This window comes from Geofilum rhodophaeum, from assembly GCF_002210225.1.
Lineage (GTDB): Bacteria > Bacteroidota > Bacteroidia > Bacteroidales > Marinilabiliaceae > Geofilum > Geofilum rhodophaeum.
This window is the reverse complement of record NZ_MWUJ01000010.1, coordinates 115,343-156,965: the sequence shown is the minus strand read 5'-3', so window position 1 is coordinate 156,965 and position 41,623 is coordinate 115,343. Positions and strand designations below refer to the sequence as shown.

Genomic DNA, 41,623 nt, shown 5'->3' with positions numbered 1-41,623 from the left:
CCGTCACAAAAGTTGGTTCGGGGCAGAATGGTTCACATAAAAACCTGACCCCCAATATTTTATATATGATGTTGGCGGTATGTTGTTATTTAAATTTGTCAATTCGCTTTAATGCTTCATTAATTGTATTATTATCAAACAATATTTTGTATTTGTCTTTAAGTATAATGGCTTCAAATGTCAAATCCAGTCTTTTTATCTCCCATAGTTTAACAAAACCTGATTGAATAGAATCTACGCCAGTAGCAATAAGTCTTTTAGGAGTACCTATTGCACCGTATTTTTCAATTAAGTCATAAATCCCATTGTAGTTTAATTTTACTTTTAGATTTTTGCATTCCGAAAGAGTATTAAGTAGTTCATCTCTAAGCTCATTTTCAATTTGTTCAAGCTCAATTTCACTCGCAATCACCCCATTTGAAATGCATGATGAAAAATTTGATTGTCCATATACAATTGAATTTTCAATAATCTTTTTAAATCGAACATTGTATTGTTTAATGACTCCTTTATTATCAGTAATTATTATTGATTCATAATTTTTGTATTCCGCATTATAGGTATAATTATAAGAACCCATAAGAATTTTTTCATTATCAAAAATTGCGAATTTCTCATGCAAGAATTTATAATGTTCCGATGGTATTATTCTTATTTCTCCGCCATGTCTAATAAAAGGGTCTTTATCTAGCCTTAGATTAATCTTATCATCGCTGATTAAAATTGAAACAGTTACTCCATTATCCAATTTTTCAATGAGTTCTCCAAGTATCTCTTTATTCGTGAACCACGCAACAGCAATTTTTATCTCATGTTGCGAATTTTGAATACACTCGATAATACTCGTTTTAATATTTTTAAAAGAAGCTTTTAGTATGGTTGTTTCATTTATCATTTCATCTTGTCCTTAAAGAATCCTATTTAAATAATTCCATTTAAAGAAACCTGTATCAATTAACAGAAATAAGATAAGACAAATAGCAAATTTTGCTGAATCAAGTCGAAAAAATGTACTATCTGAAACTAGTGAATTATATTTCTTTTGCCTAAAAATCATAAGCAAAAACAATCCAATTGGAAAAACCCAGAATACATTCAAGGAATTTATAGTCCAATCATTTTTTAAGAAGTCAAGGATATTCATATTAAAAGGGTAAAGCATTATAAAAATCCCTGAAAATTCATAGAAGTCAGTTGAGTCCATTCTTTGCCGTACGAACCCCAAACCTGAATATATTAAAAGAATACCTAACAGCAAATCGGAAATCAATGAAGTCATTGGCAACATAATAAAAAACAGGATACTTGAAAAATGATATGCAATAATATGATATACAGAAAAGTATAGTAAATACAGCCCTGCTAATATTGAGCAGATACTAATTATTGACTCAAGAAAGGAAAGTCTTCTAAATAAACTATTTATGGTTAGAATCATCTTTCTCATTAGCATGGTTTTTCTGTTTCAATTACCGCCAACGGATGGCAATATGCGGAGGCCGGGATTTCGAAGCTCCAACTTGTCAAACCGTTACAATTTTTATTAAATGTAATAAACTTAAATTTACCCACATCCCCCGGCTTACGTATATTGCGTGTTGCCAGCTGGTTTTTATTCAATATCGCTATTTTCAACATAGTCAATGTAAGATAAAGCATCACGAAACAAATAATTCAAAGAAGATTTACTAAAAGGATAAAACAGATTATAACACTCGTATAATCCTTTAATTAATTTATCAAAGTCAAAATCACCTTTGTTTAAACTAAATATTGATTCTAAAAATACTTTACCGCTATCCTCTGAATCAAAAGTTAAATCACGATTAGCAATAATCAAGTCAAAGTATTCCTTTCTTAAAGGTCCTAGTTTTGATGACGATTTTAAAGTAAATCTACTTTTCATTGAAAGCATCTTTTTATCCTCTTCTATACGTTCAATCAATTCATCTTTAACATGTGACCTGCATTTAAAATCTACTAAAAAATCGATAATCTCCTGTTTTGTTTTTCCTGTCCGCTGAATAAAAGAATAAATAGGGTAAATCGAAGTATTTTTGTAACAAATAGATTTGATATACTCAATGGAGTCAAATTTGAAGTTATTGGTTAAAAACACAACATAAATATCCTCCTCATAAATTGATTGGTTCTTTGCAACAACTCTTGTTAATTCAGGTATTTCTCCGATAATTTTAACTGCAGGCTCACCATCAGATTGAATGGAGTACCTATCAATGACTTTTATTTGCTTTAATAATTTCTCATCTAGTAAAAATGTGTTGTTGTCTCCAATAATCTCGCCACTTACTGTGTTTAGTATATTTAAATTACTTATCCCAACTTTTGAAGCATTTTGAAACAAGCTCATCCATTTTTCAGATTCTTCTTTTCTAATCTGATTCATTAATTTCATTAAATCTCCAGATTTTATTTTTGAAGATTTTGCACCGTATCGATAATATATATCAGAGGAATTTGTCTTTGAACTATCCTTACAACAAATAATTGGTCGCGTATCACTCTTATGGGCATATAAGATACCTATCATCTTTCCGTTAAAATCATAAGTTCTTCTGTCGAATCGAATGGTTGGTGTGAAAATTTCGTTTATGTAGTTACTTATATCAGCATCATCAATGTCCTCAAAATTTTCAATTCCAACAATTTTATGTGGTCTGTTTTCTACACCAAAAAACAATGCACCACCCTTATTATTTGCAAATGCGGAAAGTGATTTTGAATAATTAGAGCGGGCTTTTTCTATATTCCAATCAAAACTTGCTTTAAACTCAATACAGAAAGTTTCTCTTCGCTTGATTATATCATTATCATCAGCGATACCAAAAAAGTCATCAAGCCATTTATCTGTTAAAATTTCTGTCATGTAGCACTATGTTTCTTAAACTTGCTGGCAACGCTACGCATATGCCTAGTGGCGGATTGCGGGCGATTCAACTGTCAAACCGTGGTGAAGTTTGAGCGGGCGAAAAGCATTGCAAAATGCAGTAAAACCGCCATTAGGTATATGCGATGTTGGCGGTAGTTATTAATTTGTAAAAATCCAAGGTCTTGCTTTTACGTAAGTCCAAAATAAAGAATCTTTAAACCGATAGTATCTTTCTCTTACTTTAATAATTTCCGCACCATATTCATCAGAAACCATCTGTCCAACATAATGACTTGGATTGTCAACTTGCTTGTCTATTGCTATTTTATAAGCGTCACCTGTATGAACTTCACCATCTGCCTGAACACAACTTGCGAGAGATTTTAAGACGGCTTCTCTTTGATATGAAGACGCAACTGCTTTTTTGTAACGCCCTTCTAAAACAGGGTCTGCTTCTTTTTCAGCTATATCCCTTAAAGCTTGTTCTATGTAGTTCTCATCAAGTTCGTATATTCCCCCAAAATATGCTGACCTAAAAGCTTGTTTGCCTATAAGGTGAATAATATAAGGATGACCATTAGCAAGAGAAATCATTTTACTTATTGCACCATCTGTAAATGTTATAAATCTTTCAATTGACTTTTCTGCATTATTGATAATTTCGGTCAATTCATCAGGTGCCATGGATGGTAAATTGATAACACTTCCAGCGAACAATCTATCTGCACTTTCATGTTCTTTTATGAGAGTTTGTATATCGCTTGCCACACCAATTATACAAAACTTCAATCCAGGCGTATTTGTTGCGAGAGATTTTAAAAGTCTAGCAAAACCCGTGGGATTAGAAATTTGGTCAAATTCATCTACGACTATTAAAATTCCATCTTTGGCAATTTTGGATTTTAATAAGTCTGTTATCACGTTTTGAAAAATAACATCAATTTGATGCTCATTAATTACGGACTGATGAGATGTTTCAGAAATTCCTTCCCCACCTACTTTTATTAATTTTAGGTCAACACCTGCATTGATTTTATCAATCTCCTTCTTTGCTGTTGGTATTTCATAAATCCATTCAAGTAGGCAATCCCGTGTTGTTAAAAGTCTAACAAGCAAATCTTGTGTATTATTGACAGCATTTCCACATGCAATGTAAATGGTCAAAAAGTCAAGCTTTTCATCAATTTGAATTTCAAGCTTTTCAAGTAACTCATTATTGCCTTGACTAATGTTGATTATTTGTCTTGCTAATGAAGACTTTCCAATGCCACGATTGCCAACAACAGCAATATTCGCACCTTCTGAAATTAAAGCGGAAAATGAATCAATAACATGAGTTCTTCGGCCAGCAAAGTTTTCTGCCTTTAAAATTTCTTTTGCTGGCAAGAAAGCGTTCTCTATCTGTCGTAATGATATTTTATTCATTGATTATGGATTTGCTGTTTTTATAATTACCGCCAACGTCCAGCGATATGGTGCGTGGCTAATCTTTATGGTATATACTTTCTGGCCGTTAAGAATGCTCTACAACGGACGAAACCTGCTATAAATATGCTACATAGCCATGCGCTATAACGCGTGTTGCTACCAGTTGTATTATTGTCCTTTTATAGCTCTTGTCGCGAAGAACGCAGGGAAATATTTATCAATTGCACTCTCGCCGCCCCAGTAATCTTCGTAAAAATCGGTCATTAAAAACCCAGCACTCAACTGTTCGCCAATTTGCGCTGTGAGACTATGACCAAATTCTAATGCTTCCTTATTCTTGATAATATCAGCCAACTTTTCTTTCGGTAATGAGGTCAGGTCTGAATATGGTTGGGTATAGATTAATTGAAAGGGATTAACGTTTTGGTCTAATTGGAAAGAAATAGGATTTATCAAGCCTGTCATTAATATTCCATTAGTTTTCAAGACCCGAAAACATTCTTTCCAAACGGGTTTTAAGTTATCGACAAATACTACAGAGCATGGGTTAAATACTACATCAAATGACATGTCGGCAAATACTGACAGGTCTTTCATGTCTCCCTGCACTGTTTTGATATTAAGGTTAAACTCATCACTTAGAGTTCTATCTTGATTTAATTGATTCTCCGAATTGTCAAAAATGGTAACATCAGCCCCTAATGCTGCCAGAATCGGCCCTTGTTGTCCGCCACCACATGCTAATCCTAGTATCTTTAATCCTTTTAAATTGGGAAACCAGGAATAAGGAACGGGTTTCGTAGGTGTTAAAACAATGTTCCAAATACCATTCTTGGCATTCTCAATATCAATTTTAGTAACGGGAATGGTCCATCGCACATTATTCTCAACATATCTATCCCAGACGTTTTTATTGTGTTCGGCTACATTCATTTAAGCATGGATTTTTTCTTACAATTGGTAGCAACGTTTCTCGGGTATGGCGTCGTTGCGCCCTTTCTATCAAACCGTTACAATGATAGTTAACTGCACTAAACTACAACTTTGCACTTACTTATCTAAGAGAGGGGCGCAATGCGCTATGACCCGATGTTGGCAAACGTAATTTTTATCTAATCAATTAATAATCATTACTATTTGGTAAATTTAGTGCCGCTCCTATTTTAAAAATATAATTTTTGTCATCTATAATTATCAATAGAGTATCATTATTAGCCTTTTTGTATATAGAGTCACCAACTCCAGCAATCTCACTAATTCCTGGTTTTGAATAATCATAATTTTTCGATTGAGGAATCAGGATTTTTCTTTTATTTGTTAGTTCAACATAACATGATCCATGGCTAGATCTGTATTTTAATATTTTATTGTTTATCATTGTTTTAGTATCTACAAGTTCATAGTTTCTATCTGTCAAGTTTTGTATTATTAAAACAGTTATACCTAAAATAATTATCACAATTATAGAAAATGTATACCAAAATTTATTAGAATTTACATCAACCATTTGTAATCATATTAAATATCAATTATTATCATAAATTGTATCGCAGCTGGTTGGTTTTTCTATTATGTTTGCCAACACCTAAATAAACGCTATTGCGTTTAGGAGTATTATGTAAGGAGGGAAATATAAGCGTAAGTACCTCATGTAACGAGGATATAGACAAAATAGATATATTTGGTTATAGGAAATAGAAGGACCAATCAGGAGAGCTTAAAGAACAAAACAAACGAGTTGCAAGTTCAAAACACTGGATCTTGGCACGACTTCGTCTTCCTCAGTCACATTGCGGCCAGGTTAAGGAATTGGTCGGTGTAAATCACCATACAATAATTGCAAAAATTATTAACATTTGCAATATTAAATTAACGACTCTTGCTAAACACTCAAACCACTAAACAACAGCGCAATACAACACACAAAGGCAAAACATCGGCATATAATAGGAGCAATTAGCGCAGCCAAAAAGTCAAACAATCGACCGGTAAAGCGAAAAATTGCATAGCACAAACTACTCCCTTCAGGCTATTGAAGCAGAAAGAACAACATCGGGTAGGTGGCAAACCTAATGCAACCTACAAAGGAGAAGGCAAAAAAGCTATGCGCATTAAGGTGGACTGTGGGGCTTCTTACCAGCAAAACCTGTTTGGGCAACCATGCGGTCGAAGGGACTGGCTACGTTAAGCAGCGCATCACTTACTACATGCGTATAACGCTCCGTGGTTTTAATGCTTTTATGTCCAAGCAGCTCCTGCACGTACCTGACATCGCGACCTTCTTCCAATAAATGCGTAGCAAAACTATGTCGCAGCATATGCATATGCACCTTTCGTTTAATGCCGGCAGCCTTGGCTATCTTCTTTAAAATGACCGCCATACTGGTGGTACTGTATTGCGTACCGGGACGAGGGCCCTCAAAAAGAAAAACTTTGGGCTTTGCCTGATTCAAATAAGATTTGAGCCATTCATGCAAGTGCTGCGAAAACAAAGTATAGCGGTCGCGTTTACCCTTCGAATCCTTAATAAACAGCAAATTACGCTTCAAATCCACATCACATAAGCGCAAATTACGGATTTCAGAACGGCGCAAACCAGCAGTGTAACCGATGGCAATCAGCAGCTTATGCTTTAAATTGTCGGTCGTGTTAAGCATAGCCGAAATCTCCGACAGAGAAAAAAAGTCGGGCAGATAAAAACCCTTTCGGGGACGCACCACATGCTTGTCGGAAAGCGTATGATTATGGATGCGCTCAAAAAAGAACTTAAAACTACTCACCAGGTTGTCCTGGTGAGCACTCGACTTCCCCCGGTGCAACAACAGGTAATCACGCACCTCATCGTCCTTAATAAAAGCCGGGTGCTTATAATTGTAATAATCCAAAAACCGCATAAAAGCACCCAGGTACATCACCTGCGTCTTCGAGCTCAAGCTGCTCTGCTTCAAAATTACCTCATATTGCTTCCGATAAATTTCCTCCAAGCGATAATGCCCTAAAATCCGGCACAACTTCCCCTTTAACGACTCCACGGAATAAGGCACCCCCTTATCCTCCAACAAAAAAGTAGCCAGGTCATAAGTCCGTTTCAACTCCGCCACCAAATCGGCATAATAAGCCAAGGCCAACTCATTGTTCCCCGGCATACGGCAGTCCTCCTCAAAAATATTTTCCGCATCCTTCGGCAAAGCACAAATTTGGTTTAAGGGCAGATTGGCATGATACACCAGGAAGAGCAACATCCTATCGCCGGGCGAAGCAATTCCATCCAGCAAAGAGCGAATTTCGGCATACGGAAGGAAGAGCGTAGATTTTCGCACCTCCGTTTTTTCCGCCAGCGGAAAAAACATCTTGTCCCTGCCCAGCGTCCGCTCATAATAAAACTTTACCGCAGCAATCATTTGCTTAAGCTGCGTTGAAGACAGCAGAACAGACTGCCTCTTCAAATAGCCATACAATTCACTGTAAGTCAACTCATCAACAACCCTGCCCTGATGATCCTTCAAAAAAAGAAGAAAACAACTCTTGTAAATTTCCTGCGTTCGAAAGCTCAAACGACGCAACAACATCGCCTCATCAAACCGCCTGACCGGCAGCTCAAAACCAGCCGGGAGAGCAGGTGGCTCAGCAGATTTCTCCAACGTAAGCACCCGTGGTTTAAAGCCAAACCTCTTCAAAACATCCAGCACCTGCAAATAAATCACATTATCGCCCGGAAAAACCCAACGACGGTCGGTCGACACATAGGTCCCTACATTTAAACGAGCCAAAGAGTTAAAAACAGCAGAATGATAACTGTGCTCAACATAAAACCTCTTATTCACCTTATCCACCAACACCCTTGCAAGCAGCTCTGAAGCAACGGAAATAGCATCCGCAACCCTAATTTCTGTTGGACTTTCCACAAGTGAATGTACATCTGCATCCATAGCTTTTTCCGGTTTATCATCCCGTTCAGTCACCTTTCCCCCATCCCCAAAAACAAGTTCCAAATCAGCAGCCCTTTCATACACCTCACTCAGCCAATGACGGTAATTCTCCCGAAACGGCACATGCCAACACCTCAAAGATTTACTATAGGCACGCCCAGGCAAACCACGCGTAATAACATTAAAATCAGAATCCGGCAAATAAACATCCGGCTTCAAAGCGAGGCGACGACACCCCTTATGCAAAACAGGAAAGACAAATAAACGAGCCATCAGCAGGGCAGAGTAAAGGTTATTAAAGCAATAAGCCCCAATATAAACCATCCCGACAAAAAAGTCAAGCCACTCACAATCAAGATGCCCGAGCATCACCAGCGCCCCCCTCCCCTCAACTCGTCACAGCGAAGGGCAATGACTGCAAGTCTGCAGCTTTTGGGGGAAGAAGCGAGTGACCAAAGGCGCGACCAAAATTTGTGCTGTTTGAGCCGAAGGCGAGTTCACAAATTTTAGCGCCGCAGGAAGCAAGCGCCCAAAAAGATGCCAGCGTCCCCTCCCCTCAACTCGTCACAGCGAAGGGCAATGACTGCAAGCCTGCAACTTTTGGGGAAAGAAGCGAGGGACCGAAGGCGCGACCAAAATTTGTGCTGTTTGAGCCGAAGGCGAGTTCACAAATTTTAGCGCCGCAGGAAACAAGCGCCCCAAAAGATGCCAGCGAAGCAGACAATGCCCGAGCATCACCAGCGCCCCCCTCCCCTCAACTCGTCACAGCGAAGGGCAGTGACTGCAAGCCTGCAGCTTTTGGGGAAAAAGCGACGTGACCGGAGGCGCGACCAAAATTTGTGCTGTCTGAGCCGAAGGCGAGTTCACAAATTTTAGCGCCGCAGGAAGCAAGCGCCCAAAAAGATGCCAGCGTCCCCTCCCCTCAACTCGTCACAGCGAAGGGCAGTGACTGCAAGCCTGCAGCTTTTGGGGAAAAAGCGACGTGACCGGAGGCGCGACCAAAATTTGTGCTGTCTGAGCCGAAGGCGAGTTCACAAATTTTAGCGCCGCAGGAAGCAAGCGCCCAAAAAGATGCCAGCGTCCCCTCCCCTCAACTCGTCACAGCGAAGGGCAATGACTGCAAGCCTGCAGCTTTTGGGGAAAGAAGCGAGGGACCGAAGGCGCGACCAAAATTTGTGCTGTTTGAGCCGAAGGCGAGTTCACAAATTTTAGCGCCGCAGGAAACAAGCGCCCCAAAAGATGCCAGCGAAGCAGACAATGCCCGAGCATCACCAGCGCCCCCCTCCTCTCAACTCGTCACAGCGAAGGGCAGTGACTGCAAGCCTGCAGCTTTTGGGGAAAAAGCGAGTGACCGAAGGCGCGACCGAAATTTGTGTTGTTTGAGCCGAAGGCGAGTTCACAAATTTTAGCGCCGAAGGAAACAAGCGCCCCAAAAAGATGCCAGCGCAGCAGACACTGCCCGAGCGCCTAGTACGACTGCACAATATCCCACACAAACGCCCGCACCCCAATATCCTTATTCCGGATATCCAATTTGTGCACCGTCTTCAGCAAAGTATCCACCTTATCGTCCTCCACCATCGTAATTAAAGCCGAATTCATTTCCGGCCAGGTGTGCGTACCACGACGCGGTTCACCGGTTTTACTGCCGCGCCCCTGTACCTGCTCAAAAAAAGTATAACCCCTTATCTCCAAATAGTCCAACATATATTCCACACGCTCGGTGTTGGCCTGATTAAATACTATAAATACTGCCTTCATCTTTGTTGCAATTAATATTATTATTTAGTCCAAACCTGCAATATTCCTACATTCTCTATCACTAAACCCAACGAACAAAGCAAGCTAAAAACCTTCCCTGTGGGAGGACTGCCGACCTGGGTCCTGTTTGCTCACCCCATCGCTGCATGCCACGCGCCTCACACAAAGGCCGGGGGTTGTAAATGAGTCCGACCCGTGAGAGAAGCCCGGTATACAAACCTGGGAGCCCAACCCTGGATACAAACCTGGGAGCCCAACCTGCCAGCTGATTCGGTGAGCCCTATCCCTGAGGCAAATCCTTGATGTAAGCCCGCAAGCCAACCCGTGAGGCAGGCCCGGCATTTACCCTTCGGAAAAACAGGCCCTTCGTAATCAGAGAGGAACATGGCCCCCAACCAAGGGGAGCCATGTTGCCTTAAAACATTATGCCTGGTCGGCATTTTCGGCCAGACGGACAAACACATACTCTTTACGGAGTTTTTCTGCCTTATTGCGCTCGCCGTGGCGCGACATGATGCCATACAACAGCGGCACAACAATCAGCGTAACCAAAGTAGATACCAGCAAACCACCAATAACTACCACGCCCATCGGACGCCAGGCTTCGGAGCCGGCACCCTGACTCAAAGCCATGGGCAGCATACCCAGAATGGTGGTGAAGGCAGTCATCAAAACCGGACGCAGACGAGACGATCCCGACATGGCAATGGCTTCGTTAAGCGGATATCCGCGATCGCGCATCAGGTTAATATAATCAACCAGCACAATACCGTTTTTCACCACAATACCTACCAACATAACCACACCCAGGGCTCCAATCATATCCAGACTAATGCCCGTAATCCAAAGAGCCAGCACGACCCCCGAAATGGCAAAGGGTACCGACATCATAATAATGAAGGGTTTCGACATCGACTCAAACTGCGAAGCCATCACAATGTAAACCAACAACACAATCAACAGCAACAAAAGAATCATATCGCCAAAGGTCTCCTGCTGGTCTTCGTACTGACCACCAAGACGCAGCGTAATGCCCTGCGGCACCTCAACCTCCTTAAGAACCGATTCAATATCAAGAGCCAATTCCCCCAGCGAAGTTTTGTAAGGCGTTACCCCAACCGTCAGTACCCTTTGGCGACTCTTGCGCTCAATGGTGGGAGGTGTCCAGTACTCCTCCACACTCGCCAGCTCACTCAACTTGATGTTACCGGCAGCAGTAGGAATCGACAGGTTCTCAATATCGGTAATGCTGTTTCGATCTTCCTCAACCAAACGCACAATAATGTCGTATTCATCCCCATCTTCCTTCAGGTAACCCGATGCCATACCGGCCACCCGGTTGTAAACCAAACCCGAAATAGCAGCAGCATCCAAACCGTGGCGCGACACCTTCTCCTTGTCCACATCAATTTTCAGCTCGGCACGGTCCTCATCGCGACTGATGGTGATGTCGCGGGCAGCAGGCACCTTTTCACTGATGGTGCGACGGATCTCCTCAGCCAACAAGTTGGTCTGGTCAAAATCGTGGCCATAGACCTCTATGTCCACCGTAGCCGCAGCACCACCCATGCCGCTCGAAACGGAAGCCTGGTAGTCAACAATCTCAGGATAAGCTTCCATCTCCTGACGAAACACCTCGGCAATATCAAACACACTGCGCTCCCGTTCCTTCTTATCGGTAAGCACCACCGTCATTGCAATTTTATTGTTCGAGGTGGAGTTAAACAGCGCAGAAATACCCCCGTCGTCACTCGACCCGGCCGAAGTCGACAACATCTTAATTTCCGGAGCCAACTCCATAAAGCGCTGCTCCAAACGACGGGCAGTCTTCAAAGTCTCCTCCACCCGGGTACCCCGGTTCAGCTCAACACTTACCGACACACGTCCCTGGTCGCTCTCCTGCATAAAATCAGTACCAATCAAGCCAAAAAATGCAGGTAAAAGAGTGAGGACAAACAAAATCACCACACCCAACAGGGTCTTTTTCTTATTCACCAGGGCCCACGACAATACACGAGAATACCAGCCATCCAGGCGATCCAGCCCCGAAACCACATAACGGTCGTACCAGGTACGCTTCTCCTCTTCAAAACTGATGTGTCCCTTGTCATCAACACTCACCTTACGCGATTTCAGCAATTTACTGCTGAGCATAGGCGTCAACGAAATAGCCACCAGCGTAGAGGTCACCACAACAATGGTCACAATCCAGCCCAACTCCTTAAACATGATACCGGCCAAACCACCCAGCATAGTCAGGGGTACAAATACTGCCGCAATAACCAGGGTGGTTGCGATCACCGACACCCACACTTCATTGGTAGCGTATATGGCGGCTTCACGGGGACTCGCGCCCCGTTCGATGTGTTTGGTGATGTTTTCCAAAACCACAATGGCATCGTCAACCACCATACCAATGGCCACGGTAAGCGACGACAAAGAAATGATGTTGAGCGAACTGCCGGTAAAGGCCAGGTAAACAAAGCTCACCACCAGCGCAATGGGGATGGTAATGCCAATGATGAGAGTAGCCCGCCAGCGCCCCAAAAAGACAAGCACCACCAATACCACAAACAATAAGGCGTACATAATCGACTCCTGCAAACTGTTGATGGAGTCCTTAATGTCGTCAGAAGAATCGTAAATCGGCTCCACCTTAACGTCGGACGGCAGCAAATCCTGAATCTTAGCCATCTCCTTAGCCACCCCTTCGGCAATGGCCACGGTGTTGGCACCCGATTGCTTGGCAATGATTACACGCACGCCATCACGACCGTTGATCTTCTCGTCGAGCGACAAATCTTTAATGGTGTCGCGCACCATAGCAATGTCACGCACAAAAACCTGTCGACCATCGGGCATGCTCGACACCACAATGTTTCTGATTTCCTCACTCTCGATGTACTCACTGCGCACCTGCAACTGGTACTGCTCCTTCTCCATTTTAACCGTTCCCGAAGAACGGTTAAGGTTGTTGCTGCTGATGGCAGTTCCCACCGCCTCCAGAGGCAATCCGTATGCATCCAGCTTATCCTGCCGAATGTCGACATAAACATAACGTTCCGGCGCTCCTGCCAGGGAAATGTTACCAATGCCGTCTACCCGGTTCAACTGTGGCATTACCACATCGTTCAGAATTTTATCCAGACCGGCATAACTGGCATCGGCGGTAACCGAATACATCATGATGGGCATGGAGCTGGTGCTGAACTTAAAAATAAACGGGTTATGGGCCCCGGAGGGCAAATTGTCCTTGGTCATATCGATGTACGAACGCACATCGTTGATCACCTCATCGAGGTTGGTCCCCCATTCCAGCTCCAGCGTCACCATCGACATATTGTCGAGCGATCGTGAACTCAACTCCTTCAATCCGTCTACCGAGTTGAGACTGTTTTCGAGCAAACGGGTCACATTGGTCTCCACCTCACTGGCGTTGGCCCCCGGATAGGTCGTCATCACCGTAATGTAAGGCGGCTCAATTTCCGGATACTGGTCAATGGGCAACATCTGCAGCGAGAAGAGTCCCATCACCATCACCGCCACAAAAATAAGGGCAGTGGTAACCGGTTTGTTTATCGATGTTTTAAATATACTCATGGAATCAAAAAATCAGAATTATTGAATTACGTTCAGCTTTACCCCATCAACAAGACGTGCCTGTCCCACCGTTACCAGCTCGTCGCCAGGCTGCAGTTCGTCAGACTCCACTTCAATCAGTGAATCGAAACGCTGGCCAAGGGTTACGCGCACTCTTTTGGCTGCGCCCTGCTCGTGAACAAACACATAGCGCTCATTAGAGCCGGTGAGTTTGAGTACGGCCTGATAGGGAACCATAAGGGCAGTGGCTTCGCCCACCTGAAGGTGGGTGCGGACAAACATTCCGGGACGCAGACGATTATCGGCATTCGGAATTTTCACCTTAGCCATAAAGGTATGGGTGCCCGGGTCGATGGTCGGATACACAATCTCGATGCTGGCCGGAAAGGTTTCACCCGGATACACGTCCGACTCTACCTGAAGACTCATGCCCTCTTTAATCTGGGGCACGTAACGCTCCGGAATGCTGATGAGGGCCTTCAGCTGATGGGTTTGCGTCAACACCAAAATGGGCGTGCCGCTGTACAATTCGCCATCCTCATAGTTGCGGGCCGAAATAACACCACCAATAGGCGCCTTATAAAAAGTATTGGCCTCTAAAAAGGCAAGATTCTCCCGGGTTTGGTCATAAGCCATTTTGGCCTGATCGTAAGCCTGCTGAGTAACCGTCTCGGTCTCGCGCAGCAATTTAACCCTTTCGTATTCCAGAGCCACATTATTCATGGTCAGACGGGTGGTATTCAACTGGGTTTGATCCATGCGCACCAGCAACTGGCCGGCCTTCACACGGTCGCCCACCTCCACCATAATTTTTTCAATGGTACCGGTAACGGAAGGCGACACATTTACCGTCTCATAACCCTCCAGAGTGGTCGAAAGTTTCAGTTCCCGAGTCACAGTACGCTCCTTTAATGCCGTAACCTTTACATTTTCTACACGCTCCGCTTCAACGGCCTCCTCTGCTTTGGAGCCGCAAGCACTCATTATAAGGGGGAGACTTCCCAACAGTACCAGTTTAACTATTGCCTTCATCTGTTGTATTTTATTGATTTTGTTTTATTGATTATCGGTATTTAAAAGCTGTTCCAGTTCGATGCGGGCAGTAACCACCTCGAGCAGGGCTTGTACGTAGCTGCTTTGAGCAGCTACGAGCTCGGTACCGGTATTGGTCACATCCATACTCGATGCCATACCGTGCTCGTACTTGCGCGAAACATTATCGAACAGTCGCTGGGCCACGGTCATGTTTTCCTTTTGCGACAGGTAGCTCTCGAACGAAGAACTCAGGTTGTACATCAACTGACGATGCTGCACCAGCAGGGCTTCCCGGGTATCGTCGTAGGTATTTACCTGCTGCTGGTAGGCCAGCTGGGCCATTTTAACGCCTTTGAGTCGACTCCCACTCGAAAAGATGGGAACGTTCAAAGAGAGGCCAAACATGTTGGGCGGTGTGGAGCGCATCGTCATTTCGTCGCTCATGTATTCTACCTTGGTGTATTGGTAAAAAGCCGAAAGCGTAGGGGCAAACTCCCACTTCTTCAGCGCTATTTGCTTTTGGGCCAGGGCCACATTCTCGCTGAGCAACTGAAAATTGTAATTATTATCCAGTACAAACTCGGTATCCAACAGCGCCAGTGCATTTTCTACCTGCATCAAATCGTCGACATTCTGTGTAAGTGCCAATTCGGTGGCTACACTCAGGCCCAGTTGCAGGCGCATCGAATTGTAAATCATTTCGAGCTGCCGGCGGGTACTGTTGAGCGAAGTCTTCATTGAAGTAACCTGCACCGAAATGCGGTCGGCATCGGTCTGCTCAGCCACGCCCACTTCAACAGAGCGCAGGGTGTGCTGCTGCAGCTTTTCGAGATTGACGAGGTTCTGCTCCAACAAGTCCACCGTCTCTTCCATGGCCAGGGCCGAATAATAAAGGGTCTTCACCTGGTCGCTGACCTCCTGCTCGGTCTGCTTCAAAGAAATATCGGCCATGCGACCGGCAATTTTTTCGAGCTGCACGCCAACGACCTGCGCGCCGCTGAGGGCGACCGAAGCGGTACCATTAAAGGTGATGGAGTTGGGCATCGAAATTTTAAACTGGCCCAAATCCATGCTGTAGCCAAACATATTGCTGTAATCGGCCTTGGCACTCACCTGAGGCAACATCGTGGCCAGGGTTTGCCAACGACGGGCTTCCGCCACCTGCACTTCAAGGGTGGCATTCTTTAAGCTGCGGTTGTGCTCCAGCGCATGGCGCTGCGCATCTTCCAAGGAAAGCTGCAACAACGAATCGGCCTCCTGTGCACGAAGCACCACAGGTCCGCCCAATAACGCGACAGCCATCATCCCAATCAAAAATCTTTTGTGTATTCGCATCAATCTTGTGTTATTGTAATGTTAGGCTGCAAATATCGGCACTATATAAGAGTTGCGAAAAAACAATCAAGCAAGCCCCCCGCCATTTCAACCAAATGCCGCTTTATTTCAATCAGCGCCTTTGCTTGAAGAAAAAGGCCATTCATTGATAAATCAGGGATTTAGGAGCCAGTCTGACACCAAAAGCGTATTTTTGTAGCGTTGAATTGGCGAAATCACCGTTTCGCTCCGCAAACAGACCATTATGCTGAAAAAAATAACAACCTGGTACAAGGCCATTCCCGGATACACCATTTGGATATTGCTGGTACTTTTTTACTTTACCACCGGTGCTCAAATCAGTACACTGCGGGGCATCTATCACGCCCTGGTGCTCACCTCGCTCCAGGCCATTGTGTACCATGTGAACCTGCATCGCTTTCTGCCCAAATACTACGATCACCAGAAAAACAAATTCCGCCTGGCCAATGCAGTGCTCATCATGAGCCTCGTAGTACTGGGAACAATAGCCGAAGCTGTATTTCATCACTTCTTGCCGCAATATTCCCACCCCAACTTTAATCTCCTGGGGCCCTTCATCTTTTACACCATATTGGCCCTCATGGCCTTTTGGGTAGGCATGACCCAATATCTGGTCGACAAGCAGGAGAAAAACAACATCGAAATTGAAAGTCTCAAGCGCGATAAGGCCGAAAACGAACTGAAGTTTTTAAAAACACAAATCAATCCCCACTTCCTGTTCAACGCCCTCAACAACATCTACTCCATGGCCTACACGGGCGACCGCTCCACACCCGAAAAAATTACCATGTTGTCGGACATGCTGCGCTACGTACTTTACGAATGTGAGTCGGATTACATATCTTTATACAAGGAGGTAGATTACATCAGCAGCTTTTTGGAGTTTCAGCAATTGAAGACCGAAGAGCGACAGAATATTGTTTTTGAAGCCGAAAATTACGACGACAATTACCAGATTGCCCCCATGCTGCTGGTGACTTTTGTAGAGAACGCCTTTAAGCACAGTAAAATTGAAAAGGACAAGGAGGGTTTTGTAAAAATATGGTTGTCGCAGGAGCCGGGGCGTTTTCACTTTGTGGTTGAAAACAGCATCCCCGACGAGCTGCCCAACCAGCAAAGCTCCTTCAACAAGGGCATTGGCATTGAGAATGCCAAAAACCGCCTGGCGCTGCTCTATCCCGGTAAGCACCGGCTCGACATCAGCAGCACCGGCAAAGAACACAAGGTGGTGCTGGAACTTTTGCGCTAGAGATGAATAAGCAGAAGTAGACCCCATACCAGAACAATCCGGCCGCTGAACGACCACCGTCGGGCAGGCCAACAGGACCGCGGGGTGCAAAACAGTTTCCCCACCAGTAAAAACAAAACATGGCAGAACAGAAGAAATACAATTGCATAGTAATAGACGATGAGTTTTTGGCCCGCAAACTGATGGCCGACTACATCTCCAAGGTGCCGCAGTTTAACCTGGCGGGCAGCTTCGACTCGCCCATGGCGGCTATAGAAACCATAGCCACCGGCACCATCGATGTTATATTTACCGATATTGAAATGCCCGACATGTCGGGCATGGACTTCATCAAAAACATGTCGCTGCCCCTGGTGCCCATCATCGTCTTTGTAACGGCCTATCCCCAGTATGCGGTGCAGGGCTTCGAGGTCAACGCCACCGAGTACCTGCTCAAACCGGTGTCCTTCCCCCGCTTTATCAAGGCCGTCAACAAAATCATCACCATACTCAACTACAAGCAACGCCTCGAGGCCATGGGGGCGCCCGAAACCCTCAGCACCCTGCCCGCGGCACCCCGCGAAGAGAGTCGCAATTTTCTCATTGTAAAGACCGACCGAAAAATGGTGAAACTGCACTTCAACGACATCCTGTTTGTAGAAGGGGCGCTGGAATACGTCACCTTTCACACGTCGAGCGACAAGTTTATGAGTCTCTACTCCCTGCGCAAACTCGAAGAAGAATTGCCCAGGGAACGTTTTATGCGCATCCACAAGTCCTACATTGTAGCGCTCGATAAAATAAAGGAAATCAACGGCAACCAGGTGGTCGTGGGCAAGCACAAAATCAGCGTAAGCAAAGCCATGAAGCCGGCCCTGCTCGAACACTTTTCGGGTCGCGAGTAAAGCTTTAACAAGCCAAAGCCTTATCTTTGCAGCCAAACAAAAAGATAAGGAAGCACTATGGGCATCGCTATTCAACAAGTACCTTCTCCCTGCTACGTACTCGACGAGCAATTGCTGCGCAACAATCTGGCGCTGATAAAAAGCGTAAAAGAGCGCGCAGGGGTCAACATCATCATGGCCTTTAAGGCCTTCAGCCTATGGCCCGCCTTCCCCATTGTTCGGGAATACATCCCCTACTCCACGGCCAGCTCCATTCACGAAGCCCGCCTGGCCTGGGAAGAAATGGGCAGTCTGGCCCACACCTATTCTCCGGCCTATACCGAGGCAGAGTTCCCTGCCATACTGCAATACAGCAGCCACATCACCTTCAATTCCTTCAGTCAGTTTGAGCGCTTTTTGCCCATGGCAAAGGCGGCCGACCGCAAGGTATCGCTGGGCATTCGCATCAATCCCGAATACAGTGAGGTGGAGACCGACCTCTACAATCCTTGTGCCCCCGGCTCGCGCATGGGGGTGATTGCCGACCAGATGCCGGAGCGCTTGCCCGAGGATATCGAGGGCATCCACTTCCATACCCTCTGCGAATCCACTTCCTACAACCTGGAGGCGACCCTCAAGGCCATCGAGGAAAAGTTTGCCCCCTACCTTAAGCAGGCCAAATGGCTGAATATGGGCGGGGGACATTTAATGACCCGCAAAGATTATGATGTGGACCATTTGGTGGAAGTGTTGCGTCGCTTTAAGAAGAAGTGGCAGCTCGAGCTCATCCTGGAACCCGGCAGTGCCTTTGCCTGGGAGACCGGCATACTGGTGTCGGAGGTGGTGGATGTGGTGGAGAACCACGGCATCAGCACGGCCATTCTTAATGTGAGCTTTACCGCCCACATGCCAGACTGCCTCGAAATGCCCTACAAACCCCGGATTCGTGGTGCCCACCACGAACCGGTGAAGGGCAAACCCACCTACCGGATGGGCGGCAACAGCTGTTTGTCGGGCGACTTCATTGGCTACTGGTCCTTCGACGCCCCATTAAAGCCGGGCGATAAAATTGTGTTCGAAGACATGATGCACTATACCCTGGTAAAGACCACCATGTTCAACGGCGTGCCCCACCCGGCCATAGCCTTGTGGAACGAAGCAGAGGGCCTGAAGGTGGTGCGGGAATTTGGCTACGAGGACTACAAAAACCGGATGGGCTGAGACAGCCAACAGGACTTGCTTGGCCAATGACAAGCAGCCCCCAAATAGCCGGCCCACAGACTGCAAGGCAGCACCCTCAGGTGCAGCGTCGGCGGACTAAGCCCCTGTGTCGGTAAGCACCTGGAGGACTTCCTTAAAGCGGTAATGCTCCAGGACACCGTAACCTTTGAGTCTGGCCGCCTTCAACTGCGTAAAAACCGGCGTATGCAGGGCACATAAAAAACGGGCCTGCAACACCGGTGTGCGCTTCTCCTCGGGCAGCACCTCCTGCAAATCGACCAAGGCATCCGCCACCATCTGCCTGCTTAAGGGCGGCAGTTCGCGGGTGCGCCGGAGCTGCACGCCGCCATGTCGACAAACCGAACAGCTTTCGCAGCGCGTCCACCCGGTATCTTCTCCAAAATAGGCCGACAAGCGCTTAGACAGGCAGCTGCTGCTCCCAAAGAAATCGAGCATCTCCGCAATACGTGCCACTTCGGCCGCCTCCTTGTCGGCAAAGCGCCGATGAAGCCCCTGCGCCACCGATTCCAGGTCGAAACCGGGCTGCAGCACTTCATACACCTCGGTCATCCCACTGAACTCGAGCTGCAGCGCCCCCTGATCGTTCAAATAATCCAGGGCCGCCACAACGCGCTTCCTCTCGCAGGGATAATGGGCGGTGATGGCCTCAAAATCGACCGTCCACCACAATCTCGCCCTCTTGCTGTGGGCAAACACCGCCTCAATAAAACGTCCCCGTTCCCCGCCAAAAGCGGCAGCAATCTGCTCCGGCGTTCGGTTGAGCTTAAAACGATAGTGGGCAAAATAACTGTAAAGCGGTCGCACAAGTCCATCCATCTCCAAATACACCATCAGCGTCTTTAAAGGCAACTGCCGAATGTCGCTGCGGGTCGACAAGTCGGTCAGCTGAAACTCAAATCTTTGACCCGCCTCCTGAATGTCGCGGAGCACTTTAGCGATGGCAGCTGCCTCCGGGGTATCGCCATATACGAAATTCTCCAGCACCGCCAGTCCGTCCAGATTCCCCAGCAACACGCAACGGGACGTTTCGCCATCGCGACCGGCGCGACCGATTTCCTGACTGTAGCCTTCGAGGGATTTGGGCAGGTCGTAATGCACAACACAACGAATGTCCGGCTTGTCGATGCCCATGCCAAAGGCAATGGTGGCCACGATTACCGGCACCTGTCCGTACATGAAGGCCGACTGAATGGAAGCGCGGTCCACGCTGTTCATCCCCGCATGGTAGGCGGCAGCCACCACGCCCCGCTCGCGCAAACCGGCAGCCACCGTCTCAGCGGTCTTTTGCAGCGTAACGTAAACAATGGCGGAGCGACCCGCATCGGGTTCCAGCACCTGCACCAGCTCCTCCATCTTTTGGTCTTCGGCTACGGCACGCACCTCCAGGTGAAGATTGGGGCGGTAAAAACCGGTCAGCACCACATCCTCACGGGCAATGTCGAAGCGGCGACACATATCCTCAATGACCCTCGGCGTAGCGGTAGCCGTAAGCAGGAGCACCCGCTCCATCGAAAAATCGCGCTTATACTCCGGCAATTTCAAATAATCGGGCCTGAAATTGTGGCCCCATTCCGATATGCAGTGCGCCTCATCTACCACCAGGAGGGAAATTGGGAGCTCCGACAAAAAGCGCCGAAAACCTTCGTTTTTGAAGCGCTCCACCGACACCATCAGCACCTTGGTGCGTCCCTTGCGAATGTCCTCCCTGATTTGTTGCACCTCCTGCGGCTTTTGCGTGGAATCGATGCGGGCAGCGGGTATGCCAAAGCGCTGCATCGCCTCCAACTGATCGCTGATGAGGGCCAACAGGGGTGAAACCACCAGCGTAAGATGCGGCAGGTGCAGGGCAGCCAGCTGATAAATGAGCGACTTGCCCGAACCGGTGGGAAAAATGGCTGCGGCAGAACGCCCATCCAACAAGCACTGTATGGCTTTTTCCTGTCCACCCCGAAAGGCGTTGTAACCGAAATTTTGTTGCAGGGTCTGAAGTAGGACGGACATAGTTCTTTAAGATATGGAAGTGAACACAATTCCCGCAAAGATACCCATCAGGATGCGAGCTGCCAAGATTTACGAAAAAAGGCCGCTCTTGCGAGCGACCTTTCCCCATATATAAACGAACAAGTATGGACTATTATCTGTGTAAACGACCAGACAATACCCAAGGACTCACTTGTTTGATGCTGGAGATGGCGTACTGGCCGTTGTTGCCGCCTTCAGCGGCAGCTACTGCTGCAGAAATTACAGCAACCAGCTCGTCATCATCTTCCTCAGCCGTCTGCGCTTTAGCGGGTTCGGCTTTGGGTGTTTTGGGTGCAGGCTCTTCCACCTGACCCAATTTGCCTTCTTTACGCAGTTTAAAGAATTTCTCGGCTACCTGAGGCAGCAAAGCGTAGGTCAATACGTCCTCATCCTGCTGAATGTAATCGGCAATTTTCTCCCGAATGGTATCCAATTCAGGCTTAATCAAATCGGCAGGGCGACAGGTAATGCGTTCTTCATCGCCCAGTATTTTCTTCACCAATTCCTCGTCGATGGGGGCGGGGGACTGACCGTACTCGCCTTTAACAATACCCTTAGACTCCTTAGGCACCATTTTGTAGCGCTCACCCATCAGTACGTTAAATACGGCCTGGGTACCAACGATCTGACTCGAAGGGGTAACCAGCGGCGGATAACCGAAGTCGGCACGTACACGGGGGACTTCCCGGAGCACTTCCTCGTACTTATCCAAAGCATTGGCCTGCTTCAACTGCGACACCAGGTTACTCAACATACCTCCGGGCACCTGATAAATCAGGGCATTGGCATCCACACCCAACATTTTGGTATCGAGCATGCCGTTTTCAATCCACTTCTCGCGGAAGGGACGGAAGTACTCAGCAATATCGCTCAATTTCAACAAATCCAGACCGGTATCGTAGGGCGTTCCCTGCAAGGAAGCCACCAAAGGCTCGGTGGCCGGCTGAGAAGTACCACCCGACATGGGCGAAATGGCGGTATCCACCACATCGACACCCGCCTCAATGGCCTTAATGTAAGTCATGGAAGCCACACCACTGGTATAGTGGGTGTGCAATTGCACCGGAATTTTAACTGTTTCCTTAATGGCCTTAATCAAATCGTAGGCATCGTAAGGCTTCAACAAACCGGCCATATCTTTGATACAAACCGAATGGGCACCCATATCCTCCAGCGTCTTGGCGTCCTTGGCAAACTGCTCCAGACTGTGGAAGGGACTGGTGGTATAGCTCATACAGGCCTGGGCGTGTCCACCCTCCTTGATACAAGCCTTAATAGCGGTTTCAATGTTACGGGGATCGTTCAGCGCATCGAAAATACGAATGATGTCCATACCGTTGGCAACAGCCTTCTGTACAAAGTACTCCACCACATCGTCGGCGTAGTGACGGTAACCCAAAAGATTTTGTCCCCGCAACAACATCTGCAAAGGCGTTTTCTTAGCCTTGTCCTTGATCTTGCGCAAACGCTCCCAGGGGTCCTCATTCAAAAATCGAATACAAGCATCAAAAGTAGCACCACCCCAGGCCTCCAGGGAGTGGTAACCCACCTCATCAAGTTGTTCTATAATTGGTAACATATCCTCGGTACGCATCCGCGTCGCAATGAGCGACTGGTGTGCATCCCGAAGTATGGTTTCTGTAATTCCTACTTTTCTCATTGCAAAGTTCTTTTAAGCTATTCAATCACCACCAAAACATCACCCACAGCCATAACGCCACCTTCTTTGGCATTCACCTGGGCTACAATCCCGTCACAAGGCGCAGTCAGCTCGTTCTCCATTTTCATGGCCTCAAAAACCAAAAGAGCCTGACCTTTGCGAACAACATCTCCCTCGGTAACCAAAACCTTCAGCACACTGCCCGGCATCGGTGCAGAAACCGATTTGCCGCCATTCACCTGCTTCTTAGATTTGATTTGGTCCGGAGAAACCGGCGTCTTCATTTTGGGTGCAGTTTCCAGATTGCGCTTCGCCTGCGACTTAGCCGCCTTCACCTCTGCCACTTCCACCTCGTACTGTTTGTCGTTTACGGTAATCAAATACTTCTTCATAGAATATATGGTATTAAATGTTCTAAAAATCTAATACTGCAAAATTACTTTAATTGAACAAATCAACCACATATTTAATGAGTATTAACAAATCACTTGTTTTTTAACAGGAAAACAGTTACCGTTCTAATTAACAATTTATTACAAGGCCTAGAAGGCTAAAAATCACCACACGTACGCATCAAAAGTGTTGTATAGCATAAAAGCCTCAGCCTATCTGCTGTTATACGGCAGCTTTTTAACTCATATCACCAGCAAAAACAGGCACTTAAACCCACTTTCACTTTAAACTTTTTCACATCATTAAAGAAATTCTTCTTTATATAAAGCCCTAATAAGGATTTTTTTCTTTAAATACGCCGATCATGGGCCGGCGCACAAGCCACCCAGGACTGAAGTCCTGGGCTATGATTGGGAAGAAGCGGTGTGCCCCAGCAGGGGCACGGACAGAAAAGGGGACTGAAGTCCCCTCGAGGCTGCGCCTCGATAGCTGGTCAGAGCGATCCCCTTCTTTGACGGGCCCCAAGCTACGGGGCACGGGTGCCCCTTAGCCGCGGACTTCAGTCCGCTTTCCAGAACAGGCGCAAAGCGCCTGACCACTTCCTCTCAACCATAACCCAGGGTTTCAACCCTGGGTACCGGGAGAGCCCACGACCGGGCGGGGCCCAGCAGCCCAGCAGGCCCGGACGGGCCCGGACGGGCCCCTCCTACCTCATCTTGTAGTGCAGCTCAGGCAGCGCCCTAAGGCGCTCAGCAGCCTGTTCGGGAGTGATGTCTCTTTGCGGATTGGCCAGCATCTCATAGCCCACCATAAACTTCTTAATGGTGGCTGAACGCAACAATGGCGGGTAAAAATGCATGTGCAAATGCCACTCGGGATAGGCGGCCCCGTCGGTGGGCGCCTGATGAATACCGGCCGAATACGGAAAGGAAGTCTCAAAAAGGTTATCGTACATGATGGTGAGGCGACGATAAGCATCGGCAAATGCTTCGCGACCGGCTTCATCGAGCTCTGCAATGTTGCTGACTGCATTTTTTGACACGATCATGGCTTCGAAGGGCCAGGTAGCCCAAAAAGGAACCAAAGCCACAAAACGGCTGTTTTCGAACAAAATCCGATCTTTAAGAGCCAGTTCCTCCTGCACATAATCTTCCAGCAGTGTGCGACCGTGCTGCTCGTAATAGGCCTTTTGACGAACGGACTCTTTGGCTGGTTCGGCGGGCACCGCATTCTGGGCCCAAATCTGACCGTGGGGATGGGGATTGCTGCAGCCCATGATGTCGCCCTTATTCTCAAAAATCTGTACGTGATTCACATAATCGATAGCACCCAGCTTACGGTACTCCTCGCACCACAAATCCACCACCTTGCGAATGGCTGAGACTTCCATTTCGGGAATAGTCAAGTCGTGGCGGGGCGAAAAGCAAATAACCTTGCAGAAGCCACGCTCGCTTTCGGCGCGGAACAAATCGCCTTTTACAAAAGCCCCCTCCGGGATATCCGGCACAAGGGCACTGAAATCGTTCTGGAAGGCGAAAACATCCTTATAATCGGGATTGGTATCGGAGCCAGCCCTTTGGTTACCGGGACACAAATAACACCCCGGGTCGTACTGCGGACGCTCGGCCACAGCAGGATTTTCCACCTTTCCCTGCCAGGGACGTTTGGTACGATGCGGCGATACCAACACCCATTCTCCGTTAAGGGGGTTGAAACGACGATGCGAATGCTCAGTAAATTCAAAAGTCTCCATAGTTGATGTTGTTTTGTTTATGTTGTTATGAATAGATTAAGAAGCCGGCTTTTTGAGAGAAGCCGCAAAGATAAAAAAAATCCTTCCCTCATAGCGACCACAGGCCGCCATAAGGGAAGGACAACAAACCAATTGCCTTTATTATTTTCACTGCCTACTACTGTTCCTTTTGAAAAACGCGTACGTAATCTACCTCATAGCGTAAAGGGAACTCCGTGGCCGACGGATCTCCCCCATTAGCACCTATGGCCAGGTTCAGCAAAATGTAATGAGGCTGCCTAAAGGGGTGGAAGCCATCCTCAGGATGCTCGGTATCGGCCACGGCAATTTCATTGAGCAGCTCGTCGTCGAGATACAGCCGAATATGGTCCTCGGTCCACTCCATGCGCCACACATGAAACTCTTCGGCCCAGGAAGGATTGCCCTCCAAAAAGTGCTGCAGGGGCAGCACCTCTGAATCCCATTTGGGTTGCCACGACTGGTCGACCGACCAGGCCGCATTGGCCAAAATGGAGGGTTCGTCGTTGACCCGATAAAACTCCATCACATCAATTTCCCCACATAAGGGCCAACGCCTGTCCTCACCCAGGGTCCATATGGCCGGCCACGACCCTTTGCGCACATCTACACGGGCCCTCACCTCCAGAATGCCGTACTGAAAAGTAAATTTCCCATTGGTCTTTATAGAAGCAGAGGTATAATCTATAAATTCCCGTCTAAAGCGCCAGTTTTCGCTTAGAGGATTATAGTTGGGATTACTGTAACGCTCGCGCTGCGCCTCAAATATAAGGAGTCCCTCTTCAATAAAAACATTATCGGGACTGTACCACTGTGCTTCTTCATTGCGCACGAAGCCTTCCTCGTAATTCCAGTACTCAGAATTGGGCTTTCCATCCACCGAAAACTCGTCGGCCCAAACCAGTTCATAACCTTCGGGAACGACCAGGGCCATGGTCGGCATAACCTTGTCGTTGCCACTGCTGGTGTTGCAGGACCAAAATCCCGACATGGCAAGGACGGCACCAATCAGCAGACCGTTTCTGTCACTTTTCATCTTCTCCTTACTTTAGTTTATTCAAATCGCACCAACTTATCGGCCCCTTTACGAAGCGCTACCCTTACTGCATTTTGCTGTGCCTGGTATTCCAGTCCGCTTACCGGCAGCAAATCGGCCTTGCTCCATGGCTCGCCCGACTTCTTCCAAAGCATCAGTGTTGCAAAAACAGGGGTTTCGGCGGTGGCAGGATCGTAGTTTGCCTGAGCAACAACAACTTTACTGTCGCTGCTGATGGGATGTAAGCCCTGTGCAGCCACCACCTCTACCTTGGTCCACCCAGACAAGGGTACCAGTGCCAACTGGTAAGTCCCGTTGTCGATAATGGTGGCTTGGTGGTCGCCTACCTGTCGGACTTCCTCCTTAATGCCTGCGCCCAAATCGGGCAGCGCATAATGTCCCAGTCGCATAGAAACGGCTTTGGGACTCAATTGACGATCAACCCGCAAAATGCCATTGGCAAGGGGTATGTCGGCCAGATTCATAGCCAATTCAGAATCTGTTTCCAACACCACATCCCGGTAATACACCTCATCTTCAAAGCGCTTAAAGGTATAAAGGCGGAAGGCCTCCCATTCTTCCCGGGCATTCTTAAACAGATAGTTCATGGCCACCTCACCCTGGTCGCCATCGGCCTGCCAGTGAAAAGCGGTATTGTAAGCCAGACGGTTATAATTTTCGGTCGACCGGAATTTCTGCCAGTCGTCGGCCACTTTTTCATGACACCAGGCCCTTACCTCTGAAGCACCAATATTGGGGTAATTGGTAATCAATATTTCAGAACCGGGTTGAAACTTATTGTAAACTGCGCCCTTTGCCAGTTCATTGTCCCAGGCCCCATTGTTCTCCTCAGCGGTCCAGAAGGGGCTGTCTTCGGGAACCAAGAGGCCCATAAACAGCTTGCCCATCCAATAAACACTGGCACGGCAACTGTAGATCTGCACGGCTGGCTCAAAGGCTCCATAAAAGCCTAAAGTAGGCACTTCGTCTTGCAGCATCTCGGGATGCTGCAGAAACTGCAACATGGTAGAAGAGGCAATTCTACGCATCCAACCATAATTTACATCCTCACGTGCCTCCCAACCCATCAATGGAAAGGGAACGGCAGCAGCAAAACGATAGGCGATGCTCCGCCCCCACATAATCATTTCACCATTGGCGTCGAACAGGTAGGGATAGTTGTCGGTCAGATCGGCAAAATTGGCCTCGAAGCGACTGGCATACTCGGGATACAGACGTTTGCCATACAATTCGGACCAGATTTTCCCATACATCTGAAAGGCCCACATGCTGTAAAAGTCGTAGGCGGGACTGTCGTTGTACCAACCCTCACCGCGGTATTGAGCCAGCGACTTCTCAATGTATTCGACCAGCAATGGCTCGTCGACTTCATAGCCCTGCTCTTTAAAAAAGCTGAGCACGAAGATGTTGAAGAAACGCCAGTTGGAGGCAACGGTGGGACCGTTGCCGTAACTGATCATCAATGCGGCCAGGGCGTCTTTTTCTTCCTGACTAAAGGGCTCCCATAAAACCTCAGGTGCTACCGACAGCGAAATGGCCAAAGCACCAAATTCGACGAGCGTTTGAGAAGGCCAGCCTGGTTTGGTCATGTGTTTGACGTACATGGGACTCTCCGCGTCGATTAACTGCAACATTTGTCCACGGTAATACTCGGCCACCGGATACCCCTTAACTTCCAATTCGGGATCTTCGCGCAACAGGGGAGCCGCCATAAAAAGGGTGCGACACAAACCCTCCAGATTTTCTGTTACGTTGTACTTGCCGTCCTGCGGATAGCTCTTCCCGGGTTGACGGGGAAAGCGCATGGGTCCACTCATGGAGTCGAGGTGCGAAAAAGCCCCCTCCAACAAATAAAGGGCAGCATCTTTCCAGTGCGCCCGGGTGACTCCGGTGTAGGGACTCAGCTCGTAATCGGGATTGTTCACCTGAAAAACCCCCTCAGGAACTTCACGACGGTTGGCTTGCTCGCCAACGCTGCAAGCCGACATGAGCAAGGCTGCCAAAGCCAGAACTCCAGGCAATGCCTGCTTAAATATTTTCATCATTCTGCGTTTTATGTGGTTACAATTCTTCTACTTATCAAAAACAGTCAAGTCCCAACTGTCGTGCCACCGAATCACCGGTTGCCCCTCCTCAAACACAATAGGGAGCCAAACATAGCGCCCGTCGATGGGATTGCGCGGTCGCCAGCGGTCGCCCATAAAAATAAAAGCACCTTCTTTACCGGCCACAGGCAGCACATAGGTGCTTTGCGACTCAAAAGTAAGATCGGCGCCCTCGCCTTGGGCGGGATTGCCCAACATTTCCCAAGGCCCCCAAATGCTGTTGGCGACAGCCGAACGGGCAGCGTTCGGGTCCCAACCGGTGCAGCCGGAAGCAATTAAATAATAACGTCCCGCATGCTTAAACAAAGCCGGCGCTTCATTATGACCCCCGGGAAAAATGCGGATGTAGCGACCGGTGTGCGACAAGTAATCGTCGCTCAGCTCGGCAATATGCAGCGTCAGGTTTTCTTCAGAAGAATATACGTGGTAAGCTTTGCCGTCGTCGTCGACAAACACGGTCATATCCCGAGCCATTTGCCCCCCTTCAAAATCACGGCGCACCAACAAACCTTCCGTTATCGCCTTCTCCCAACGGGGCGTCCACCATTCATAGGCAGCCACATCTACATCGGTATTGCGGAAGGCCGTATCCAGATTCTCTGGCCAGATCCCGGCATTGGGCCGCAAACTCTCCACAAAAGTATAGGGACCGGTTACCTCATCGGCCACGGCCACTGCCGAACGGGCAGCTTCGTAGCCCCGTCCCTTTAATTCCAAATGAAACCACATTACAAACTTCCCGGTTTGGGCATTGTACACCACCTTAGGCCGCTCAATAACCGAACCACGCTCAATATCATGCCCTTCAGTCTCCACCACCGCCAGCGCAACACCCCGATTGGTCCAGTTGTACAAATCGTCGGAGGAGTAGACCTGCACACCCACCTGGGCCGAATTACCCCCGCGCCCGGCAATCTTATGCTCACCAAACCAGTAATACACCCCCTCGTGGTACAAGATTCCACCCCCATGGGCATTAATGTGTACCGATTCATTATCCAACCACAACGCTCCCGGATGAAAAGCTGCGTATTGTTCGTGCTGACCTTTTGCTCCCGAACAGGCACATAATAAAGGCAGCAGAAAGAAAAGCAGCCAGATGTTGTAAAGTCTATCCATTACTCATATCATTTTTGATTATCAAAATATTCGATCTCAATTTGGGTAATAAGCACCGTACAACAAATTAAACGAAACCTCCCCCTTTAGATTGCTACAAATTCCGCAAACTGTGTAATAAAATGAAACAGGGAGGGCTCGAAAGCCCTCCCTGCCCTAAAATCAAGCACCTTGTCCGTCGTACCCGACGGACAACAAAAAACTACCACGCCAAAGGAGCTATTCCTTCAAAAGACAAAGGCAGCATATTCCCCCCATCGTCGTAATTCAAAGAATCGATGTACAACTGACGCAATACATATTCCTCATCCTGTGGCGCCAGTTGATGATAGAGGATGTAATCCTGGTCCTTATGCCGAAAAACACTGTGGTGTCCGGGCCCAAAAACCGAATCTTCGGGCGTGGTAAGGGCCAGGGGACTGTTTGCACCTTCAGTCCACGGACCATAGGGGCTGTTGCTGGTAGAATACCTGATGTGGTAAGTCTCATCGATCGCCACACCATTGCTGTACATTAAATGGTACTGTCCGTTGCGCTTGATCATAAATGCCCCTTCAAAAAAGTTGGGGGGAGTAATGTCGCGGGGTTCATTAACAAAGGTATGCATATCCCCGGCCAACTCTACAGCCATACAACGTCCGTTGACCCAGTTCCAACCCGAGCCCCAGTATAAATAGATGCGGCCATCGTCGTCGATGAAGCAATTCGCATCGATGTTGTGCACAGTCTCACCAAAAGCATCTGCTTTGACCAACGGCCGATTGTCGGGCAGCATATTGGCCCAGGGGCCCAGCGGATGGTCACTCTCGCCCGCCCAAATTTCACTGCCTACCGATACATACATATAAAAACGGCCGTCTTTTCCCTTAACAACATCCGGCGCCCAAACCATGGCATCGCGCGAAGTGGCACTGGTACAAGCCGCCTTCGTAGGCCAGTTGATGCTTTCCTCTTCCCAGCTCACAAAATCCCGTGTAACAAAAACGGCCAGATCGTTGCCTCCCCAGGGATCCTTGGTAGCATATATATAATACTGCCCCTCGTGCTCCACAATTACCGGGTCGGCTCCGTAAAAACCGTTAAACAAGGGCTGCGCTACCTGCAACTCGGGCTGCGGCTGACAGCAGGCCGTTATCAAGGCCAATGCCCCTAAGGCAAAAATCCATTTCAAGTGTTTCATGGCGTATAAAATTTCCGTTTCAAGTTTCAAGGCTAAAAATAAGTAAAGCCAGTCGTATCTTTTGTAACAAAATAGACAATCATCAACAAAATCAAGACTTCCACACAGGCAACCATCGAATAAATACCAGTATTTGCACAATAAATAACATTTATTGACGCCCGTAATCAATAATTTTATTTCGTCAAAACAAATTAACAAAGCAGGCTATTCGCCCTAATTATTCACTATTATTTTAATCCAATATTTATGAAACAAAATCTACTTAAAACCGGAATTCTTGCTGTCCTATTTGGCGTAAGTAGTCTGACCGGTTTAACTGCACAAACCTCGCAAGGATATGAGGATGTGACCAACCTTATCGTTAATCCCAGTTTCGAAGATGCCTTCAACGGCTGGACCAACGATGGTATGCAAACGCATACCAGCGACCCTTCTGGACAAGGTTGGGCCAAAGACGGCACGTATTTTGCAGAAAAATGGATCAACAGCAGCGAAAGTCTGCCGCCGGCCAGCGTCACACAAACAGTAGAAGGCTTAAGCAATGGCCTATATAAATTGGTCGTATCGGGACATGCCGTTTTGCAGATCACAGAAAATCCGATTACTACCGGCGCCTTCCTTTTTGCAGGCGATCAGCAAACTGCAGTAAATGTAGGAGGGACTTATGAAATTCCCGACATAATGATTGAGGATGGAAGTCTGACCTTCGGATTTAAACTGGAAGAGCCGATCACAGCCAACTGGACAGCCTTCGACAACTTCCGCCTTTATTATTATGGCGACTTGTCGGACCTCAACACCTATCTGATAGCCAAAACAGCTGAAGCACAGGCCATTTTAGACGATGAGAGCAATCCGGACGGCCCGTACCAGGCCGAAATGCAAGCAGCCATTGACGCTGCCGGCACTGTTGAGCAAAGCATAGCATCACTGGAAGATGCCATTGCCGGACTGGAGGCAGCCATTGCCAGCTTCAACGAATACATTATTACTATTGGACTACCCTATGAAATTGTGACCAACCTAATTGTCAACCCAAGCTTTGAAGTAGACGGCCTGAACGGTTGGACCAACAATGGAATGGTTACACAAAACAACAATTCGCCTGCAGATGAAGGATGGGCCAAAGACGGCAATGTTTATGTGGAGCGCTGGACTTCAGCACCCAATGCCCTGCCCGCCTCAAGTATAACACAAACCATTACAGGCCTGGACAATGGGGTATATTCGGTGGTGGCCTCCGGTCATGCTGTTTTGCAGGGAGACGAAAACCCCACCACCGGAGCTTTCCTCTATGCCGGTTCAAAACAAACAGCAGTCAATGTGGGTGGCGACTATGAAGTAGCTGAGGTGCTGGTTGTGGACAACAGTCTGACCATCGGCTTTAAGCTCGAAGGCACCATCACCGCCAACTGGGTGGGAATCGACAACTTCCGGCTGCACTACTATGGTGTGGACTTGACTGCCATCAATGATTTGTTGACCGAAAAAGTAACCGAAGCCCAGGCCATTTTGGATAACAGCAACGGTCCCGCAGGCTATAACAGAACAGAGATACAGACTGCCATTGGTAATGCCGGTGAGGTAGAGCAAACCGAAGAGGCCCTTCAGACGGCCATCAACGATTTAAACACAGCCATTGCCACCTATGAGGCAATAGTTGCCGCTGACGCAAGCCTTAAGCAGGTGCTTGATTTCGCAGCTCCCTTGGCGGACACCAACTATCCGGGCAAAACAGATTTTGATGCGGCATTGGAAACAGCACAAACCTTGTACAACAGCACGGACGACAAAACAGCCCAGGCCTTAGCGGAAGCGGCCGACGCATTAAAAGCTGCTGTAAGAGCTTATGTTATGACACAAGCAGCACCTGCAGACTTTACCGCGATGCTTTTAAACCCGGACTTCAATCTTGAACCCATCACGTTTACTGAAAGTAATGGGGCTGCCAACGGAACGGCTCTGGTTGCTGCCCGCATTTATGACATCCCGGGATGGGAGGAAGCGGTTGAAAGCACTTGGGGTCGAATTGCTACCAGCAATTATGGAATCACCTTCGATCCCATTCCCGATGTATTGAATGGAACCACCCCTCCTGCCACAGATATGGCGGGCAACACCGAAGGTGCTGCGCTGAAATTATCCGGATCGTGGGGCTCACCCGCCGTCCTTACCCAAGAGGTCACCCTGGCCGCAGGCGCTTACGAACTGAGCTTTGAAGTCATCAACGCAAGCTCGGGTATTCCCGTTGCTGAAAACCGCTTTGGCTTTGTACCCAACGAAGGAGACGCTGTGTATGGAACAACTACCACTTTTGCTGATGTGTGGACAACAGAAACCGTTGCCTTTACTCTGGAAGCAGAAACTACAGGAAAAATCAGCATTGGTATACTGGGCGTGGATGCCGGAGCAAGCAGTAATGGCAAATTATATGTCGATAATGTCGCTCTGACCTATTTGGGTGTGGAGGCCGAATTGTCTGATGATGCTGCTTTAAGTGCATTGACTGTAGACGGTGTAAGTGTTGAAGGCTTTGATGCCGAGACCCTCACCTACAACATTGCCCTGCCAGCCGGTACAGTTGATGTACCTGTTGTTGCCGCAACAGCCAATCATGAAGCGGCAAATGTTGTAATCAGCACTTTAGAGGCTTTGCCCGGAAGCATTACCATTACAGTTACTGCTGAAGACGGCACCGAGTTGGTTTATACGGTAGAATTTACCGTGGCCACCTCCCTGCGTCAGGATGCACTCAATCAGATTCAGGTGAGTCCCACCGTGGGCAGCAGCAGCTTTAAAGTACTGACTCCGCTGGCGGAAGGTAGCGTAAGCGTTTATGCAACCACCGGCCAACTGGTTCTGCAACAGGATATCAACGCCACAAGCACAGAAATACAACTGAGCAACAGCGGAATATACTTGTTCAGAATTGAAAACGGAGGAAACAGCAAAACCATTAAAGTTGTTAAAACACGATAAGTAAACAACGAGTAATAAAAGGGTTATCCTTCCATTTTAAGGGGGGATAACCCTTTATTGTTTTCAAAACCACAAGAATGAAAAAGATGAAGAAAAATCCCCCATGGCACAAGCGCTTGCTGACGGGCTTACTATTCGCCGCAGCATGGAACGTGGCCGCACAACCGGCCGTTGATGCCAGTGCTTCCTTTGCTCCCCCTCTTACTGAGACCTCTGTCATTTATGCTGCTTTTAGGACCAAGGACGGCAACGTCAGCGCCGATGCAGTTCTGGCCCTATCAGAAGATCCGGACAATCTGGCCATTTCACTGCCCGGTGGCAGCAATGGTGCCAACAGTCATGTAGCGCTGCCTCCTTTCAACCACAACAGCCTGCCCATCACCATCGAAATGTGGTACCTCCCCGATCCTGTTCAAAATTACTACGCCACCCTGTGGTACAACAGGGGCAGCAACAGCAACAGCGGCGTGCAGTACGACCGCTGGGTAAACACCAAGCACATTAAGGGCGTGTGGAATGCCAGTGCAGAAGTGCCTGATTTTGGCCCTACCCCGGGACAATGGAACCATGTAGCCCTGGTAGTGCGCGAAGGCTCGAAAACCCTTTATGTAAATGGGGAGGCATTTCAGGAGTCGGGAAATCATTATGAGCCTTACCCCTTTGATGGAAACACCTATCTCGGCTGGGACAATGTTTTGCCCGACCGTACCCTAAAAGGTCTGATTGATGAGGTGCGGGTGTGGACCACAGCCCGCAGCACGGAAGAAATAAGAGGCCACATGTTGACGCCTTTGAGCGGAAACGAAGAAGGTTTGCTGGCCTATTACGATTTCAACACCCCCCAACCAACCGTTTTAGATCTGAGTAGTAACGGCTTCGACGGCACACTTGTTGGCGGCACCTATGTACCTTCCACAGTCTTCGCTCCCATGCAAATTAAACAAAGTACCACCGTACACAGCAATAAGGTGGTCAATTCAGAAACAGACAACAACGGGGCAATGCAGCTGACACTGGAAGCTGAACACCAGCAAAATCCCTTGCAGCTGGAACAAATCCAACTTTCCTTTGACGCCGAAACCCCCTTAAATATTCTCACCAACATAAGACTCTTTGCAGGAAACGAACTGGGAGAATTTCAGCCGGATCAGCCGCTCGCTCAATGGGAAACCAACCTGACCACCAACAGCCTGACGCTTGACCTGGAACATCCGCTACAAACAGGAAACAACCACTTTTGGATTACAGTGGGCATTAATGAGCAAGCCCGTAAAAACGATCAAATTCGCCTGTCCTGTAACCAGATAAGCCTGAGCGACGGAAATACCATCCAGCATCTGGTGCCGGAAGACAGCACTCCGGATGCCAGATTAACCATCAACCCGGATGCCTTCATGGCCTACACTAAAATGCCGTTGAGTATCGTCACACCATCTGCTGCAACATCGGTCGAAGGAGCCAATTTCGCCTCCTTTCAACAAAATGCCATCACCACCTACAAAGGATACCAATATGTGACCTATTGGAACAATCGAGGCCGTGTATGTATTTCCCGTCGCCAACTGCCCGATGGCGAATGGCAGGAAATTGAATTCACTGACCATACCATTTCGTTAAGCCGTACCACCGATAACCACTATACCATTTCTATGGGTATAGCGCCTGGAGACGGCACCATTCACCTGTCGTACGACCACCACAACGACCCTTTGCGTTACAAAAGGTCTGTAAAGGACCTGGCCAATGATCCGGAAAATATTCCCTGGTCGGCTGCCTCCTTCAACAGCAAGCAAAACTACCTGGTAGCCGGCACCCCTATAGAAAACGTAACCTATCCCCGCTTCATTGCCAAACCCAATGGCGATTTGCTCTTCGAATGTCGCATAGGCTGGAGTGGCGACGGGGACTCCTTTCTGTGGGAATACGACACCAACAATGGCAACTGGACTTACATTGGAGAATACCTAAACGGCACCTCGGTAAACGAAAATGCCTACATCAATGGCCTGCATTACGACCCTTCGGGTAAGTTGCATGTATCCTGGGTATGGCGACAAACGCCAGATGCACGTACCAACCACGATGTTTATTACGCCTTCAGCGACGACGATGGCCGCACCTGGCACAATGCCGACGGGGAACTGATCGGAACCGCCCCACAGGCCCCTATGACCATCCATTCGCCAGGTTTAAAAATATGGACCATAGGCACCAACCGTGGACTGATCAACCAGGAAGCGCAAGCGGTGGACAGCAAGGGCGGCATTCATATTCTACAGACTTATATTGCAGACGAGCAGCCCAACAGCAACGACTTTTGGGGCGGACGAATCAGCCACGGTCAGCTGCGTCACATTTACCGTGATGAGGACGGCATTTGGCAAAACCAGGTCATCGCCCCTTCGGGACGAAACCGCAACGAAATAGCCGTAGATGCAGCCGACAACCTTTATGTGGTGGCCGGAAATTACCGTATTTACTTTGCGGCCGCTGCCGATAAGTGGCAAACATGGACCGAGCTGGACCTGTCGGACCACAACCTGGGCATGAACGAGCCACTTATTGATCGGGAGGCCTTGTTGCACTACAACATCCTCTCCTTTGTGATGGCGCACGGAGCCAACGACGGCCGCATAATTGTGCCCACCTATTTGCTTCAGCCAAACGGAACGGAAACGCCCCTGCCCGCAGCACCAGAGCAAAAAAAGCTCGTGCTTTTTCCCAACCCCTTTCAGGAGTCCGTCGCGGTTAATTTGCCTACAGCATTCAGCTATGCCATATACGACCTGTCGGGAAGATTAATGGAGAGCAGGCCGCCGGGACAACACCACCAACTGGGACAAACGCTGCCCCAGGGCCATTTCCTACTGGAAATCACCCATGACCAGCAAATCAGTCGGCATAAAATAATAAAAAGGCCTTAACTTGAGAACTAAATTCAGCCTGGTAAGCGCAAACATTTAAAATGAAAGCTATGACAAGATTGAAGACCTATTTGACTTTAGTGCTTATACTACTTTGGGGGAGCAAAGCAGGTGCTCAGATAAGCATAAAAACCGACTTCACCCAGTCACCCGTTGCTATGAGCCCGACCCTCATGGGGGCCTTTTTCGAAGACATAAATTATGGGGCTGACGGAGGGCTCTATGCCGAACTCATACAAAATCGTTCCTTTGAGTACTACCCTGTGGCGAACTACACCGACATGCAGCCACTTGATGCCTGGAGCGTGGCGATCAACGGAGATTCAGACATCAACATTAGTGTAGAAAACACTTCGCCCCTAAACAGCAATAACACAAAGTATTTAAAAGTTGAAGTCAATCAACCCAACCTCAAAGCAGGAGTACGCAACACCGGCTTCGATGGCATTACCCTTGATAAAGGAAAGCGCTACGATTTCTCCATCTATCTTAAGAGAGACAATAATTTCAACGGAGCTGTGGCCGTTCAATTGGTCAGTCCTACCAATATCGTTCTACACAGCGACACCATTCACAAGCTCAGCGAAGAATGGCAGAAGTATGAGTTAACATTTTACAGTGGCTTTTCCCTCACAAATGCGGCCTTGCAACTTTCCCCCACAGCAACGGGAACAATCTATGCTGACATGGTTTCGCTTTTCCCTCAGGAAACCTTCAACAACCGACAAAACGGCTTACGCAAAGACCTTGCACAAGCCATAGCCGACCTTAATCCAACCTTTCTGCGTTTTCCGGGCGGTTGCATTTCACATGGAAGGGGACTCGACAATGCCTACCGATGGAAACACACGGTTGGTGATGTCGCTGAACGCAAACCCAACTGGAATCTTTGGGGTTATCACCAAACTTACGGACTGGGCTTCTACGAATATTTCCTGTTTTGTGAAGACATCAATGCCATTCCTCTTCCGGTTGTCCCTGTGGGCGTATCGTGTCAATTCAGAGGTCGCGAAGTTGCTCCACTCAGCGAAATGCAAATGTGGGTGGACGATGCATTGGACCTCATCGAATTCGCCAATGGTCCGGCAGATTCAGAATGGGGTGCGGTACGCGCTCAAATGGGACATCCCGAACCCTTCAACATGGAATACATTTGCCTGGGCAATGAAGAAGACGACATCCCTGAGTTCAGAGAACGATTTATGATGATAACTGATTCTATCCGGAAATACCATCCGGAAATAGAAATTATTGGCACCTCCGGAACCGATGACACAGGGAGTCACTATCACTCACTTTGGGAATTCAGTCGGGAGAACCATCTGGACGCCGTAGATGAACATTATTACAACGACCCCGAATGGTTCTTTGAAAACACCCATCGGTACGACAATTTCGACCGGGAAGGCCCTACGGTTTTCATTGGAGAATATGCCTCTCGGGATGATCGCCTGTATAACGCACTGGCAGAAGCAGCTTACCTAACAGGCGTAGAACGCAACAGCGACATCATCGAATTCACCTGTTACGCGCCACTTCTGAGTAATGTAAACCACCAACAATGGCACCCCGACCTGATACGCTTTAACAACAATCAAACGGTTAAAACTGCCAATTACTATGTACAGCAACTTTATGGTGTGCATAATGGGGATGAGTACTACCCCTCCGTTATAAGCTATGAAGAGGGACTGCTCAATAATTTTCAGCAGATGAAGGGACAAACAGGGGTTGGCACCTGGAATACACAGGCAGAATTTGCAGACCTGACCATCAGCACAACCGACGGAACGCTATACCAGGACAACTTCGACAACACGGACAACTGGACAACCCAAGCAGGCTCCTTTTCAGTAAGCAACAATTCTCTGATCCAAAGCTCGGCTGCCGAACCGGCACTCAGTCTATTCAACCTACCCATCACCGAAGACAATTATACCATAAAACTAAAAGCGCGAAAAACAGGAGGAAGTGAAGGCTTTCTCATCCCCTTTGCGCTCAACGGAGGCGACTATTATTGGTTCAATATTGCCGGATGGAACAACACCCAGCATGCGGTGGAAAAAATACAGGGGAGTGCCAAAAGTCTGATTCAGGCACGCAGTGGCTCCATTCAGAGCAATCAATGGTACGAAATAACAATAGCTGTCAACTCCGGATCGGCCCAATGCTTTATTAACGATGAACTCATTTTTGAGGTGAGTGCGAACACCAATCTGGTTTACGTCTCCTCCATTTATGACACGGCCTCAAACGACATTATCTTGAAATTGGTAAATCCAACCAACAATGACCTCGACACAGAAATTCAACTCGAAGGAGTTAGTATTTCTCCGCAGGCTCGAATCATTTCCCTTCAAGGGCAACCCGACCAGCGAAACTCCATCAGCAATGCACAAGTCATTGTTCCGGTTGAAAGCGAAGTCACCCTACCCGGCAGCACATTTACTCATCTCATTCCGGCCCATTCCTTTCAGGTAATAAGAGTGCAGAAAACAGGAACCACAGGTAATTTTTCACCAATTTCAGAGCAAGACAACAACACCAGTACCATTTTCATTACCCCCAACCCAACAAAAGGTACTTTTGCCGTTGGATTTAATGGTGAGGACGAGCCCAAGACACCTTTTGACCTAAAACTGATTGACTTGAACGGAAAGGTCCATTACAGTTTAACCAATCAGCAAAGTCGCACCATTCACATTCCGGACTACAAACTACCCAAAGGCGTGTATCTGGTGCAAATATCCACAGCTAACGAACTACATCAAGGGAAAGTAAGCTTTTATTAAACAGCTTCAAAAAGCAATAGAAACTGTCAAAGAAAACAGGGAGAAAGATCGCACTTTCTCCCTGTTTGTTTATTGAACAAAGGCCATCTGGCTGCACTGCACACCAAAAAAAGCTGCCTCAAAAGAGACAGCTTTAAATCTTAGATCCGCAATAATCATATTCTAGTAGGGCAAATACCAATTTTTCTCATCCATCAGTAATCCCTGCAACCTCAGGCTCTCCGCCCCAGCTCTACTGGCCACTTTTGATGCCAGATAAGCCGGATCATTACGCCGCTTGGCTACACGCATCAAATCATGAAAGCGGTTTCCTTCAAAAGCAGTTTCCAAAGCCAGCTCGGTAACAATCAAATCTTCTACATACAAAATGGAATCCTGGAGCGTCCAGTCAGGCTCCGATGCAATAACATACGAAACAATATTATGCACATTACCCGAACCGCGCGAATGTACCCCCCGTGTATTGATTTCAGAGGTCGCCGAAAAAACATTGAAACGATCACGGGTAAAATCCATATACGGGGCTAAGGGTATTTTTTCCTGTTCAGGAATAATGCTGTTGTTATTGAGTTCTGCAGCACTCACCCCATTTTTTAAAACTGCAAAAGCAAGGTTGGGTTTACCGGCACGGTTGACCGCTTCGGCGTAACGCAAATACAAGAGTCCCACCCGATAGATCGGAACGGCCCAGGTATTTTCTGTTTGCGTGTACTTTCGGTTTACCCAGCGAGTTTCGGAATTGGCTAAGGACCCCAAGTAAAAAGTATTTACCGAAAAACTGCCATAACGACGGAGATCACCCTGGCGACTAAGCGCTTGTGAGTGGTAATAGGTTTGCGTGTCCCAATAATCCAGTGCGACTTCGCTGGGCTTCAATTCGTAATCCAATCGAAATAAGCTGTCCAAACCATTACTGCTCCCGTAGGCTACCGATCCGGCAATAAAACTTACCAATTCGGTCTCGTTGTTAATGGGACGGAAGGCCTGGTTCCAGGAACTGGAAAAATAGTCGGTAAAAGCCAAATCAACCACCTCCAATTGCAGCCGATATTCATCTGTCAACAATAAAAAATCATTGTACATCAAATCGTAATAAGCCTGCGCAGCTTTTTCATAGTCCCCGTTGTACAAGTACAAATCACCTAAAACAAAGCGAACCGGCAACAACAATTTACGCGAATCAACAACATCTTCACCCAGTTCCAAACTTCCTGGCAATGGTATATCACGTACCGTTTCCAAATCAGCAATCAAAAGCGGAAGGACCTCTTCCAGATTCATCCGCGATTTAGACTCAACCTCCTCAGCATCAAGCACACTAACTAAGGCATTTTCATAATAATGCGCCTCACCATGATTTAAAAGTAATTGCAAATAAGTCCACGCTCGGATGGCTTTTGCTGCAGCAAACTCTTTTTGCATAACCTTCTGTCCCTGGGCCACAATGGACGTATCCAAACGCTCAACAAACAAATTACAACGATTTATAACCGCGTAATAATCACGAACATCGGCATACCGATTATCTGGGGCAGGCTCAAAATTCGAAATTTGACGAATATCTTCAGAGGCATTAGGCGTCAGCTCCAAAAGCTCTCCCCTGACTTCTCCCAGAACAACATAACGCTCTCCAAGGGCTTCCAAAGCCTTTACAATACCCAACATGGAGTATATACTGTCGTTGGGAGAGTTGAGATGGTAATCCTCTTCGGCAATTACTCCGTTGTAATCCGCCTCCAACATATCCTCGCAGGAGCTCAGCATTAAGCCAAGCACTCCAAAAAGAACAAACACTCTATTTAACCACTTCATGTTCTCATTTTTTTAAATTCTACAAGCACAAAAGACCATACTTACCGAGGTTAAAACCTCAAAAGTGGCATTTACAAATTAAGCTTAATGCCACCTACAATACCCCGGTTACCTGGCAACAAGCCGGTATCAATTCCTTGATACAAAACTCCATTCCCGGCACTTACCTCCGGATCACGACCAAGGTAATCGGTAAGGGTCCATAAATTGTTTCCAGAAATCCAAACATCAAAAGATTCAAGCATCTGGGTTTTAACTGGCACCCTGTAACTAAGAGTAATGGTCTTTAAACGAAGAAATGAACCATCTTCAATCCAGCGGTCCGAGAAACGAGCGTTTCCAGCAGGATCTCCAAAAACTGCACGAGGCTGTGTGGTCTGCTGACCTTCAGACTTCCAACGGTACAGCAGAGCTTCGGACTGGTTTCGAAAATCGTTGCCACTTTCGAGACTT

The 41,623-nt window shown here is 47.6% G+C and carries 26 protein-coding genes (1 of these 26 only partly in view); 6 read left to right on the top strand and 20 right to left on the bottom strand.

Annotated features, from left to right (window positions below; translation table 11 throughout):
- Positions 1–85 precede the first annotated feature (85 nt).
- The 10 genes from B4W65_RS10810 to B4W65_RS10750 form a co-directional block, all read right to left on the bottom strand.
- Positions 86–895 carry a phospholipase D-like domain-containing protein gene (locus tag B4W65_RS10810; protein ID WP_088655169.1) on the bottom strand — a complete coding sequence of 270 codons (810 nt, stop codon included), beginning with the start codon at positions 893–895 and terminating at the stop codon, positions 86–88.
- Positions 896–1,612: 717 nt separating this feature from the next.
- The gene (locus B4W65_RS10800) at positions 1,613–2,887 is read right to left on the bottom strand and encodes an AlbA family DNA-binding domain-containing protein (RefSeq protein WP_088655167.1); all 1,275 of its coding nucleotides are present in this window, start codon (positions 2,885–2,887) and stop codon (positions 1,613–1,615) included.
- Between the two features lie 162 nt (positions 2,888–3,049).
- A complete protein-coding gene (locus B4W65_RS10795) occupies positions 3,050–4,315 on the bottom strand; it encodes an nSTAND1 domain-containing NTPase (protein ID WP_088655166.1) in 1,266 nt (421 codons plus the stop codon).
- Between the two features lie 171 nt (positions 4,316–4,486).
- Positions 4,487–5,251, bottom strand: coding sequence for a class I SAM-dependent methyltransferase (locus tag B4W65_RS10790; protein ID WP_088655165.1), 765 nt, complete (start codon positions 5,249–5,251; stop codon positions 4,487–4,489).
- Positions 5,252–5,438: 187 nt separating this feature from the next.
- Positions 5,439–5,825, bottom strand: a complete 387-nt coding sequence (locus B4W65_RS10785; protein WP_088655164.1) for a hypothetical protein — start codon at positions 5,823–5,825, stop codon at positions 5,439–5,441.
- A 604-nt stretch (positions 5,826–6,429) separates the two neighbouring features.
- Entirely contained in the window at positions 6,430–8,520 is a 2,091-nt protein-coding gene (locus B4W65_RS10780; protein WP_088655178.1) for a tyrosine-type recombinase/integrase, read from the bottom strand.
- A gap of 1,194 nt (positions 8,521–9,714) precedes the next feature.
- Entirely contained in the window at positions 9,715–10,008 is a 294-nt protein-coding gene (locus B4W65_RS10765; protein WP_088655161.1) for a PG0541 family transporter-associated protein, read from the bottom strand.
- 423 nt (positions 10,009–10,431) lie between these two features.
- Entirely contained in the window at positions 10,432–13,608 is a 3,177-nt protein-coding gene (locus B4W65_RS10760; RefSeq protein WP_088655160.1) for an efflux RND transporter permease subunit, read from the bottom strand.
- An 18-nt stretch (positions 13,609–13,626) separates the two neighbouring features.
- A complete protein-coding gene (locus tag B4W65_RS10755; RefSeq protein ID WP_088655159.1) occupies positions 13,627–14,640 on the bottom strand; it encodes an efflux RND transporter periplasmic adaptor subunit in 1,014 nt (337 codons plus the stop codon).
- 24 nt (positions 14,641–14,664) lie between these two features.
- Complete coding sequence (locus B4W65_RS10750) at positions 14,665–15,978, bottom strand: TolC family protein (protein ID WP_240509550.1); 1,314 nt, start codon at positions 15,976–15,978, stop codon at positions 14,665–14,667.
- Between the two features lie 244 nt (positions 15,979–16,222).
- On the opposite strand from B4W65_RS10750, the gene B4W65_RS10745 reads away from it, so the two are divergent.
- The 3 genes from B4W65_RS10745 (at position 16,223) to nspC (ending at position 19,332) form a co-directional block, all read left to right on the top strand.
- Entirely contained in the window at positions 16,223–17,248 is a 1,026-nt protein-coding gene (locus tag B4W65_RS10745) for a sensor histidine kinase (protein WP_088655158.1), read from the top strand.
- Positions 17,249–17,367: 119 nt separating this feature from the next.
- Positions 17,368–18,132 (top strand): LytR/AlgR family response regulator transcription factor, encoded by a 765-nt coding sequence (locus tag B4W65_RS10740; protein ID WP_088655157.1) that lies wholly within the window; start codon positions 17,368–17,370, stop codon positions 18,130–18,132.
- A gap of 57 nt (positions 18,133–18,189) precedes the next feature.
- On the top strand, positions 18,190–19,332 hold the full coding sequence (gene nspC / locus B4W65_RS10735; RefSeq protein ID WP_088655156.1) for a carboxynorspermidine decarboxylase: 1,143 nt from the start codon (positions 18,190–18,192) through the stop codon (positions 19,330–19,332).
- A 96-nt stretch (positions 19,333–19,428) separates the two neighbouring features.
- Here the strand turns inward: nspC and B4W65_RS10730 are convergent, their stop codons facing one another.
- From B4W65_RS10730 to B4W65_RS10695, 8 genes are all read right to left on the bottom strand, one after another.
- A complete protein-coding gene (locus B4W65_RS10730; RefSeq protein WP_088655155.1) occupies positions 19,429–21,354 on the bottom strand; it encodes a RecQ family ATP-dependent DNA helicase in 1,926 nt (641 codons plus the stop codon).
- A 133-nt stretch (positions 21,355–21,487) separates the two neighbouring features.
- Positions 21,488–23,035 (bottom strand): oxaloacetate decarboxylase subunit alpha, encoded by a 1,548-nt coding sequence (locus B4W65_RS10725; protein WP_088655154.1) that lies wholly within the window; start codon positions 23,033–23,035, stop codon positions 21,488–21,490.
- Positions 23,036–23,052: 17 nt separating this feature from the next.
- Positions 23,053–23,427 (bottom strand): biotin/lipoyl-containing protein, encoded by a 375-nt coding sequence (locus B4W65_RS10720; RefSeq protein ID WP_088655153.1) that lies wholly within the window; start codon positions 23,425–23,427, stop codon positions 23,053–23,055.
- Positions 23,428–24,134: 707 nt separating this feature from the next.
- Positions 24,135–25,181 (bottom strand): UDP-glucose--hexose-1-phosphate uridylyltransferase, encoded by a 1,047-nt coding sequence (locus B4W65_RS10715; protein ID WP_088655152.1) that lies wholly within the window; start codon positions 25,179–25,181, stop codon positions 24,135–24,137.
- 157 nt (positions 25,182–25,338) lie between these two features.
- Complete coding sequence (locus B4W65_RS10710) at positions 25,339–26,235, bottom strand: glycoside hydrolase family 16 protein (RefSeq protein WP_240509549.1); 897 nt, start codon at positions 26,233–26,235, stop codon at positions 25,339–25,341.
- 17 nt (positions 26,236–26,252) lie between these two features.
- Positions 26,253–28,301 carry a DUF2264 domain-containing protein gene (locus tag B4W65_RS10705; protein WP_088655151.1) on the bottom strand — a complete coding sequence of 683 codons (2,049 nt, stop codon included), beginning with the start codon at positions 28,299–28,301 and terminating at the stop codon, positions 26,253–26,255.
- Between the two features lie 27 nt (positions 28,302–28,328).
- Positions 28,329–29,480 carry a glycoside hydrolase family 43 protein gene (locus B4W65_RS10700; RefSeq protein WP_088655150.1) on the bottom strand — a complete coding sequence of 384 codons (1,152 nt, stop codon included), beginning with the start codon at positions 29,478–29,480 and terminating at the stop codon, positions 28,329–28,331.
- Between the two features lie 202 nt (positions 29,481–29,682).
- Positions 29,683–30,660, bottom strand: a complete 978-nt coding sequence (locus tag B4W65_RS10695) for a family 43 glycosylhydrolase (RefSeq protein WP_088655175.1) — start codon at positions 30,658–30,660, stop codon at positions 29,683–29,685.
- 249 nt (positions 30,661–30,909) lie between these two features.
- On the opposite strand from B4W65_RS10695, the gene B4W65_RS10690 reads away from it, so the two are divergent.
- From B4W65_RS10690 to B4W65_RS10680, 3 genes are all read left to right on the top strand, one after another.
- Positions 30,910–33,642: a T9SS type A sorting domain-containing protein gene (locus B4W65_RS10690; protein ID WP_088655149.1), complete on the top strand. Its 2,733-nt coding sequence runs from the start codon at positions 30,910–30,912 to the stop codon at positions 33,640–33,642.
- Between the two features lie 77 nt (positions 33,643–33,719).
- A complete protein-coding gene (locus tag B4W65_RS10685; RefSeq protein WP_088655148.1) occupies positions 33,720–36,566 on the top strand; it encodes a BNR-4 repeat-containing protein in 2,847 nt (948 codons plus the stop codon).
- A gap of 50 nt (positions 36,567–36,616) precedes the next feature.
- Entirely contained in the window at positions 36,617–39,358 is a 2,742-nt protein-coding gene (locus B4W65_RS10680) for an alpha-L-arabinofuranosidase C-terminal domain-containing protein (protein WP_158522837.1), read from the top strand.
- Between the two features lie 162 nt (positions 39,359–39,520).
- Here the strand turns inward: B4W65_RS10680 and B4W65_RS10675 are convergent, their stop codons facing one another.
- Both B4W65_RS10675 and B4W65_RS10670 read right to left on the bottom strand, forming a co-directional pair.
- Positions 39,521–41,170, bottom strand: coding sequence for a RagB/SusD family nutrient uptake outer membrane protein (locus B4W65_RS10675; RefSeq protein ID WP_088655146.1), 1,650 nt, complete (start codon positions 41,168–41,170; stop codon positions 39,521–39,523).
- 71 nt (positions 41,171–41,241) lie between these two features.
- On the bottom strand, positions 41,242–41,623 hold the final stretch of the coding sequence (locus B4W65_RS10670) for a SusC/RagA family TonB-linked outer membrane protein (protein ID WP_088655145.1). 2,834 nt of this gene lie beyond the right edge of the window; 382 of the gene's 3,216 nt are visible here — the last part of the coding sequence; its start codon lies beyond the right edge, outside the window; it ends in the stop codon at positions 41,242–41,244.

Coding starts and splice junctions, on each gene's coding strand:
- B4W65_RS10810 (WP_088655169.1), bottom strand. CDS start 895: ATGATAAATGAAACAACCATACTAAAAGCTTCTTTTAAAAATATTAAA.
- B4W65_RS10800 (WP_088655167.1), bottom strand. CDS start 2,887: ATGACAGAAATTTTAACAGATAAATGGCTTGATGACTTTTTTGGTATC.
- B4W65_RS10795 (WP_088655166.1), bottom strand. CDS start 4,315: ATGAATAAAATATCATTACGACAGATAGAGAACGCTTTCTTGCCAGCA.
- B4W65_RS10790 (WP_088655165.1), bottom strand. CDS start 5,251: ATGAATGTAGCCGAACACAATAAAAACGTCTGGGATAGATATGTTGAG.
- B4W65_RS10785 (WP_088655164.1), bottom strand. CDS start 5,825: ATGGTTGATGTAAATTCTAATAAATTTTGGTATACATTTTCTATAATT.
- B4W65_RS10780 (WP_088655178.1), bottom strand. CDS start 8,520: ATGGCTCGTTTATTTGTCTTTCCTGTTTTGCATAAGGGGTGTCGTCGC.
- B4W65_RS10765 (WP_088655161.1), bottom strand. CDS start 10,008: ATGAAGGCAGTATTTATAGTATTTAATCAGGCCAACACCGAGCGTGTG.
- B4W65_RS10760 (WP_088655160.1), bottom strand. CDS start 13,608: ATGAGTATATTTAAAACATCGATAAACAAACCGGTTACCACTGCCCTT.
- B4W65_RS10755 (WP_088655159.1), bottom strand. CDS start 14,640: ATGAAGGCAATAGTTAAACTGGTACTGTTGGGAAGTCTCCCCCTTATA.
- B4W65_RS10750 (WP_240509550.1), bottom strand. CDS start 15,978: ATGCGAATACACAAAAGATTTTTGATTGGGATGATGGCTGTCGCGTTA.
- B4W65_RS10745 (WP_088655158.1), top strand. CDS start 16,223: ATGCTGAAAAAAATAACAACCTGGTACAAGGCCATTCCCGGATACACC.
- B4W65_RS10740 (WP_088655157.1), top strand. CDS start 17,368: ATGGCAGAACAGAAGAAATACAATTGCATAGTAATAGACGATGAGTTT.
- nspC (WP_088655156.1), top strand. CDS start 18,190: ATGGGCATCGCTATTCAACAAGTACCTTCTCCCTGCTACGTACTCGAC.
- B4W65_RS10730 (WP_088655155.1), bottom strand. CDS start 21,354: ATGTCCGTCCTACTTCAGACCCTGCAACAAAATTTCGGTTACAACGCC.
- B4W65_RS10725 (WP_088655154.1), bottom strand. CDS start 23,035: ATGAGAAAAGTAGGAATTACAGAAACCATACTTCGGGATGCACACCAG.
- B4W65_RS10720 (WP_088655153.1), bottom strand. CDS start 23,427: ATGAAGAAGTATTTGATTACCGTAAACGACAAACAGTACGAGGTGGAA.
- B4W65_RS10715 (WP_088655152.1), bottom strand. CDS start 25,181: ATGGAGACTTTTGAATTTACTGAGCATTCGCATCGTCGTTTCAACCCC.
- B4W65_RS10710 (WP_240509549.1), bottom strand. CDS start 26,235: ATGAAAAGTGACAGAAACGGTCTGCTGATTGGTGCCGTCCTTGCCATG.
- B4W65_RS10705 (WP_088655151.1), bottom strand. CDS start 28,301: ATGATGAAAATATTTAAGCAGGCATTGCCTGGAGTTCTGGCTTTGGCA.
- B4W65_RS10700 (WP_088655150.1), bottom strand. CDS start 29,480: ATGGATAGACTTTACAACATCTGGCTGCTTTTCTTTCTGCTGCCTTTA.
- B4W65_RS10695 (WP_088655175.1), bottom strand. CDS start 30,660: ATGAAACACTTGAAATGGATTTTTGCCTTAGGGGCATTGGCCTTGATA.
- B4W65_RS10690 (WP_088655149.1), top strand. CDS start 30,910: ATGAAACAAAATCTACTTAAAACCGGAATTCTTGCTGTCCTATTTGGC.
- B4W65_RS10685 (WP_088655148.1), top strand. CDS start 33,720: ATGAAAAAGATGAAGAAAAATCCCCCATGGCACAAGCGCTTGCTGACG.
- B4W65_RS10680 (WP_158522837.1), top strand. CDS start 36,617: ATGACAAGATTGAAGACCTATTTGACTTTAGTGCTTATACTACTTTGG.
- B4W65_RS10675 (WP_088655146.1), bottom strand. CDS start 41,170: ATGAAGTGGTTAAATAGAGTGTTTGTTCTTTTTGGAGTGCTTGGCTTA.